Annotated in this window: 48 protein-coding genes, 5 pseudogenes and 1 riboswitch (2 of these 54 cut by a window edge); of the genes and pseudogenes, 26 read left to right on the forward strand and 27 right to left on the reverse strand. The window is 74.2% G+C overall.

Translation table 11 applies throughout. The features are described from left to right. From L6E17_RS01265 to mug, 6 genes are all read left to right on the forward strand, one after another. Positions 1-132, forward strand: partial view of a GNAT family N-acetyltransferase gene (locus L6E17_RS01265; RefSeq protein WP_236238940.1) — the end only. It extends 306 nt beyond the left edge of the window; 132 of the gene's 438 nt are visible here — the last part of the coding sequence; the start codon falls outside the window, past its left edge; its stop codon occupies positions 130-132. Between the two features lie 75 nt (positions 133-207). After that, positions 208-1,701, forward strand: coding sequence for a hemolysin family protein (locus L6E17_RS01270; RefSeq protein WP_236238941.1), 1,494 nt, complete (start codon positions 208-210; stop codon positions 1,699-1,701). Continuing rightward, positions 1,698-2,720, forward strand: a complete 1,023-nt coding sequence (locus L6E17_RS01275; protein ID WP_236238942.1) for a hemolysin family protein — start codon at positions 1,698-1,700, stop codon at positions 2,718-2,720. Before L6E17_RS01270 ends, L6E17_RS01275 begins: the two co-directional genes overlap by 4 nt. A 48-nt stretch (positions 2,721-2,768) precedes the next feature. After that, positions 2,769-3,548 carry an SGNH/GDSL hydrolase family protein gene (locus L6E17_RS01280; protein ID WP_236238943.1) on the forward strand — a complete coding sequence of 260 codons (780 nt, stop codon included), beginning with the start codon at positions 2,769-2,771 and terminating at the stop codon, positions 3,546-3,548. A 108-nt stretch (positions 3,549-3,656) separates the two neighbouring features. After that, positions 3,657-5,090: an adenylosuccinate lyase gene (gene purB / locus L6E17_RS01285; RefSeq protein ID WP_236238944.1), complete on the forward strand. Its 1,434-nt coding sequence runs from the start codon at positions 3,657-3,659 to the stop codon at positions 5,088-5,090. A gap of 112 nt (positions 5,091-5,202) precedes the next feature. Beyond that, the gene (gene mug, locus L6E17_RS01290; RefSeq protein WP_308315829.1) at positions 5,203-5,703 is read left to right on the forward strand and encodes a G/U mismatch-specific DNA glycosylase; all 501 of its coding nucleotides are present in this window, start codon (positions 5,203-5,205) and stop codon (positions 5,701-5,703) included. Here the strand turns inward: mug and L6E17_RS01295 are convergent. After that, a complete protein-coding gene (locus L6E17_RS01295) occupies positions 5,681-6,115 on the reverse strand; it encodes a hypothetical protein (protein ID WP_236238945.1) in 435 nt (144 codons plus the stop codon). The genes mug and L6E17_RS01295 overlap by 23 nt on opposite strands. Before the next feature lie 450 nt (positions 6,116-6,565). Here L6E17_RS01295 and L6E17_RS01300 point away from each other — a divergent pair, with 450 nt between their 5' ends. Then, complete coding sequence (locus L6E17_RS01300; RefSeq protein ID WP_236238946.1) at positions 6,566-7,723, forward strand: ROK family transcriptional regulator; 1,158 nt, start codon at positions 6,566-6,568, stop codon at positions 7,721-7,723. 12 nt (positions 7,724-7,735) lie between these two features. On the opposite strand, the gene L6E17_RS01305 is transcribed toward L6E17_RS01300, so the two are convergent. Further along, the gene (locus L6E17_RS01305) at positions 7,736-8,482 is read right to left on the reverse strand and encodes a GntR family transcriptional regulator (RefSeq protein WP_236238947.1); all 747 of its coding nucleotides are present in this window, start codon (positions 8,480-8,482) and stop codon (positions 7,736-7,738) included. Between the two features lie 234 nt (positions 8,483-8,716). On the opposite strand from L6E17_RS01305, the gene L6E17_RS01310 reads away from it, so the two are divergent. From L6E17_RS01310 to L6E17_RS01320, 3 genes are all read left to right on the forward strand, one after another. Then, positions 8,717-9,547, forward strand: coding sequence for an alpha/beta fold hydrolase (locus L6E17_RS01310; RefSeq protein WP_236238948.1), 831 nt, complete (start codon positions 8,717-8,719; stop codon positions 9,545-9,547). 266 nt (positions 9,548-9,813) lie between these two features. Then, positions 9,814-11,268 carry a GNAT family N-acetyltransferase gene (locus L6E17_RS01315; RefSeq protein ID WP_236238949.1) on the forward strand — a complete coding sequence of 485 codons (1,455 nt, stop codon included), beginning with the start codon at positions 9,814-9,816 and terminating at the stop codon, positions 11,266-11,268. Between the two features lie 451 nt (positions 11,269-11,719). Further along, positions 11,720-13,411: a DUF885 domain-containing protein gene (locus L6E17_RS01320; RefSeq protein ID WP_236238950.1), complete on the forward strand. Its 1,692-nt coding sequence runs from the start codon at positions 11,720-11,722 to the stop codon at positions 13,409-13,411. 400 nt (positions 13,412-13,811) lie between these two features. On the opposite strand, the gene L6E17_RS01325 is transcribed toward L6E17_RS01320, so the two are convergent. Beyond that, positions 13,812-14,312 (reverse strand): rhodanese-like domain-containing protein, encoded by a 501-nt coding sequence (locus tag L6E17_RS01325; RefSeq protein WP_236238951.1) that lies wholly within the window; start codon positions 14,310-14,312, stop codon positions 13,812-13,814. A gap of 94 nt (positions 14,313-14,406) precedes the next feature. Here L6E17_RS01325 and L6E17_RS01330 point away from each other — a divergent pair, with 94 nt between their 5' ends. Continuing rightward, complete coding sequence (locus tag L6E17_RS01330; RefSeq protein ID WP_236238952.1) at positions 14,407-14,853, forward strand: Lrp/AsnC family transcriptional regulator; 447 nt, start codon at positions 14,407-14,409, stop codon at positions 14,851-14,853. 376 nt (positions 14,854-15,229) lie between these two features. Here L6E17_RS01330 and L6E17_RS01335 read toward each other — a convergent pair whose 3' ends face one another. The 5 genes from L6E17_RS01335 to L6E17_RS01355 form a co-directional block, all read right to left on the reverse strand. Next, the gene (locus L6E17_RS01335) at positions 15,230-15,658 is read right to left on the reverse strand and encodes a hypothetical protein (RefSeq protein ID WP_236238953.1); all 429 of its coding nucleotides are present in this window, start codon (positions 15,656-15,658) and stop codon (positions 15,230-15,232) included. 564 nt (positions 15,659-16,222) lie between these two features. After that, positions 16,223-19,300 (reverse strand): AAA family ATPase, encoded by a 3,078-nt coding sequence (locus L6E17_RS01340; protein WP_236238954.1) that lies wholly within the window; start codon positions 19,298-19,300, stop codon positions 16,223-16,225. Next, positions 19,297-20,490: an exonuclease SbcCD subunit D gene (locus L6E17_RS01345; RefSeq protein WP_236238955.1), complete on the reverse strand. Its 1,194-nt coding sequence runs from the start codon at positions 20,488-20,490 to the stop codon at positions 19,297-19,299. The genes L6E17_RS01340 and L6E17_RS01345 overlap by 4 nt, the downstream gene beginning before the upstream one ends. An 86-nt stretch (positions 20,491-20,576) precedes the next feature. Next, positions 20,577-21,203: a YigZ family protein gene (locus tag L6E17_RS01350; protein WP_236238956.1), complete on the reverse strand. Its 627-nt coding sequence runs from the start codon at positions 21,201-21,203 to the stop codon at positions 20,577-20,579. A 24-nt stretch (positions 21,204-21,227) separates the two neighbouring features. Beyond that, complete coding sequence (locus L6E17_RS01355; protein ID WP_236238957.1) at positions 21,228-21,641, reverse strand: DUF3291 domain-containing protein; 414 nt, start codon at positions 21,639-21,641, stop codon at positions 21,228-21,230. A gap of 244 nt (positions 21,642-21,885) precedes the next feature. On the opposite strand from L6E17_RS01355, the gene L6E17_RS01360 reads away from it, so the two are divergent. Further along, the gene (locus L6E17_RS01360; RefSeq protein WP_236238958.1) at positions 21,886-22,320 is read left to right on the forward strand and encodes a CoA-binding protein; all 435 of its coding nucleotides are present in this window, start codon (positions 21,886-21,888) and stop codon (positions 22,318-22,320) included. 309 nt (positions 22,321-22,629) lie between these two features. Here the strand turns inward: L6E17_RS01360 and L6E17_RS01365 are convergent, their stop codons facing one another. Beyond that, positions 22,630-23,409: a DapH/DapD/GlmU-related protein gene (locus tag L6E17_RS01365; RefSeq protein WP_236238959.1), complete on the reverse strand. Its 780-nt coding sequence runs from the start codon at positions 23,407-23,409 to the stop codon at positions 22,630-22,632. Between the two features lie 143 nt (positions 23,410-23,552). On the opposite strand from L6E17_RS01365, the gene L6E17_RS01370 reads away from it, so the two are divergent. Next, the gene (locus L6E17_RS01370; protein ID WP_236238960.1) at positions 23,553-24,083 is read left to right on the forward strand and encodes a gamma carbonic anhydrase family protein; all 531 of its coding nucleotides are present in this window, start codon (positions 23,553-23,555) and stop codon (positions 24,081-24,083) included. Between the two features lie 213 nt (positions 24,084-24,296). Here L6E17_RS01370 and L6E17_RS01375 read toward each other — a convergent pair whose 3' ends face one another. After that, the gene (locus L6E17_RS01375; protein ID WP_236238961.1) at positions 24,297-25,061 is read right to left on the reverse strand and encodes a DedA family protein; all 765 of its coding nucleotides are present in this window, start codon (positions 25,059-25,061) and stop codon (positions 24,297-24,299) included. A gap of 348 nt (positions 25,062-25,409) precedes the next feature. Beyond that, positions 25,410-25,862 carry a DUF4442 domain-containing protein gene (locus tag L6E17_RS01380; RefSeq protein WP_236238962.1) on the reverse strand — a complete coding sequence of 151 codons (453 nt, stop codon included), beginning with the start codon at positions 25,860-25,862 and terminating at the stop codon, positions 25,410-25,412. A 105-nt stretch (positions 25,863-25,967) separates the two neighbouring features. On the opposite strand from L6E17_RS01380, the gene L6E17_RS01385 reads away from it, so the two are divergent. Both L6E17_RS01385 and L6E17_RS01390 read left to right on the forward strand, forming a co-directional pair. Next, positions 25,968-27,020, forward strand: coding sequence for a hypothetical protein (locus L6E17_RS01385; RefSeq protein WP_236238963.1), 1,053 nt, complete (start codon positions 25,968-25,970; stop codon positions 27,018-27,020). A gap of 125 nt (positions 27,021-27,145) precedes the next feature. Further along, the gene (locus L6E17_RS01390) at positions 27,146-28,426 is read left to right on the forward strand and encodes an MFS transporter (RefSeq protein WP_236238964.1); all 1,281 of its coding nucleotides are present in this window, start codon (positions 27,146-27,148) and stop codon (positions 28,424-28,426) included. Here the strand turns inward: L6E17_RS01390 and L6E17_RS01395 are convergent. Then, a pseudogene (locus L6E17_RS01395) lies at positions 28,388-29,232 on the reverse strand (spermidine synthase). The gene L6E17_RS01390 and the pseudogene L6E17_RS01395 overlap by 39 nt on opposite strands. 627 nt (positions 29,233-29,859) lie before the next feature. Here L6E17_RS01395 and L6E17_RS01400 point away from each other — a divergent pair. The 5 genes and pseudogenes from L6E17_RS01400 to lnt all read left to right on the forward strand — a co-directional run bounded on the left by L6E17_RS01400 (position 29,860) and on the right by lnt (position 34,754). Continuing rightward, positions 29,860-30,662 (forward strand): annotated as a pseudogene (locus tag L6E17_RS01400) (TVP38/TMEM64 family protein). A gap of 104 nt (positions 30,663-30,766) precedes the next feature. Further along, positions 30,767-31,642 carry an undecaprenyl-diphosphate phosphatase gene (locus tag L6E17_RS01405; protein WP_236238965.1) on the forward strand — a complete coding sequence of 292 codons (876 nt, stop codon included), beginning with the start codon at positions 30,767-30,769 and terminating at the stop codon, positions 31,640-31,642. A 372-nt stretch (positions 31,643-32,014) separates the two neighbouring features. Next, positions 32,015-32,230 (forward strand): hypothetical protein, encoded by a 216-nt coding sequence (locus L6E17_RS01410; protein WP_236238966.1) that lies wholly within the window; start codon positions 32,015-32,017, stop codon positions 32,228-32,230. Positions 32,231-32,272: 42 nt separating this feature from the next. Next, positions 32,273-32,737 (forward strand): nuclear transport factor 2 family protein, encoded by a 465-nt coding sequence (locus L6E17_RS01415; protein WP_236238967.1) that lies wholly within the window; start codon positions 32,273-32,275, stop codon positions 32,735-32,737. A 94-nt stretch (positions 32,738-32,831) separates the two neighbouring features. Further along, complete coding sequence (lnt, locus tag L6E17_RS01420; protein WP_374108973.1) at positions 32,832-34,754, forward strand: apolipoprotein N-acyltransferase; 1,923 nt, start codon at positions 32,832-32,834, stop codon at positions 34,752-34,754. Here lnt and L6E17_RS01425 read toward each other — a convergent pair. Next, positions 34,675-35,586: a Gfo/Idh/MocA family protein gene (locus L6E17_RS01425; RefSeq protein WP_236238968.1), complete on the reverse strand. Its 912-nt coding sequence runs from the start codon at positions 35,584-35,586 to the stop codon at positions 34,675-34,677. The genes lnt and L6E17_RS01425 overlap by 80 nt on opposite strands. Before the next feature lie 144 nt (positions 35,587-35,730). Here L6E17_RS01425 and L6E17_RS01430 point away from each other — a divergent pair, with 144 nt between their 5' ends. After that, positions 35,731-36,243, forward strand: coding sequence for a DinB family protein (locus L6E17_RS01430; RefSeq protein WP_236238969.1), 513 nt, complete (start codon positions 35,731-35,733; stop codon positions 36,241-36,243). 652 nt (positions 36,244-36,895) lie between these two features. Here the strand turns inward: L6E17_RS01430 and L6E17_RS01435 are convergent. The 7 genes from L6E17_RS01435 to L6E17_RS01465 all read right to left on the reverse strand — a co-directional run bounded on the left by L6E17_RS01435 (position 36,896) and on the right by L6E17_RS01465 (position 43,421). Then, positions 36,896-37,333: a hypothetical protein gene (locus L6E17_RS01435; protein WP_236239597.1), complete on the reverse strand. Its 438-nt coding sequence runs from the start codon at positions 37,331-37,333 to the stop codon at positions 36,896-36,898. 645 nt (positions 37,334-37,978) lie between these two features. Further along, the gene (ung, locus tag L6E17_RS01440; RefSeq protein WP_236238970.1) at positions 37,979-38,662 is read right to left on the reverse strand and encodes a uracil-DNA glycosylase; all 684 of its coding nucleotides are present in this window, start codon (positions 38,660-38,662) and stop codon (positions 37,979-37,981) included. 80 nt (positions 38,663-38,742) lie between these two features. Next, complete coding sequence (locus L6E17_RS01445) at positions 38,743-40,323, reverse strand: ABC transporter substrate-binding protein (RefSeq protein WP_236238971.1); 1,581 nt, start codon at positions 40,321-40,323, stop codon at positions 38,743-38,745. A 120-nt stretch (positions 40,324-40,443) separates the two neighbouring features. Further along, positions 40,444-41,211, reverse strand: a complete 768-nt coding sequence (locus L6E17_RS01450; protein ID WP_236238972.1) for an SDR family oxidoreductase — start codon at positions 41,209-41,211, stop codon at positions 40,444-40,446. A 38-nt stretch (positions 41,212-41,249) separates the two neighbouring features. Beyond that, positions 41,250-42,011, reverse strand: a complete 762-nt coding sequence (gene fabG / locus L6E17_RS01455) for a 3-oxoacyl-ACP reductase FabG (protein WP_236238973.1) — start codon at positions 42,009-42,011, stop codon at positions 41,250-41,252. Between the two features lie 178 nt (positions 42,012-42,189). After that, positions 42,190-42,573 (reverse strand): DUF3037 domain-containing protein, encoded by a 384-nt coding sequence (locus tag L6E17_RS01460; RefSeq protein ID WP_236238974.1) that lies wholly within the window; start codon positions 42,571-42,573, stop codon positions 42,190-42,192. Further along, positions 42,570-43,421: a HipA family kinase gene (locus tag L6E17_RS01465; protein WP_236238975.1), complete on the reverse strand. Its 852-nt coding sequence runs from the start codon at positions 43,419-43,421 to the stop codon at positions 42,570-42,572. Before L6E17_RS01465 ends, L6E17_RS01460 begins: the two co-directional genes overlap by 4 nt. 677 nt (positions 43,422-44,098) lie before the next feature. Next, positions 44,099-44,283: riboswitch (cobalamin riboswitch) on the forward strand. A gap of 220 nt (positions 44,284-44,503) precedes the next feature. Between L6E17_RS01465 and L6E17_RS01470 the strand changes: the two genes are divergently transcribed. Genes L6E17_RS01470 through L6E17_RS01490 form a run of 5 tightly spaced genes read left to right on the forward strand, consistent with a single transcriptional unit; the run spans position 44,504 to position 49,170 of the window. Further along, positions 44,504-45,739, forward strand: coding sequence for an ABC transporter substrate-binding protein (locus L6E17_RS01470; RefSeq protein ID WP_236238976.1), 1,236 nt, complete (start codon positions 44,504-44,506; stop codon positions 45,737-45,739). Next, on the forward strand, positions 45,736-46,830 hold the full coding sequence (locus L6E17_RS01475) for an iron ABC transporter permease (protein ID WP_236238977.1): 1,095 nt from the start codon (positions 45,736-45,738) through the stop codon (positions 46,828-46,830). The genes L6E17_RS01470 and L6E17_RS01475 overlap by 4 nt, the downstream gene beginning before the upstream one ends. Continuing rightward, positions 46,827-47,900 (forward strand): ABC transporter ATP-binding protein, encoded by a 1,074-nt coding sequence (locus L6E17_RS01480; protein ID WP_236238978.1) that lies wholly within the window; start codon positions 46,827-46,829, stop codon positions 47,898-47,900. Before L6E17_RS01475 ends, L6E17_RS01480 begins: the two co-directional genes overlap by 4 nt. Continuing rightward, positions 47,894-48,613, forward strand: coding sequence for a (2Fe-2S)-binding protein (locus tag L6E17_RS01485; RefSeq protein WP_236238979.1), 720 nt, complete (start codon positions 47,894-47,896; stop codon positions 48,611-48,613). The genes L6E17_RS01480 and L6E17_RS01485 overlap by 7 nt, the downstream gene beginning before the upstream one ends. Further along, positions 48,610-49,170, forward strand: coding sequence for a hypothetical protein (locus L6E17_RS01490; RefSeq protein WP_236238980.1), 561 nt, complete (start codon positions 48,610-48,612; stop codon positions 49,168-49,170). The genes L6E17_RS01485 and L6E17_RS01490 overlap by 4 nt, the downstream gene beginning before the upstream one ends. A gap of 128 nt (positions 49,171-49,298) precedes the next feature. On the opposite strand, the gene L6E17_RS01495 is transcribed toward L6E17_RS01490, so the two are convergent. From L6E17_RS01495 to L6E17_RS01525, 7 genes and pseudogenes are all read right to left on the reverse strand, one after another. Then, positions 49,299-50,585, reverse strand: coding sequence for an MFS transporter (locus tag L6E17_RS01495; RefSeq protein ID WP_236238981.1), 1,287 nt, complete (start codon positions 50,583-50,585; stop codon positions 49,299-49,301). Between the two features lie 9 nt (positions 50,586-50,594). Beyond that, positions 50,595-52,462: pseudogene (locus tag L6E17_RS01500) on the reverse strand (ABC transporter permease subunit). A 59-nt stretch (positions 52,463-52,521) separates the two neighbouring features. Beyond that, the gene (locus L6E17_RS01505) at positions 52,522-54,024 is read right to left on the reverse strand and encodes an ABC transporter substrate-binding protein (protein WP_236238982.1); all 1,503 of its coding nucleotides are present in this window, start codon (positions 54,022-54,024) and stop codon (positions 52,522-52,524) included. A 68-nt stretch (positions 54,025-54,092) separates the two neighbouring features. Beyond that, on the reverse strand, positions 54,093-54,629 hold the full coding sequence (locus L6E17_RS01510; RefSeq protein ID WP_236238983.1) for a GNAT family N-acetyltransferase: 537 nt from the start codon (positions 54,627-54,629) through the stop codon (positions 54,093-54,095). Positions 54,630-54,728: 99 nt separating this feature from the next. Continuing rightward, a pseudogene (locus L6E17_RS01515) lies at positions 54,729-55,122 on the reverse strand (short-chain fatty acyl-CoA regulator family protein); the annotation flags it as partial. A 59-nt stretch (positions 55,123-55,181) separates the two neighbouring features. After that, a pseudogene (locus tag L6E17_RS01520) lies at positions 55,182-56,469 on the reverse strand (glycoside hydrolase family 6 protein). Between the two features lie 99 nt (positions 56,470-56,568). Beyond that, a protein-coding gene (locus tag L6E17_RS01525) for a glycoside hydrolase family 6 protein (RefSeq protein ID WP_236238984.1) crosses the window boundary here: on the reverse strand, positions 56,569-57,011 show its final stretch. Its footprint extends 523 nt past the window's final position; 443 of the gene's 966 nt are visible here — the last part of the coding sequence; the start codon falls outside the window, past its right edge; the stop codon is at positions 56,569-56,571.

Genomic DNA, 57,011 nt, shown 5'->3' on the forward strand with positions numbered 1-57,011 from the left:
GTCCGGCTCGGGGGCCGCCGCGGGGACGCGATGGTCCTGGACGGGAACGAGCGGGCGCACCACGCCTGGCGGGCGGCGGGGTACACACCGCAGCACGAGTGGAGCCGCTGGGTCAGACCGCTGGCGGACTGAGCGCTGGGCCGACCGGCCGACGGACCGGCTGGTCGGCGGCGCACCCCTGACCGATCATGGGACGGAGGTGAACCGATGACGGAAGTGCTGCTGCTGCTCGTGGCGCTGCTGCTCGCCTTGGCGTGCGGCGGGTTCGTCGCGGCCGAGTTCTCCCTCACCACGGTGGAGCGCGGCGCCCTGGAGGAGGCCGCCGAGCGCGGTGAGCGGGGGGCGCTGGGTGCGCTCAAGGCCGTACGCTCCCTGACGTTCCAGCTCTCCGGCGCCCAGCTCGGCATCACCGTCACCAACCTGGTCGTCGGCATGCTGGCGGAGCCGTCCGTCGCCAGACTGCTGAGCGGTCCGATCCGCGGCCTCGGCCTGTCGGCGTCCGCGGCGTCGTCCCTGGCCCTGGTGGTCGGCACGGCGCTGTCGACGGTCGTGCTGATGGTGGTCGGCGAGCTCGTGCCGAAGAACTGGGCCATCTCGTCCCCGCTCGCCGTCGCCAAGGTGGTGGGTCCGCCGCAGCGGCTCTTCAGCACCGCGTTCAAGCCGCTGATCGGCCACCTCAACAACACCGCCAACCGCACGGTGCACAGGATGGGGCTGGAGCCCACCGAGGAGCTGGCGTCCGCGCGCAGCCCCCAGGAGCTGGTGGCGCTGGCCCGCCACTCGGCCAGGGAAGGGGCGCTGGAGGCGGACACGGCGGAGCTGTTCGTCCGCACCCTCAACCTGGCGGGACTCACCGCCGAGAACGTGATGACCCCGAGGGTGCAGGTGACCGCGCTGGAGGCGCGGGCCACCGCCGAGGACGTCGCCAACGCCACGCGGGCGACCGGCCTGTCCCGCTTCCCCGTGTACCGCGGCAGCCTCGACACGGTCATCGGCACGGCGCACATCAAGGACGTGCTCGCGGTCCCGGCCGGACTGCGCCCCCGCACGCCGGTCGTCGACCTGCTGCAGGAGCCGGTGCTGGTACCCGAGACGCTGACCGTGGACCGGCTGCTCGACCGGCTGTACGGCAGGGCGCCCATGGCCGTCGTCATCGACGAGTACGGCGGCACGGCCGGCGTCGTGACGATCGAGGACATCGTGGAGGAGGTCGTGGGCGAGGTCCGCGACGAGCACGACCCGCACGAGACCCCGGATCTGGTACGGGCGGGCGTGGACGCCGACGGGCGGTCCCTGTGGTCGGCCGACGGCTCCGCCCGCGCCGACCGGCTGCGCGCCATCGGGATGCGCATGCCGACCGGCCCGTACGAGACCCTGGCCGGACTGGTCGCGACGGAGCTGGGCCGGATCCCGGTCGTCGGCGACGGCGTCGACGTCGCCGGCTGGCGGCTGGAGGTCGTGGACGCCGCCGGCCACCGCGCCGCCCGTATCCTGCTGCACGCCCCGCCTCCGGACACATGCACCGACGCCGACAGCAACCGCGACAGCGACAGCGACAGCGACAGCGACAGCGACAGCGACAGCGACAGCGACAGCGACAGCGACAGCGACAGCGACAGCGACAGCGACAGCGACAACGGCAGCGGCAGCGACGCGGGGGGCTCCCGCGGGGGCGGCGGCGACGGGGAGGCGGGCCGGTGACCGCCGTACAGCTGCTGATCGGCTTCCTGACGCTGGTGCTGAACGCGTTCTTCGTCGGCGCCGAGTTCGCCCTCATCTCGGTGCGGCGCAGTCAGATCGAGCCGCAGGCCGAAGCCGGGAACCGGCGGGCCCGCAGCGTCCTGTGGGGCCTGGAGCACGTGTCGGCGCTGCTGGCGGCCGCGCAGCTCGGGATCACGCTGTCCACCCTGGTGCTCGGCATCGTCGCGGAGCCGGCCATCGCGCACCTGCTGGAGCCGCCCTTCGAGGCGCTGGGCGTGCCGCACCGGCTGGTGCACCCCATCGCGTTCGTGATCGCCCTGGCTGTGGCGACGTACCTGCACATGCTGCTGGGCGAGATGATCCCGAAGAACGTCGCCCTGGCGGAGCCGGTCCGTACGGCACTGCTGCTCGGCCCGCCGCTGGTGGCGGTGGCCCGGGCGCTCCGCCCGGTGATCTTCACGGTCAACGCGTTCGCCAACGGGCTGCTGCGGCTGCTCCGGGTGGAGACCAGGGACGCGGTCACGGCGACCTTCTCCGACGACGAGCTGGCCCGGATGGTGACCGACGCCGGGGACGCCGGGCTGCTGGACGACCGGGCCGCCGAGCGCCTGCACGACGCGCTGGAGCTGGGCCGCCGCCCGGTGCGGGACGTGGTGATGCCCGTGGAGCGCGTGGTGTACGCGCAGCGGGGCGTCTCGGCGGCGGAGCTGGAGGGCCTGGCGGCGCGGTCCGGGTTCTCCCGCTTCCCCGTGGTGGACCCGGACCGCCGCATCCTCGGCTACCTGCACGTGAAGGACGCGCTGGACATCGTGGCCCGCGAGCTGCCGCTGCCGGACTCGGCGCTGCGGCCGATCGCCCGGGTGCGCGCGGCGACCCCGCTGGACGACGTGCTGACCGCCATGCGCCGCAGCCGCACGCACCTGGCGGCCGTGCTGGACGAGGACGGGCGGATGGCGGGCCTGGTCACGATGGAGGACGTGCTGCGGGAACTGGTCGGCGGCGGCCCCCCGGCGGGCTGAGGCCCCGGGCCGGGCACACGACATACCGCGCGGTATGATCGCCTCGCCATGGAGACCACTGCCACCTACACGAGTTTCGTCGCGGTCGGCGACAGCTTCACCGAGGGCATGTCCGACCTGCTGCCGGACGGCTCCTACCGGGGCTGGGCCGATCTGCTTGCGGCCCGCCTCGCCGACCGCTCCCCCGGCTTCCGGTACGCCAACCTCGCCGTGCGCGGGAAGCTGATCGGGCAGATCGTCGACGAGCAGGTGGCCCCCGCCGCCGCGATGCGCGCCGACGTGGTGACCCTGGTGGGCGGCCTCAACGACACCCTGCGCCCCTCGTGCGACATGGGCCGGGTGCGGGCCCTGCTGGAGGAGGCGGTGGAGCGCCTCGCGCCGGCGTGCGGCCGCCTCGTCCTGATGCGCAGCCCCGGCCGCCGCGGCCCGGTCCTGGAGCGTTTCCGCCCCCGGATGGAGGCGCTCTTCTCGTACGTCGACGAGCTCGCCGCCCGGCACGGCGCCCTGGTCGTCGACCTGTACGGCGCCGAGGTGCTCGGCGATCCGCGGCTGTGGGACGTGGACCGGCTCCACCTGACCGCGGAGGGCCACCGGCGGGTCGCAGAAGCGGTGTGGCAGGCCCTCGGCCTGGCGCCGGAGGAGGACTGGCGGGCGCCGCTGGCCCCCGCGCTGCGGCCGCCGTGGCTGGAGCGGCGGGTGGGCGACCTGCGGTTCGCGCGCGAGCACCTGGGGCCGTGGATCGGGCGGCGGCTGACCGGCCGTTCGTCGGGGGACGGCCGCCCCGCGAAGCGCCCGGAGCTGCTGCCGTACGAGGCGCCCGCGTCCTGACAGCGGCCCGGCGGCGCCGCAGGCCCGGCCGGTGACCGGGCTCTCGTAGCAAGCCACAAGCAAGGGCGGCGCGCTGGCCTGCACGAACCGCCAGTAGAATCCGGTCACGTGACTGCCAAGCCCCGTATCCCCAATGTCCTCGCCGGCCGCTACGCCTCCGCCGAGCTCGCCGTCCTGTGGTCCCCCGAAGAAAAGGTGAGGCTGGAGCGGCGGCTGTGGCTCGCCGTGCTGCGCGCCCAGAAGGACCTCGGGATCGAGGTGCCGGACGCGGCGCTCGCCGACTACGAGCGCGTCCTCGACCAGGTCGACCTGGCGTCGATCGCCGAGCGGGAGAAGGTCACCCGGCACGACGTGAAGGCCCGGATCGAGGAGTTCAACGCCCTCGCCGGCCACGAGCAGGTCCACAAGGGCATGACCTCGCGCGACCTGACGGAGAACGTCGAGCAGCTCCAGGTGCGGCTGTCGCTGGAACTGGTGCGGGATCGCACGGTCGCGGTGCTGGCCCGGCTCGGCAGGCTGTCCGCCGAGTACGGCGAGCTGGTCATGGCGGGTCGCTCGCACAACGTGGCCGCGCAGGCCACGACCCTCGGCAAGCGCTTCGCCACCGCGGCGGACGAGCTGCTGGTGGCGTACGCCCGCCTGGAAGAGCTGCTGGGGCGCTACCCGCTGCGCGGCATCAAGGGCCCGGTGGGCACCGCTCAGGACATGCTGGATCTGCTGGGCGGCGACCCGGCGAAGCTCGCCGAACTGGAGGACCGGATCGCCGGCCACCTGGGCTTCGGGCACGCGTTCACCTCCGTCGGCCAGGTCTACCCACGCTCGCTGGACTACGAGGTCGTCACGACGCTGGTGCAGCTGGCCGCGGCACCGTCGTCGCTGGCGAAGACGATCCGCCTGATGGCCGGGCACGAGCTGGTCACCGAGGGCTTCAAGCCGGGCCAGGTCGGCTCGTCCGCGATGCCGCACAAGATGAACACCCGCTCGTGCGAGCGCGTCAACGGCCTCATGGTGGTCCTGCGCGGCTACGCGTCCATGACCGGTGAGCTGGCGGGCGACCAGTGGAACGAAGGCGACGTGTCCTGCTCCGTGGTGCGGCGCATCGCCCTGCCCGACGCGTTCTTCGCCTTCGACGGGCTCCTGGAGACCTTCCTGACCGTGCTCGACGAGTTCGGCGCGTTCCCCGCGGTCGTGGCCCGGGAGCTGGACCGCTACCTGCCGTTCCTGGCCACCACCAAGGTGCTGATGGCGTCGGTGCGGGCGGGCGTGGGCCGCGAGGAAGCACACGAGGCCATCAAGGAGAACGCGGTGGCGTCGGCGCTCGCGATGCGCGAGCAGGGCGCCGAGCGCAACGAACTGCTGGACAAGCTGGCGGCGGACGCCCGGATCCCGCTGGACCGGGCGGGCCTGGACGCGCTGATGGCCGACAAGCTGTCCTTCACCGGCGCGGCCGCCGACCAGGTGGGCGCGGTGGTCTCCCGGATCGAGGAATTGGTCAAGCAGCGCCCGCAGGCTGCCTCCTACACCCCGGGCGCCATCCTCTGACATGGCGTCACACGGGACCCCCCGCCGCTCCGGCGGGGACACGCCCCCGGCTGCTCGCGGCCTCCCCCGGGCGGAGCTCTCCTCGCCCGGGGCCGCCTCCCCGGTCCCCGACGTGGTCGCGAGCGGCCTGTCCGTGCTCTTCTGCGGCATCAACCCGAGCCTGATGTCCGCCGCCACGGGCCACCACTTCGCCCGGCCGGGCAACCGCTTCTGGCCCGTGCTGCACCTCGCCGGGTTCACCCCGCGGCAGCTGCGGCCGGCCGAGCAGGACGAGCTGCTCGCGTACGGGCTCGGGATCACGAACCTGGTGGCGCGGGCCACGGCCCGCGCCGACGAGCTGAGCGCCGCCGAGTTGCTCGACGGCGGCCGACTCCTCGCGGAGAAGGCGCAGCGGCTGCGCCCGCGCCGGCTCGCGGTCGTCGGCGTCACCGCGTACCGGACCGCCTTCGGCGAGAAGAAGGCGCGCATCGGTCCGCAGGAGCGGCGGATCGGCGGCACCCGGGTGTGGGTGCTTCCGAACCCCAGCGGGCTCAACGCGCACTGGACGGCGCAGACGATGGCCGAGGAGTACGCCCTACTGCGCGAGGCCGTCACGGAGGATCCGTCTCGGTGACGACGGCGAGGAGCTGGAAGGGCAGCTCCGCGTCCCACTGCGAGACGCCGAGCGCCGCCCAGCGGCCCTCCACCCGCCACAGGTGCAGGTCCGGTACGTGGTTGCTCAGAGCGGCCCACGGCTCCGGCACCTCCTCCCCCTCCATGGCGCGCTGGAACACCGACCACAGGCTGAACACCTGCGGCGCTCCCCAGCGGGCCGCGAGCAGTGCGCTGAGGGCGTCCCGCTCCGCCTCGTACTGCTCGGCGACCTGCTCCCATCGGCTCGCGTCCTCCCAGAAGTCCTCGCTGGTGGCGAGCTCCGCTATGTGGTAGCCCGGCCCGCTCTCGCCCACGTCGGATCTGCCTCGCTGGCCCGGGAAGGGCCGGAGGCGCAGCGCGTCGACGGTCGCGAGATGCCGTGCGGTGGTCATGCGTCCAGTAAAGCGGCCGCCACTGACAATTGGCGCTGCGTCAGGTCGCCGCCCCCGCGATGCGGGCCGGCCCGGGCGCGCGTCCGCCGTACGCGGGACCGGCGCCGGACCGGGCCGGGCACGCCGGGGCGTCACGGGAGGTACGCGGGGGCGGCAGGGCTGGGGGCAGAGGGGTACGCGGGGCGCGGCGGGGGTGGCGTCACGGGAGGTACGCGGGGGCCGGTCCGGTGGGTGGAGCGGGCGCGGATCGGCTGCCGCCGGGGTCGTACGCGGGGCCGGTGCGGAGCGCGGCGCGGGCATGGCCCGGCCGGCGCCGGGGTCGTACGCGGGGCCGGTGCGGGGCGCGGCGCGGGCGCGGCCCGGGTCGCCGCCGGGCAGGGCATTGAGTACGATCCGCCAGACACCCGACAGGCGACCCGCGGAACGGGGCACGAGCTGGGAGGACACACGGTGGGGCGGCTGACCGGCGGGGACCCGTCGCTGCTGCGGCGGATCAACTCCGCGGTGGTACTCCATGCGCTGCGGAACGGCGAGGCCCGCACGCTGACCGACCTCTCACGTCTCACGGGCCTCTCCCGCCCCACGGTCGAGGGGGTGACCGAGGGCCTCGTCGAGGCGGGCCTCGTGATGGAGGCGGCACCGGAGGAAGGCGAGGTGCGGCGCCAGGGGCGGCCCGCCCGCCGCTTCCGGTTCCGCGCCGAGGCGGGGCACCTGCTGGGTGTCGAGATCGGCCCGCACCGGGTGTCGGCGCTGCTGTCCGGGTTGGACGGGCGGATCATCGGCGCGGGCCAGCGGGCGGTCCCGGAGTCGGCTTCGGCGGACGAGCGGCTGGACCGGGTCCGTACCGTGGTCGCCGACGTGCTGCGCCGTACGGGCGTGCCCCGGGGCGGGCTGCGGGCGGTCGGCGTGGGCACGCCCGGCATCGTGGAGGCCGACGGGCGGGTGCGGCTGGGCACGGCGCTCCCCGGCTGGACGGGGCTTGCGCTGGGCGACCGGCTGCGGCGGTCGTTCCGCTGCCCGGTGCTGGTGGAGAACGACGCGAACGCGGCGGCCGTGGCGGAGCACTGGAAGGGTGCGGGCATCGACTCGGACGACCTCGTGTTCGTCCTGGCGGGGCTGAGCCCGGGGGCGGGTTCGCTGATCGGTGGGCGGCTGCACCGCGGTTTCGGCGGGGCGGCCGGGGAGATCGGGGCGCTGCACCTGCTGGGCCGGGGGGACGCTCCGGAGGCCCTGCTGTCGACGACGGACGAGCCGCTGCACCCGCTGGACGAGCAGGCGGTGGCAGAGGTGTTCGCCCGGGCGCGCACGGGGGACGAGGGGGCGCGGGCCGCGGTGGACCGGTTCACGGAGCGGCTGGTGCACGACGTGGCGGCCCTGGTGCTGGCACTCGATCCGGAGCTGGTCGTGGTCGGGGGCTGGGCGGCGGGCCTGGACGGCATCCTGCCGCCGCTGCGGGAGCAGTTGGCGCGTTTCTGCCTGCGGCCGCCGAGGGTGGAGCTGTCGCTGCTGGGCGAGGCGGCCGTGGCGACGGGTGCGCTGCGGCTCGCGCTCGACCACGTGGAGGAGCAGTTGTTCGCCGTGGAGGGGACGGTGACGGCCCGCCGCTGAGGGCTGCGGGCGTCAGGAGGCGATCTGCAGGTCGCCGACGTCCCCGAAGGTCAGCCGGCAGGTGTCGGCGCGGTAGGTGGCGACGGACACCGCGGCGGTGCGCCCGGCGGAGAAGTAGCGGGTCGTGACGACGAGGACGGGCGCGCCCGGCAGCCGGTCGAGCTCCTTGGCGTCGTCGGCGCGGGCGGAGCCCAGTTCGACGGCCCGGTCCTGGCCCTCCAGGGGAAGCCGCTGGAGTTCCCGCAGTACGCCCCGGGCGAGTGCCTCGCCGGTGGTGCTGCCGGACGTCACGAGGGCCGGTACGGACGCGGCGGGGACGTAGAGCTGCTCGGCGGCCACGGACTGGCCGTGGGTGGCCCGCAGCCTGCGGATGGCGTACACGGCCCGGGCGTCGTCGCCCTCGCAGTCCAGGAGGCCCGCGACGGCGGGGGGAGGCGCGGTGACGGAGCAGTCCACGGCCTGCCAGCTGTCGTCACCGGCCGCGGGCCAGTGGTGGCGGGCGGTGGAGACGTCCACGCCGACGCGCGGCGGAGCCACGGTGGTGCCGACGCCGCGGCGGCGCTGGAGGCGGCCTTCCAGTTCGAGCTGCTCCAGTGCCTGGCGGAGCGTGGCGCGGGCGACGCCGAAGCGCGCCGCGAGCTCACGTTCGTTGGGGAGGATCTGGCCGACTTCGAACTCGGAGTCGAGCGCCTCACTGATCACGGTCTTCAGGTGCCAGTACTTCGGCTCCGGCACCGACTCCAGCTGTGTGGTCCCCACCCTGATCCTCCGCGATCGCCGTACCCGGAACGACTTTCCGCGACGTTCTTTATTAAAGGTTCCTTCAGTAACCCTTGGACCATAGGCCCGGTGCCGGACTTGGTCAAGACCAATCGTCGGCCCTCCGCGCGACGGCGGGGCGCAATCCGGACAAGGGTCCCTTGAACTCCTGGCTACCAGCCGGTAATTCTTGGCGACGCGCAGGTGGGCGCGTCAGGCAGAGGGGCGGGCGGCATGTCCAAGGAGATCTCGTTCACGGTGGACGCCCCGGTGGGGCGGCGTGTCGTGTCCGTGCGGTACGAGCGCAGGGGCGCCGGGGACCCCCTGCTGCTCCTGCACGGCATCGGCCACCACTGGCAGGCCTGGGGGCCCGTGCTCGACCTGCTGGCCGCCGAGCGGGAGGTCGTCGCCGTCGACCTGCCCGGCTTCGGGGCGTCGTCGGCGCTGCCGGACGGCATGGCGTACGACCTGGACACGTTCGGTCCGGTGCTCGGCGGGCTCTGCACGGCACTGGGCGTCGAGAAGCCGCACGTGGCCGGAAACTCCCTGGGCGGGCTGCTGGCGCTGGAGTTGGGCCGCCTGGGGCTGGCCCGCTCGGTGACGGCCCTGTCGCCGGCCGGTTTCTGGTCCGAGGGCGAGCGTCGCTACGCCTTCGGGGTGCTGCGTGCGCTGCGCGCAGGCGCCCGGGCCCTTCCGGTGCCGGCCATCGAGCGGCTGTCCCGTTCGGCGGCGGGACGCGCCGCGCTCGCCGGCACGATCTACGCGCGGCCGGGGCGCCGGGCACCGCAGGCGGTGGCGGCGGAGACCCTGGCGCTGCGCGGGGCGTCCGGCTTCGAATCGGCGCTGTCCGCGAGTCGCGGCATGCTGTTCTCCGACGGGCTGCCTGCGGTCCCCGTGACGATCGCCTGGGGCTCGCGGGACCGCCTGCTGCTGCCCCGGCAGGGCGTGCGCGCCAAGCGCGTACTGCGCGGTGCCCGGCTGGTACGGCTTCCGGGGTGCGGGCACGTGCCGATGAACGACGACCCGGCGCTGGTCGCGCGGGTGATCCTCGACGGCAGCCGCTGACCGCGCGGGCCACCCGGCCGTGCGGCGGTCCACCCCGCCCCGCGCGGAGGCGGGGCGGGGCGGCGGGTCCGACAGCGCCGCGGCGCGGGAGGGGAGCCGGCGATGCGTCACGGAGGCGAAAGACCCGGCGAACGCGTCGCAGCCGGTGGGCGAACAGGCTCCGACCCAAACATCGCGATGAGGCCACAAACGGGCCAGATCCATGCTTAACCCATCAGTCACAAAGCGTTCGTGATCACGCAACACCACTGGACGACAGTGCTGCCATGACCCGGATCACTGACGCGAACGTCACTCCCGCGAAGCAGGCACGCCGCCACCACTGGCGGCGGGACGTCGTCGAACTCGCCGCGCTCTTCACAGCCGTGGCCGTCGCCGATGCGGTCGCGAACACCATCGCGCACGGGCCGGACGGCCCCTACCTGCTGATCGTCTCGGCGGTCGTGCTCGTGGCCACTGCCGCCTTCCACACGTGGTGGGCCCGCAGGCACAGTCACGCCCCTCCCGCCGCCGCCCCGGCGCACCCGGCGGCCCGCCCCGCCGAGGAGGGGCCCGACGCCGGCGGCGGCACCGTCCTGTGGCGCATGCGCACCACCGTACGGGACGAACCGGGCAGCCTGGCGGCCCTGTGCGGCGCTCTCGCCGCCCTGCGCATCGACATCCTGACCCTGCAGACGCACCCCCTGGCCGAAGGCACCGTCGACGAGTTCCTGCTGCGGGCCCCGGAGACGCTGGGAACCGGGCAGCTCACGCTCAGGGTCGCCGCGGCCGGCGGCACGCACACCTGGATCGAGCGGGCGGACGCCCACGACCTGGTGGACGCCCCGACGCGCGTCCTCGGCCTGGCGACCCGTACCGCCCTGGACACCGCCGAACTCCCGCTCGCGCTGCGCCGGCTGCTGGGCCGCTGCACCATCAGGTCGGTGCCCGCCGTCTCCCCCAGCGGCCGGCCCACCGGGCGTACCGCTCCGGTGGAAGGCGCCCTGGAGCAGGACGACACGGTGATGCTGCTGCGCGACCCGCACGGCGGGGTCATCACGGTGGAGCGGGCTTATCTCCCGTTCACCCCCACCGAGTTCGCCCGGGCCCGCGCCCTGGTGGAGCTCGACGCGCTGCTGGGGCCGCGGGTGCCGGCGGGCCAGGACGTGCTGACCCTGCCGGAAGGCGCCGAGATCACCGTGCGGCGCGCCGACCAGGGCGACCTCGCCGCCGCGCGCGCCATGCACGACCGGTGCTCCGAGCGGACCCTCGGCCTGCGCTACCACGGGCCGGTCGCGGACGCGGACCGCTACCTCGACCACCTCCTCAGCCCGCGCTTCGGGCGCACGCTGGCCGTGGAGACCGCTTCCGGCCGGCTCGTCGCCCTCGGTCACCTGCTGTGGGACGGGGACGAGACCGAGGTGGCGCTGCTCGTGGAGGACGACTGGCAGGGCAGGGGCATCGGCTCCGAGCTGCTGCGGAGGCTGGTCGGCCTCGCCGTCGAGGCAGGCTGCGACCAGGTGTACGCGGTGACCCAGGCGTCCAACACCGGGATGGTCGCCGCGATGCGCGGACTGAACCTTCCCCTCGACTACCAGATCGAGGAGGGAACCCTCGTGATCACCGCGCAGGTGCGGCCGCTGCGCGCCCGGCCCGGTGACGGCGCGGACACCGTGCGCGCGGACCGGGACACCGCCGCGGCCCCGGCCGGTGGGGCGGCGCGGCCGTCGACCCGGCCGTAGCCCATCGGCCGCCCGGCTGGGGACCGTCGCGATCCAGCCAAAAAACCGGTCGAACGGTACGCGTACCGCTCCGGCCGCCGGACGGGGTTCCGGACGGCTCCCGGGGCCGGGGTGCCTGTCCGCCGGGGCTCCGGCACGGGGCCCCCGCCCGCCGCCGCCCGGCATCCCGCCCGGCACCGGCGGACCCGCCCAGGGCCTGCACCTGCGAGGTTTTCCTGCCCAGAAGCGCAGCCGGACGCCCCGTCAGGCCGGCGGCCGGGCGCGGAGGGCGGGCCCCGCAGGCCGGGGCGGGCCGCGGGCGGCGCCGCACCGGCGGGAAAGGGGAAGGAACCACTCCCGTCCCGCAGGCCCCGCCAGCCCTCGGCGGCACGCGCTGGGGCCGCTCGTTTGTCAGCCGACTGTGATCGACTGAGGTGGCAGGAGGCCGCCGCGGCGTATCAGGATGGGGGCCATGCCAGACACCTCCAGCGCTCTTCCCCGCCAGGTCGCGGACGCCTACGTCGACGCGCTCGTCGAGCTCGACCCCGTCACGGGTACGTACCTGGGCGTCGAGGAGAGCCACTCGCTCCTGCCCGACTACTCCCCCGCGGGCCAGGAGGAACTGGCCGTACTGGCCCGCGAGACCCTGGTCCGGCTCGACGCGGCGGAGCGCCTGCCGGGCGCCGACTCCGACGTGGAGCGGCGCTGCGCGCGCCTCCTGCGGGAACGCCTCACCGCCGAACTCGCCGTACACGAGGCCGGGGAGGGCCTGCGGACCGTCAGCAACATCCGCTCGCCCGCCCACAGCCTGCGCATGGCCTTCACGGTCATGCCGACCGGTTCCCGCGACGACTGGTCGGCGGTCGCCGAGCGGCTGCGGGCCGTGCCCGCAGCCCTGGACGGCTACCGCGAGTCCCTCGCCCTCGGCCTGGAGCGCGATCTGCCGGGCGGTCCGCGCGCCACGGCGACGTTCGTCGAGCAGCTCACGGAGTGGTCGGGCGGCACCGACGGGAACGGGCGCGGCTGGTTCGAGGAGTTCGCCGCGGAGGGCCCCGCCGATCTGCGGACCGAGCTGGACACCGCTGCCCGCGGCGCCACCGCGGCGGTCGCGGAGCTGCGGGACTGGATGCGCGACGTGTACGCCCCGGCCGTGAAGGACGCCCCGGACACGGTGGGCCGCGAGCGGTACGCCCGCTGGTCGCGCTACCACAACGGCACCGACCTCGAACTGGACGAGGCCTACGCGTACGGCTGGGAGGAGTTCCACCGGCTCCTCGGCGAGATGCGCAAGGAGGCCGACAAGATCCTTCCCGGATCGGGGCCCTGGGAGGCGCTCGCCCACCTCGACACACACGGCAGGCACATCGAAGGCGCCGAGGAGACCCGGGCCTGGCTCCAGGACCTGATGGACGAGGCCATCGAGGCGCTCGACGGCACGCACTTCGAACTGGCCGACCGGGTCCGGAAAGTGGAGTCCCGGATCGCCCCGCCCGGCAGCGCGGCCGCACCGTACTACACGGGCCCGTCCGAGGACTTCTCGCGGCCGGGGCGGACGTGGCTGCCCGTCGAGGGCGAGGCCCGGTTCCCCGTGTACGACCTGGTGTCCACCTGGTACCACGAGGGTGTTCCCGGCCACCACCTGCAGATCGCGCAGTGGGTGCACGTCGCGGACCGGCTGTCGCGCTACCAGGCGACGGTGGGCCAGGTCAGCGCCAACTGCGAGGGCTGGGCGCTGTACGCCGAGCGGCTGATGGACGAACTGGGCTTCCTCCCGGACCCCGAGCGCCGGCTCGGCTACCTGGACGCGCAGATGATGCGCGCCTGCCGGGTCATCGTGGACATCGGCATGCACGTGGGGATGGAGATCCCGGCGCACTCGCCGTTCCACCCCGGCGAGCGGTGGACCCCGGCGCTGGCGCAGGAGTTCTACCAGCAGCACAGCAGCCGGCCGCCGGCGTACGTCGAGAGCGAGATGGTCCGCTACCTGTCGATGCCGGGGCAGGCGATCGGCTACAAGCTCGGCGAGCGTGCCTGGCTGCTGGGCCGCGAGAAGGCGCGGGCCGCGCACGGCGCCGCGTTCGACGCCAAGAAGTGGCACATGGCGGCGCTCTCGCAGGGCTCCCTCGGCCTGGACGACCTCGTCGACGAGCTGTCCAGGCTCTGACCGGCGGACCCCGCTCCCCCCTGCCGGGGGGCCGAGAGGCCCAGCCCGGCCCTGTCACAGGGGCCGGGCTCCGCGACCGGCCTCCCGGCCACCCGGCACGCCGCGGCTCTCCCGGCTCCCCGGCCGGCCGGGCCGCGCCCCGGCCGAGCGGTCGGCGGCGGCTGCGGGCGCCGAGGCCCGGGGGCCGTGTGCGGAGCCACCGGAGTGCGGCCAGACCCCGCACCCTCAGGGCCGGGCGCCGGACCGGCGCCGGCCCCGGTCCGGACGGCGGCGGCCGAGTCGGGGAGCCGGGCCACGGCAGGCCCCGCCGCCCAGCGGTCCGCGCAGGCCCGGCGCGGTCCGTGTCCCGGCCCCGGGTCCGCGGCTGGGCCGCAGGCCGCAGCAGGGGTACGGCTTCGGGTCAGCAGCCGCAGTCGTCAGCGCCGACCGGCGCGGTCAGGGGGTCGGCCTCCCGCCGCTGCGACCCCTCCCACGTCTCGTACGGGAAGCCCTCCCGGGCCCAGTACTCGAAGCCGCCGAGCATCTCCTTCACCTGGAAGCCGAGTCCGGCCAGCGCCCCGGCGGCTCGGAGCGCGCCGTTGCAGCCGGGCCCCCAGCAGTACGTGACCACGGGGACGGCCTTGTCGAGGAGGGCCTCGGCTCGCTCGGGGATCAGGGCGGTCGGCAGGTGCAGGGCGCCGGGGACGTGGCCCTGGTCCCACGCCTCGATGGAGCGGCAGTCCACCACGACGAATCCCGGGTCGCCGTCCGACGCGAGCGCGGCGGCGACATCGGACGCGTCCGTGTGGAAGGCGAGCGCGGCGGCGAAGTACGCGGCGGCAGCGGCGGCGGGTGCGGGCGGGACACGGAGGACCGGATTGTCGGCGAGGGCCGCGTCGGCGGCGCGAGTCGTTGTCGTCATGTCCAGAAATCTACGGTCCGTGATCATCCCGGTGAAGTGGCGATCCCCGGCGGTTCCCTTGCTTCGCCGGGAAATCCCCTGCTAAAAGTGTCCCATGACGGGATATTCACCGGACGCCACGGACTGGCGCATCCTGGCGGCCCTGCAGGAGCAGGGCCGGGCGAGCTTCACGGAGCTGGCGCGCTCCGTGTCCATGTCCGCCAGTGCCGTGACCGAGCGGGTGCGCAGGCTGGAGGAGGCCGGCGTGATCGCCGGGTACACCGCCGTCGTCGAACCTGCCCGGCTCGGCCTGCCGATCATGGCCTTCATCCGGCTGCGCTACCCGCACGCCAACTACAAGCCGTTCCACGACCTGCTGGACGTGACACCGGAGATCCTTGAGGCCCATCACGTCACGGGTGACGACTGCTTCGTGCTGAAGGTCGCCACACGGTCGATGAGCCACCTGGAGGAGGTGGCCGGCAAGGTGTCCTCCCTGGGTTCGGTGACGACGAGCGTCGTCTACTCCTCCCCGCTGCCGCGCCGCGCCGTCAGCCCCTGACCACGGCGACGCCCAGCCGCGCTGTCGCTCCCTGACCACCGCGACACGCAGCCCCGCCGCCACCCGCCGACCTCCGCGACGCACGGCCGCACCGTCACCGCCGACCTCCGCGACGCGCAGCCGCACCAACGACCCGGCGCGGCCCTTCACCACTTCCGGCTGCCGGGTGTGCGGCGGGGGCCTCTGCCGGCTCTGGCGGCAACCTGGCGTCAGGACCCGCAGGTGAGTGGACTACTGCTGTGGCCGCGCAGAGCCCGCGTGGCCTTCATCGGCCGGCCGACCGAGCGAGACACGCGAGCAGGCCGCCCGCCGGCCACGGCACAGCTGTGGCAGCATCCGCGGCCCGCCACGCGTCGATGCGGCCGCCGTCCGCCTCTCAGCCACTGGCAAAGCGGTCGAAACTGGTGATGTTGAGCGTGACACCCTGCACGGAGTCGAGGGTCGTGAAGTCCTCCCCGCGGGCCGTCTGGCCGGGCTGGACGTCGGTCACCAACTGGGTCCCGTTGTCGAGTCGGGTGCCGCTGGCGTCAACAGCTTCCCAATCCCAGAGGTAGTCGGACTTCTCGCTGCTGTTGTTCTTGATCGTCCAAACGATCCAGATGCGGGGGACCCCGAAGGGCGAGCGATCGTCCAACCGGAAGTCGAGGAGGTCTGCTCGCTCTCCCCGGGGTTCTCCCGTCGTCCCCGGCGAGGTCGTTTGCCGCGGCGCCCCTTCAGTGACCGTCTTGCTCGGCGCGGGCGTGACGCTCTCGTCGCCCTCATCCAGCGCGATCACCATCACCACCGCGGCCAGCGCGATCACCACGGTCAGAGCTCCGGCGCACCCCCACAGGCAGCCACGACCGCCCGACCTGCGAGGGGGCGGGCCCGGACGGGGTGGCCACGGTCCAGCAGCCGACGGGCCGTCGACCGACCTTCCCCACCGGCGGCCGGCCTCTGGCGGTTCGCCGGCTGGCATGTGCACCTCCTCGGCAGCGCCTGTCGCCACGATAGGTATCCGGGGAGAAGCGCGGCGAATTGAGTGCAGCCACTCAGGCGACGGTGCATCCGGCCTCCATGAGGCTGCGTTCCTGAGGAGTAGACACGGTTCCGCCAGTGCGTCGGCCATGTGCGGCCGCATCTCAGATCCCACGCGGACCGTGGAGCCGACACCTGCGTGGCCTGCCTGCCCCCTGCCGAGCGGACTGCTGACGATCAAGTACACCGCAGCCGGCGTGACCGGCCTTGAAGCGGCGTGTACGGGGCGGGCCGGTCTGCGGGAGCGGTGGCCCGAACGGTCGGGCCCGGTCCGACGGCGGCTATGGCGGTTGTGCCGGTCGACCGCACCCGCGGCGTCAGGGCACGCCGTGCCCGGCGTCTCACGAGCAGCTCAGGCGCCGACTCCCCTGGGCAGCACCACCGATCCCGTGCGGCCCTTCACCACCTCCAGCTGTGCCGGTATGCGGCGGCGCAGGTCGGGGACGTGGCTGACGATGCCGACGCTGCGGTCGCGTTCGCGCAGGCCGTCGAGGACGTCGAGGACCTCGTCCAGGGTGTGCTCGTCGAGGCTGCCGAAGCCCTCGTCGATGAACAGGGTGTCGAGCCGGACGCCCCCGGCCTCGTCCGTGACGACGTCGGCCAGGCCCAGCGCGAGGGCCAGGGACACGAAGAACGTCTCACCGCCGGACAGTGTGGCCGTGTCGCGTTCCGTGCCGGTCCAGGCGTCGATGACGTGCAGGCCCAGACCCGAGCGCTTGGTGCCGGCGCGGGCGTCGGAGTGGACGAGGGTGTAGCGGCCGGCCGACATGCGCTGCAGCCGCGCGGTGGCGGCCGCGGCGACCTGTTCCAGGCGCGCCGCGAGGACGTACGTCTCCAGGCGCATCCGACGCTGGTTCTCGGCCGACGTCCCGGCGGTGAGCGTGGCGAGTCTCGCCAGCCGGTCGTAGTGGTCGCGCAGCGGCCCGAGGCGCCGCACCTCGCGCTCCGCCTGGGCGGAGAGCCGGTCCAGTGCGGTGCACCGGTCGCGTTGGGCGGCGAGGGCGGAGGCCGCGGCGCGGACCGCGCGCTCGGCGGTCTCGTACGCGGCGCGGGCCGCTTCGGGGTCGGGAGGCGGGGAGAGCGCGGCGGCCCGTGCACCGGGCTCCGCCAGCCGGTCCGCCACGGCGGCGGACTCCGCCTGCCAGGCGTCCAGCCGGCGCTGCAGGTCGCGCTGCTGAGCGTCGTCGAGGACGGCGGCGGAGGCCGCGTCGGGGGTGGGGAAGCCGGAGCGGTACGCGGCGTCGGCGAGCCGGTCGTCGGCTTCCTTCAGCCGGCGTGCCGCCTCTTCCACGGCCCGTACGGCGTCGGCGGCCCGCGCGACCGCCTCGATCCGCCGTTCCAGGTCGGCCGACCGCTCCGCGACGGTGGTGGCGGCGGTTCCGAGGACGCGCGCCAGGTCGGTGTCCAGTACGGCCTGCTGCTGGTCGAGGGCTTCGCGGCGGGATGTGCCGGCCGCGAGGCTGACCTGCGCCTGCTGCCGGGCGGCGAGCCGGACGCCGTGCTCCTGCTCCGCCTGGCGGAGTTCCTCCCGCACGGCGTGGCCGGCCGAGGCCTGCGCGCGGGCCTCGGCGTGCTGCCGCTCCAACTCGCTGACGAGGGCGTGCAGTTCCGTCGCGGTTGGCCCGGCGGGCGTCGGGGCGTTCCCGGTGTGCTGCGCACCGACCGGTTCGGGGCCGGCCTGATCGGCGGTCCGGTCGGCGGCTTCGGCGGCCGCCGCGCCGTGCGTCTCGCGGAGGACGGCGAGATGCCGCTCGGCGTCCGCGCGTGCCGCGTCGGCGCGGGTGTGCCGTTCGTACGCCGCGTCCTCGGCCGCCCGGTCGACGTGCCCGTCCGCGGTGGCGGCGGGCGCCGGGTGGCTGGTGGATCCGCACACCGCGCAGGGTGCGCCGTCGGCCAGCTGGGCTGCGAGCTCCGCGGCGATGCCGCGCAGTCGGCGCTCACGCAGGTCCAGCCATGCCTCGTGCGCGCGGTTGGCCTCCTCACGTGCGGCGGCGAGGCGCTCTTCCGCGGCCTTGACGTCCTCGGCGAGGGCGTCGCGGCGGTGTGCGGCGGCGAGCCGGCGGCGGACCGGTTCCAGGCGGCCGGCGAGGTGCTCGGCGCGGGTCGCGGCGTCCTGCGCGGCCTCCACGCTCTCCTGCAGGTCTCGCCGTCTGGCCGGCCAGCCGGCCAGCCAGGCGTCGGCCTCCCGCAGGACTTCCTCGTCGGCGCGGGCCCTCCGGTCGAGTTCGGCGCGCTCCCGCACGAGCTCGGCCCGCCGCTGCTCCGCCAGTCGGCCTGACTCCAGGGCTGCGAGCTCCTGCTGGAGGGAGCGGTCGAGGGCGGTGAGGCGGTCGGCGCCGGCGTCGGCCAGCTCGCCGGGGAGGGCGGCCTTCGCGCGGGCGTGCGCCCTGTCGGCGGCGCGGTGGGCTTCCTCCGCCTCGGCGCGCAGGGCAAGCGGTGCGGCGACGCGCTCGGCCCGGCGGGCCTCTTCCAGCCGGGCCTGCCACCGGTCGTGCTCGCCGCGCCGGGCGTCGAGTTCTGCGGCGCGCCGGTGGGCTTCCTCGTAGCGCTGCCTGCGGGCGGCCCGCTCCTGTTCGCGTTCCAGGGCGCGGTGGGCGGCGGCCTGCCGGGACTCCGCGGCGAGCAGGGCCAGTTCGGCTGCGTCGCGGGCCTCCCGGGCCCCGGAGCGGGCGACGGCAGCCCAGGACAGCACGGCGTCCGCGAGGCCGGGGTCGCCAGGGGCGCCCTCGGGGGCGGGCCAGCCGTCGGCGGCTCCTCCGGCCGCCTGGGCCATGCGGTGCGCGACGGCGAGGAGCTGCCGGTCCCCCGCCTCGACCTGCTGCGCGGCGGCGCGCCGCTGCTCGGCGAGGCGCTCCTCGACGGCGGCGAAGCGGCGGGTGTCGAAGAGCCGCCCGAGGAGTCTGCCGCGGGCTTCGGCGTCGGCACGCAGGAACCGGGAGAAGTCGCCCTGCGGGAGCAGGACGACCTGGCAGAACTGCTCGCGGTTCATCCCGAGGAGTTGGCCGACCTCCTCGCCGATCTCCTGGTGCGAGCGGCTCAGCCCCTTCCACATACCGGTCCCGGGGTCGTACTCCTCCAGGAAGGACTGGGCCTTCTCGGTGGTGAAGCCGCCGCCGCGCTTCTTGGGGCGGGGCTGGGCGGGGCTGCGTGTGAGCCTCAGCCGGCGCCCTGCGACGGTCAGCTCGAGGACCACCTCGGTGGGCGTGCCCGCAGATGCGTGGTCGCTGCGCAGCGGGGCGCCGGGCGACTGGCGGGCGCCGGGTACGGAGCCGTAGAGGGCGAAGCAGACGGCGTCGAGTATGGAGGTCTTGCCGGCGCCGGTGGCTCCGTGGAGCAGGAACAGCCCGGCGGCGGAGAGCGCGTCGAAGTCGACGTCCTGGCGGCCGCCGAAGGGGCCGAAGGCGGTGACCTGCAGGCGGTGCAGTCTCATCGGGCCGCCTCCCGCGCGGGGTCCGCGGCCTCGCGGGCCGCGAAGTCGGTGCGTACGTCCGCGAAGGCGCCGTGCAGCGCGGCGCGTTCGCGGTCGTCGGCAGCCGATCCGCCGCGCACGTGGGCCACGAAGTCCTCGGCGATCTGGTGGTCGGTGCGTCCGCGGAGCCTGCGCGCGTAGGAGAGGTGCTGCCGGTCGTCCTCGCCGCCTTCGGGTGCGAAGACGAGGCTGAGGATGTGGGGGAAGCGCCGGGCGAGGCGGGCCATGGGCTCGGCGGGCCGCACGGCATCGGTGAGGGTGGCCTCCACCCAGGCGTCCTCGTGCCGGTCGAGGGCCGGATCGTCGAGGAGGTCGGCGAGGGTGCCGCGGACACGGGCCAGCGGGCGGGGCACGGGGCAGTCGATGCGCTCGGCGGCGATCTCCCCGGCGGGCCCGAGGTCGATGAGCCACATCGTCTTGCGGTGGCGCCACTCGGAGAAGGAGTAGGCGAGCGGAGAGCCCGAGTAGCGGACGCGCTCGGTCAGGGTCTGGCTGCCGTGCAGGTGGCCCAGGGCCACGTAGTCGACGCCGTCGAAGACGCCGGCGGGCACCGCGGCGACCCCGCCGACGGTGATGTCCCGTTCGCTGTCGCTGGGCTCGCCGCCGGCCACGAAGGCGTGGGCGAGCACGACCGAGCGGGTACCGGCCGGGCGGGTGGCCAGGTCGGCGCGGACGCGCTCCATGGCGGCGGTGAGCACCGCCTCGTGGGAGGACCTGCGGGCGCCGAGGCGCTGCCGCACGAGGGACGGCTCCAGATACGGCAGCCCGTAGAAGGCGACGTCGCCGTGCGGCGGGTCGGGCAGCACGACGGGCGTCCCGATGCCGTCGGGGTCGGTGCGCAGGTGGATGCCGGCGCGCTCCATGAGCCCGGAGCCGACGCCGAGGCGCCGCGCGGAGTCGTGGTTGCCGGAGATCATGACGGTGGGCACCCCGGCGTCGGCGAGGCGGTGCAGGGCGCGGTCGAAGAGCTCCACGGCGGCCAGCGGCGGGACGGCCCGGTCGTACACGTCCCCGGCGACGGCCACCGCGTCCACGTCGTGGTCGCGCACGGCGGCCACGAGGTGGTCGAGGAAGGCGGCCTGGGCGTCGAGGAGGCCGACGCGGTGGAACGACCGTCCCAGGTGCCAGTCCGACGTGTGCAGGAGTCTCATGATCGGTGAGGGTAGCGGGCGGGTCTGACAACGGTGGTCGGAACCGGTCGATCGGGCGCTCGCCGGGCGACCGTCCGGTCCGGCACTCATGCTTCGCCGTAGGCTTCGCCCCCGAGTTCGCAGGTGGCGGTCCCGGCGGTGGCGTCGGCAAGCCAGCCGCGGAAGGCGTCCACGTCCGCCTCGGGCAGGCCGATCTCGATCCGGACCGCGTCGCCGTAGCGCACGTCGCGGACGGTCCGACCGGTGGCGCGCAGCTCGTTCTGGAGCTTCCCGGCGCGCTGGTGGTCCACGGTCACGGTGGCCAGCCGGTAGCGGCGGCGGGTGACGGTGCCGAGCGCGTCGAGCGCTTCGCCGACCACCCCGCCGTACGCGCGGATCAGACCTCCCGCGCCGAGTTTGACGCCGCCGTAGTACCGCGTGACGACCGCCGCGACGTACCGCACGTCGCGGCGCAGGAGCATCTGGAGCATGGGGACGCCCGCGGTGCCGCCGGGTTCGCCGTCGTCGGACGCCTTCTGTACCGAAGCATCGGCTCCGACGACGTAGGCGTAGCAGTTGTGGGTGGCGGTCGGGTGCTCCTTGCGGATGCGGGCGACGAACTCCTGGGCCTCCCGCTCCGTCGCCGCGGGGGCGAGCGCGCAGATGAAGCGCGAGCGGGTGATCTCGGTCTCGTGCACGCCCTCGCGCGCCACCGTCAGGTACTGCTCCAGCATCCGGCCACCCTAAACCCGTGCGTTCTACGGCCCTCCCGCGGCGTCCGCCGCCGCCTGCTCGTCGAGGCGCCGGCGGGCCTCGTCCCAGGCGACCGGCAGGTCCTCGGCGGTCGCCTCCCAGAAGGTGAAGGTGGAGGCGCGCATGGCCGGGCGGAGGTCCCGCATGATGCCGCGGTGCGGCTCCGTGCGGGCGTAGGCGTGGAGGGCGTCGAGGTCCCGCCAGGCGGAGAGGGTGTGGAAGGTGCGCCGGAAGGGCTGCGCGACGAGGGAGGCGCCGTAGGCGCCGGGCGCCCGCTTCACCTGCCGCCAGGCGGCGAGCGACTTCCGGAGGAAGCCCGGCACGTCCCCGAGCGTGCGGACCTCGAAGCGGGAGGCCATGACGACGACCGGGGCGTTCGGCGGAGCGGGGTGCGGTGCGGTCCAGGGCAGTGCGGGCATGCCGGGGCTCCCTTGTATGGATAGTGGCACTATCTGTTTCTAGATAGTGCCACTATCCATACGTGGGGCCAAGCCCTTTCCGCCCCGTGCCGACGGCACCCGTCACCGGCGAGACGCGCCGACGCGTGCGTACGCGGGTGAGCGCACAAGGAATGCGCCACGGGAGGGGGTGGTTGGCCTGGACGGAAGATCAGAGACGAGGAACCGTGGCCGGGCGGCGCCCCGGCCGTACAGGAGGCGACCTATGTCGACGCGCGCAGAGAGGGGCGCCGGGACCGGCGACCGGGAGACGGTGCGCAGGATCCTCAAGGAGCTCGGGGACACCTGGGCCGTCGTGGGGTTGTCCGAGAACCGCGCCCGCGCGGCGTACGGCGTCGCACAGCTCCTCCAGACGCTCGGCAAGCGGATCGTGCCCGTGCACCCGAAGGCCGAGACCGTGCTCGGTGAGCAGGGGTACGCGTCGCTGGCCGACATCCCCTTCCCCGTGGACGTGGTGGACGTGTTCGTACGCAGCGAGCTGGCGGGCGCGGTGGCCGACGAGGCCGTGGCGAAGGGCGCCAAGGCCGTCTGGTTCCAGCTCGGCGTCGTGGACGACGACGCCTACGCGCGAACGCGGGCGGCGGGCCTGGACATGGTGATGGACCGCTTCCCCGCCATCGAGGTCAGGCATCTGGACTGAAGCGCCGCCGCCGGACCGAGGCGCCCCCGCACCGGCGGCCCGGAGCGGGCCCGGCGCCGGATGCCGCAGGCGCACCCCGTCCGGACGCCCGTGAGCCGGTCCCCGCCCGTCCCTCCCGCCTCCTGAAGCCCGTGGGCCGCAGCCCGTATCCCGGTGCCGCCCGCCGCGCCCCGGCACCCGTGCGCGCCCGTCCACTGCGGCGCGCCGCACGATCGGCCACAGCCGGCGAGCGCCCGACCGCCCTGGCGCCCGGTGCGGTCGGGCGCGGAGGCGGCCCCGGCGGGCCCGGTACGGTCGGCGGACCGCCGGTCAGGTCCGGGCCGCCCCAGGGGCCCGGTGCGGCCGGGCCTGCTGCTCCCAGGCGGCGAGCGCGGCCAGCTGGGCGGCCGTCACATGCTCGGGTATCGGCTCGGGGGCGGGTGTGCGCAGCGGCGGCTGCCAGCCGTTGAGGGCGTCCCAGCGCCGTACGACACGGGCCGGGGCCCCGGCCACCACCGCGTGGTCGGGCACCTCCCCCCGCACCACGGCTCCGGCCGCCACCACGACGTTGCGGCCGAGCCGCGCGCCGGGGAGGATCACCGCGCCGGTGCCGAGCCAGCAGCCGGGGCCGATCTCGACCGGGGCCGAGCGGGGCCACTGCCGGCCTATGGGCTCGTCCGGGTCGTCGTAGCTGTGGTTCGTCGAGGTGATGTAGACGTAGGGGCCGCAGAACGTGTCGGCACCGATCACGACCGGCGCGTCCGCGACGACGTGGCTGCCGCGCCCCAGGACGACGCCGTTGCCGAGCGTCACCACCGGATCGGGGCCCAGGTCCAGCCCGGGGAGCATCCCGGCGCTGAGCGTGACCTGCTCGCCGATGATGCAGCACTCCCCCAGCTCGATCCACTGCTCGCCGAACACGGCCCCCTGGGGGAAGGCCAGCTTCGTGCCCGCGCCGATGCGCCGGAACCGCAGCGGTCCCGGACGCTCCGCCGTCACCGCTCCGGTCTCCTGCACCCACCGCCAGCCGCGGTGCACCGCGCGGGACAGGGTGCGGCGGCGCCAGGCGGCGAGCTTCGCGGAGGAGAACACGTTTCTGTTCCTGGGCACCCGGACACCGTAATGGGCCCGATCATCGCTGGTCAGGCCACGGAGTTGTGATGTTCGCCCCACCGCAGGGGCGGCACGGCGGGTGGCATACGGTTCGGTCTGGCGCGACGAGGTGGCGCGAGCTCGAGGAGCTGAGGCCGACGATGACGGAACGACCGCTGATCGCCGCGGTGGGCGGCAAGGAGCCGCAGGTGGACGAGGGCGCCTACGCCGCGCCGACGTCCGTCGTGGTGGGCGAGGTGACGCTGGCCCGCGGTGCGAGCGTCTGGTACCACGCCGTGCTGCGCGCCGACTGCGGGCCGATCACCCTGGGCGAGAACAGCAACATCCAGGACAACTGCACCGTCCACGTGGACCCGGGATTCCCGGTCACGGTGGGCGCGGGGGTGTCCGTCGGCCACAACGCGGTCCTGCACGGCTGCACCGTCGAGGACGACGTGCTGGTCGGCATGGGGGCCACGGTCCTCAACGGCGCCCACATCGGTGCGGGCTCCCTGATCGCCGCGCAGGCTCTGGTCCCGCAGGGGATGCGGGTCCCGCCCGGGTCGCTGGTGGCGGGGGTGCCGGCCAGGGTCAAGCGGGAGCTGACCGAGGAGGAGCGCGAGGGCATCCGGCTGAACGCGGCGATGTACGGGGAGCTCGCCCGCGCCCACCGGGAGGCCCACGCCTCCTGAGGCGCACCCCGGGGCCCGCCGAGCGGGCGGACGCGCACTCCCCGGCACGCCCACGGCCGCACGGGCCGGACCTGCGGCACGGTGGGCCCCCGCGGCCGTACGCGGCCGACCGCCGGTCGCACGCCGCGGGCCCGCGGCCGCATGCGGCAGTCCGACGGACCGCCCGGCGCCCGGCGGCTGCCAGGGCCGGCGCCGCGAGCCGGCGCGGTCGGGTCAGTCGGTGCCGACGGCCGCGGGGACGCGCTCACCGCCCGAGGCGCTGCCGTCCGCGGCATCGCCCGAGGGAGCCGTGGCCCCGGGGGCGGGCGCTGCCGGCGACGGACTGCCGGCCGCTGGGACGGACACCGCCGCGGCAGGCTCCGCCTCCGCCGCGGCCGCGGCCTTCTTGGCCCGGTGCTTGAGCACCAGCACCGACGTGAGCCCGACCGCCACCGCCAGTACGAGGCCGAGCCAGGAGAACTGCTTCAGCCAGGCTTCGGCGACGACTCCGACCGAGTAGACGACGGCGGTCGTGCCGCCCGCCCACAGGATGCCGCCGAGGACGTTGGCGAGGAGGAACTTCCCGTACGGCATGCGGAGCACCCCGGCCAGCGGGCCCGCGAAGATCCGCAGCAGGGCGACGAAGCGGCCGAAGAAGACGGCCCACACGCCCCACCTCTCGAAGGACCGCTCGGCCATCGCGATGTTGGCCTCGCCGAAGTGCCTGGGGAACCTGGCGCCCAACCGGGCGAGCAGCGGACGCCCGCCCTTGCGGCCGATGGCGTAGCCGATCGAGTCGCCGATGATCGCCCCGGCCGTCGCGCAGGCGCCGAGCACATACGGGTTGATGTCGCCGTGCTGGGAGGCGAGGAGGGCGGAGCTGACCAGGACGATCTCTCCGGGCAGGGGGACCCCCAGGCTCTCCAGTCCGATCACCGCGCCCACCAGGACGTAGATGGTGAGCGGGGGGACGGTCTCCAGCCACTCCTGGACGTGCAACGCCGGTTCCTCCGTGTCTGTGTGCTGCGGGATGGGGTGAAGCCGATGTGGTCCATGCGGCGCGGGAGCCGCAGCCGGCCGTGCGCGCAAGGCAGGTCGGGAGGCCGCCCGGCCGCCGACGGCGCCGGGCGCGGCGCGTACCAGGGCCGGGACCATCAACATCCTGATCAGGATCACGATCAGGATCAGGATCACCGGGGAAGACGGGCGGAGGACCGCCGGGGTTGCCCGCACCGCCGAACGCACCTGCCCCCGTCACCGGCGGGAAGCGGTGGCGGGGGCAGGCGGGGCGCGTCGTGGCGCAGCCGGTCGGCGGAGGGTCCGGCCGAGGGGCGGACCCGGCGGGTGTCAGGAGGTCGGGCGCAGCGTCCAGGTGATGACCATCTCGCCCGTCACCGCGCCGTCCTCCCGGGTGATCGCGATGTTCACGGGGAACTCGGGGCGCTGCCCGGCGTCCAGTTCGGCGATGACCTCGTCCCGGGTGCGGCCCAGGGTGGCGGTGGCGGTGACGACGCCCATCGCCAGCTTCTTGTAGGCGATCTCGGCCTTGACGGCGAGCGGCACGGCCCGGCCCATCTGGTCGCCGAAGGCACCGATGACGATGGCGCCGCTGGCGGACTCGCCGAGAGTGAACATCGCGCCGGCGTGCGGGCCGCCGACGTGGTTGTGGAAGTCCTTCTGGTCGGGCAGGCGCAGCACCGCGCGGTCTGCGGTCGCCTCGACGACGTCCAGGTTCAGGGTCTTGGCCATGGGCACCGTGGCCAGCAGCATCTCGCCGATGTTCGGCAGCGTCTCGGACATGCGCCGAAGTTACCAGGCGGTAGCATCCGTGCGTAACCCTGTGCCGTACAGGTGACCGGGGGCGGCCGTGGCACGCGTCACCCCGCCCCTCTATGGTTACTGGCCATGTGGCCAGGACAGCAGCCGCCCGGGGGCGAGCAGAACCCGCAGGACCAGAACGCGCCGAATCCGTACCAGCAGCAGGGGTACCAGCAGCCGAACCCTTACCAGCAGCAGCCGGGGTACCAGCAGCCTGGCCACCCTCAGCAGCCGGGTTACGGCCAGCCGAACCCTTACCAGCAGCCCACCGTCCCGCAGTACGCCGTGCCCGGCCAGCCGCCCGCCGCGGCCGCGCCGCCGGCGTCCGGCAGCCGCAGGACGACGGTGGTCGTCGCGACCGTGTCCGCCCTGGCCGTCCTGACCACCGCCGGAGTCACCGGCTATGTGGTGCTGGGCGACGACGGGAAGGAGTCGGTCGCCAAGCCCGACGCCAAGCCCGCGGCGAGCGTCTCCGCTCCGGCGGCCGACCCGTCGCCCTCCGCCGTCGACAACCCCCGTGCGGGCAACGGCGCGGCACAGCCGACCATCCCCGGCTGGAAGGTCGTCTACAACCCCAAGTACGGCACGCTGTTCGACGTTCCGGCCGACTGGGAGGTCAGCGGCTCGGGCGTCATGCACATCGTGACGGACGAGAAGGAGGGCGGCGCCGCCGCCTTCAACGTCATGTCGGCACCGGCGTACTACAAGAGCGAATGGTGCTCGTACGACGCCGAGAAGGACGGCACACCCGACACATGGGGGCTGGCCTCGACCGGTACCAAGGGCGCCCAGGGCGCCAAGGACACCGGCAACGCCGCGCTGAACGAGGCCGGCACCTGGGCCTGGTCGCAGGCGCAGGACGAGCCCAAGGAGAAGGTCAAGCTCGGCAAGCCGGCCCCGTACACCACCAAGTCCGGACTCACGGGCCACGTGGCGACGGCGAAGACCGAGAACACCAAGCACGAGCACAAGTGCGACACGGAGACCAAGGCCATCGCGTTCTCCTTCAAGAACGCCAAGGGCGACTTCTCCACCTGGTGCCTCTACGGCCCGACGGGCGTCAAGGACGAGCTCCCGGAGGCCACGATCCAGAAGATCCTGAGCACCGTGCGCCTCGCTGACGAGCAGCCGAAGCAGTAGGCCGCCCGCTCGGACGGCCCGGGCGGGCGGCGGCCGAAGGCCGGAGCGGAGGGGACCGGCCGGGGTTCGCCGTCTGACGGGCAATCCGTTTGGCGGCGGGCCCCCGCACAGGCGATAGTCCGCATGTGAGACAGCCCGCCGCCCAGCGCAACTACCTGCTGCTGACCGCCTCCGCGGTCGTCACCAACCTCGGCACGCACGGAGCCCTCATCGCGGCGGCCTTCGCGGTGCTGGAGACCGGTGGCGACGCCGGGGACGTCGGCCTCGTGGCCGCCGCCCGGTTCCTGCCCCTGGTCCTCTTCCTCCTCATCGGGGGAGCCGTCGCCGACCGGCTGCCGCGGCACCGGGTCATGGTCGCTGCCAACGCCCTGAACTGCGTGTCGCAAGCGGCCTTCGCGGCCCTCGTGCTGTCCGGCGCCGCCGAGCTGTGGCACATGATGGTGCTGACCGCGCTGTGCGGCACCGGACAGGCCTTCTTCAACCCCGCGGCCGAGGGCATGCTGATGTCCAGCGTCACCGGGGAGCACGCGGCCCGGGCGTTCGCCCTGTTCCGGATGGCGATGAACGGCGCCACCATCGGCGGCGCCGCACTCGGCGGGGCGCTGATCGCCGCCTTCGGGCCCGGCTGGGTCCTCGCCATCGACGCGGCCGCCTTCGCCGTGGCGGGCGCGCTGCGCGCGTTCCTCGACGTGAGCCACATCCCGGAGCGGACGCCCGGCAGCGGTCTGCTGGCGGATCTGCGGGAGGGCTGGCGAGAGGTCGCGAGCCGCCCCTGGCTGTGGTCCATCGTGGCCCAGTTCTCCGTCGTCGTGGCCGTCGTCGGCGCCGCCGAGGCCGTGTACGGGCCGCTGGTCGCCCGGGACGCGCTGGGCGGGGCACGGCCCTGGGGCATCGCCCTGGCCGCCTTCGGCGCGGGCACCATCGGAGGCGCACTGCTGATGCTGCGCTGGAAGCCCCGGCGGATGCTGCTCGTCGGCACGCTGTGCGTGTTCCCGCTGGCGCTGCCGTCGGCGGCGCTGGCCGTGCCCCTCCAACTGCCGGGCCTGATGGCGGCGATGTTCGTGTGCGGGGTGACGCTGGAGGTGTTCGGCGTGGCCTGGATGACCACGCTGCACCAGGAGATACCCGAGGAGAAGATGTCCCGGGTCACCGCGTACGACTGGTTCGGCTCCACCGCCATGCTGCCGCTGTCCACCGCTCTCGCCGGTCCCGCGGAGGAGCTCTTCGGGCGCCCGCAGGCGCTGTGGGGCTGCGCGGCGCTGATCGTCCTGGTGACCGCGCTGGTCCTCCTCGTCCCCGATGTGCGGAACCTGACGCGGCGGACGAAGGAGGTCGCCGCGGGCGGAGCGGCTCCGGCCGCTGCCGTCTCAGCCGATGCCGAAGGCGCCGCCGGGCGGGACCGGTGACGCCACGGCGTCCGCGTCCCGGACCACGGGCGCGTCGCCCGTGAGGCGCGCCAGCGCTTCGCCCTCCTCCACGCGCGCGGGGAACGGGTCGCCGGCGGCGCGCCGTGCGAGCCGGGCCGTGTCCAGGGGGTGTGCGACGCCACCAGTACGACGTTGCCGAAGCGGCGGCCGCGCAGCACGGCGGGTTCGGCGATCAGTGCGAGCTCGGGGAAGACGGCTCCGAAGGTGGCCAGCTGCGAGCGGAGGAACGGGAAGGGCGCACCGTCCGCGAGGTTCGCCGCGTAGCAGCCGCCCGGCCGCAGCACCCGCTCCACGACGTGCGCGTACTCGACGGACGTCAGGTGCGCCGGCACCCGCGAGCCGCCGAAGACGTCCCCGACGACGAGGTCCGCCGAGCGCGCCGGCGCCGCCTCCAGCCAGGCCCGCGCGTCGGCGCCGTGCACGGTGATGCCCGAGGCGGCGGGCACGGGCAGGTGCTCCGCGACCAGGGCGAGCAGCCCCCGGTCCGCCTCCACCACCTCCTGCCGCGACCCCGGGCGGGTGGCTGCCGCGTAGCGCGGCAGGGTGAACGCACCGCCGCCGAGGTGCACGAGGTCCAGCGGCGCGGCCTCGGGGCCCGCGCAGTCGACGACGTGGGCGAGCCGACGCGCGTACTCGAACTCCAGGTGGGTCGGATCGTCCAGGTCGACGTACGACTGCGGGGCGCCGTCCACGGTCAGCAGCCAGGCCCGGTCCCGGTCGACGTCCGGCATGAGCTTGGCGGTGCCGCCGTCGACGGCGCGGAGGACGGGGAGGGGCTCGTTCACCGGGCCATTGTCCCGCCCCAGCCGCACCTCGCGGCACCTCGGCGCCGGTTGCCGACGCCGAGCGCGGGGGCCGCCGCCCCGGACCCGGAAGCGGGGATCCGGTCCGGCACGGCGGGGCCCCGGATCCCCACCGCCCGTACGGCACGGACCCCTCCCCCGGCTTCCCGCACAGGCGCCGCGGACACCGCCCGCACCACCCCGCCCGGACGCCGGGTTCCGTGGCCCCACCACCCGGACCGCCGGGCGAAGTCCTGAGCGGGGCGGCGGCTCCAGCGGATATGCGATGCGGGGCGGCGGCTCCAGCGGGGCGGCGGGCCGCGGCCGCAACACGGCGGCAGCCGCAGCGGCCGGCGAGTGCGGCGTGCGGCGTGCGGCATGCGGCGACTGCGACGGGCGGCGACTGCTACGGGGTGACCGGCGGCGACTGCTACGGGGTGGCGGGCGGCGACGGCGGCGGGGTGGCAGGCGACGCCCGCGATGGGCGCGGAAACGCCACGGCGCGGGAACGCCGAGGCGCGGAGCACCAGGACGCGGGAGCACCAGGACGCGGGAGCACCAGGACGCGGGAGCACCGGGAAGCGTCGTCCGTCACGGCGATCAACGGACCGCTTCGGTTACGCTCCCCGAATGCTCCCGCCCGCCACCCCGCGCCCGCCGGCCGGTCCCGCCCTGCGCTGCGCCCGGGTGCTCCTGTCCCCCCGGGCCCGGCTCGCCCTGCTCGTCCTGCTGCTGGCCTGCGGCGCCGCGGCGGTCCTGACGTACGAGCCGCAGCGCCTGCTGGCGGACGGCGGCTGGCCGCCGCAGACCGGGGTGCCGCGGCCGCGGTGCTGTTCGGCGTGGCGTACGGCCTGTGCACGGCGGCCTTCGTGCCGCGGCCGGTGCTGAACCTGGCGGCGGGCGCGCTCTTCGGTGCCCAGGCGGGGCTGGCGGCGGCCGTCGGCGGCACCGTCCTCGGCGCGGGCATCTCCTTCACGCTCGGCCGGGTCCTCGGCCAGGACGGGCTGCGGCCCCTGCTGCGCGGCCGGTTCCTGGAGCTGGCGGACGGGCAGCTCAGCCGGCACGGCTTCCGGTCGACGCTGGCGATCCGGCTGTTCCCCGGCGTGCCGTTCGCGGCGGCCAACTACTGCGCGGCGGTCTCCCGGATGGGGTACGCGCCGTTCCTGGTCGGCACGGGGATCGGCTGCGTGCCCAACACGGCGGCGTACGTGATCGCGGGCAGCCAGGCGGGCTCGCCGACCTCGCCGGCCTTCCTGATCTCCGCCGCGTTCATCGTGGTGAGCGTGGCCGCGGGTGCGGTGGTCGCCTGGCGCAAGCGGCACCGGCTCGCGCTCAGGGGCCCGGTGGGCGGCCCGGGTGGCGCGGCCGTGCCGGTCCGGCTGCCCGTACCGGCCCAGGTCAGGGCGATGGCGGTGGAGAGCGAGCCGGTGTGACACGGCTGCCCGACATCGGATGATCACCGTCCGTTCACCGTCGGGCGATACGCTGCACCGCATCCTTTGACCGCACACGTACATTTCGGGACGGCCCTGGCCCCATGAATTGGTTCGAATCGCTCATCCTCGGACTCGTCCAGGGGCTGACGGAGTTCCTCCCGATCTCCTCCAGCGCCCATCTGCGTCTCACGGCGGCCTTCGCGGGCTGGCAGGACCCGGGCGCCGCGTTCACGGCCGTCACGCAGATCGGCACGGAGACCGCCGTCCTCATCTACTTCCGCAAGGACATCAGCCGGATCCTGTCCGCCTGGTTCCGGTCCCTGACGGACAAGTCGATGCGCGCGGACCAGGACGCCCGGCTGGGCTGGCTGGTCATCGTCGGCTCGGTCCCGATCGGTGTGCTGGGCGTGACGCTCAAGGACCAGATCGAAGGGCCCTTCCGCGACCTGCGGCTCACCGCGACGATGCTGATCGTGCTCGGTGTCGTCCTGGGCGTGGCCGACCGGCTGGCGGCCCGCGCGCAGGAAGGCGGCCGGCACCGCGCCGCCGCGCCCCGCAAGACGCTGGCGGACCTGGGCGTCAAGGACGGCCTGGTGTTCGGCCTGTGCCAGGCGATGGCACTCGTCCCGGGCGTCTCCCGGTCCGGCGCGACGATCAGCGGCGGCCTGTTCATGAACTACACCCGCGAGTCCGCCGCCCGGTACTCCTTCCTCCTCGCCATCCCCGCCGTCATGGCGTCCGGGGTGTACGAGCTGAAGTCCGTGAGCGAGAGCCACGTGTCCTGGGGGCCGACGGTCTTCGCGACGGTCATCGCCTTCTGCGTGGGCTACGCCGTCATCGCCTGGTTCATGAAGTTCATCACCACCAAGAGCTTCATGCCCTTCGTGGTGTACCGGATAGGGCTCGGTCTGGTGCTGCTGGCGCTGATCTGGCTGGGTGTCCTCAGCCCGACCGCCGGGCAGGCCGCGGGCCACTGACGGCCTGCGGGCCACTGACGCAGGTGCCGGCCACTGGCGGAGGCGCTGCCCTCCGGCGAAGGCGCCGGCCGCCGACGGAGGTGCGGCCCCCTGACGGAGGTGCGGCCCGCTGACGGAGACGGTGCGGGCCGCCGGCGGGGGTACCGGCGGCCCGTGGTCCGGGGTTCTGCGACCCGGACACCTCCAGGAGAGCGTGCCGCACCGGAAGCGGGCGGCGCGAGAGCACGTGGCGCGCGGACGGAGGTGATTCCTCCGCACCCGCCCGGCCCCCGCGCGCCCCAGGGGCCCGGTCCGCACCCGCGCGGTCCGTCCGCACCCCGTGTGAACGCCGTACGGGCTGCGGTCCGCCTGCGCGGGGCGCACCCTGGAGGCATGGCCTGGCACGCGCCCGTCGTCGTCCACCGGCCGACCGCCGGGGGCGGGCGGCGGGTCACCGTGCGCGGGCAGATCGTGGGCCTGGCCCGCAACGACGCGGATCTGGTGGAGTTCCTGCGCCGTACGGGTCTCGACGACGCCGACATCGACCTGGACGACCCGCACCTGGTCGAGTGGCGGGGCGGGCGCGCGCATCAGTGGGAAGCGGCCTGACGGGTCCTGGCGTGTCGCACGGGGCGGACGGACACTGGGGTGATGACACAGCGAGTGGACCTGGCCACCGTGATGGACCGGCTGGCCATCGACGAGTTGATGACCGGCTACGCCCTCGCCGTGGACGACGCCGACTGGACGGCCTACGGGCGGCTGTTCACGCCTGACGCGCACGTCGACTACCGGGGTGCGGGCGGCATCGCGGGCCCCGTGGGCGAGGTCGCCTCCTGGCTCGCACGGTCGCTGCGGGACTTCCCCGTGCGCCAGCACCTCATCCTCAACCGCCTGGTGCGGCTGGAGGACCGCGACGGCTTCCCGGCGGACCGCGCCGAGGCGCGGGCGGAGTACCTGAACGCGGTGCCGCTCGGCGGATTCCTCGGCGGCGGCCGGTACCGCTTCGGGGTACGGCGCACCGAGCACGGCTGGCGCCTGCACGAGGTCGAGGTCCGTGAGCGGTGGCGCCGGGCGCCCGGCGCGCCGGTGCCGGACGCACCGGCGCCGGACTGACCGCCTCCGCCACACTGGACGGCGAGGAGGCGACGCGCATGCGGATGCGGGCGGCGGGATCCCGTCGTCGCGGTGGGGCCGGGGCGTCCTGGCCGTGCTCGCCGGGGCCGTGCCCGCGGCGGCGTTCCCCGAGCCGTCCCTGTGGTGGCTGGCCTATGTCGGCCTCGTGCCCTGGATGCTGCTGGTGCGTTCCGCGCGGGACGGGCGGCGGGCGGCGCTCGACGGCTGGCTGGGCGGGCTGGGCTTCACGCTGGCCGTGCACCACTGGCTGCTGCCGCACCTGCACGTCTTCACGGTGGTGGTGGCGGCGCTGCTGGGGCTGCTGTGGGCGCCGTGGGGGTGGCTGGTGCACCGGTTCCTGCACGGCGTGCCGGGCGGTGGCCGCGCGGTGGCGGGGCTGGCCGTGGTGCCGTCGGCGTGGCTGCTGGTCGAGCTGGTCAGGTCGTGGGAAGCACTGGGTGGCCCGTGGGGGCTCCTGGGGGCGAGTCAGTGGCAGGTCCCGGCGGCGCTGAGGGTGGCTTCGGTGGGCGGGGTGTGGCTGGTGACGCTGCTGGTGGTGGCGGTCAACACGGCGGTCACCCTCCTGGTGGCGGCGGCGTCCGCGCCTGCCGCCGCCGATGCGGCGGCACCCCGGCCCGTCAGGGCCGGGAGCGGGGCCCACCCGGCCGCGCCGCACGAGGCCCGGGCCCCGTCGCCGTACGGGAACGGGAAGCGCCCGCTCGCGCCGGAGCCCGCCACCCGGGCGGCAGAGCCCTCAGTACCCGTGCCAGAACCCACCGCCCCCGCCGCGGAACCCGCAGTACCCCCGGCGGAACCCACCGACCCCGTGGCGGAACCCACAGCACCCCCGGCGGAACCCACCGCCCCCGTGGCGGAGCCCGCCGCACGGACGCCCGAGCCTCCCGGCCATCGCCCTGCGACGCCGCCGCGCCGCCCGGCCGTCCCCGGCGCGGGGCCCGCGGCCGCACGCCGCCACGGCGGTTCCCGGGTGCGGCCGGCCGCCGCTGCCGGGGCCGCGCTGGCGGCCTGTGCGGTAGCCGTGGCAGGGGTGTGGGTCCGCTACGAGGAGCCGGCGGCGAGCGCGCGGCTGCGGGTCGCGGTGGTCCAGCCGGGGGTGTTCGACGGGCCGGACGGCGCCGAGCGGCGGTTCGCGCGCGGTGAGGAGCTGACGCGGGCCCTGGCCGGGCGGGACGTGGACCTGGTGGTGTGGGGCGAGAGCAGCGTGGGCGCCGACCTGGCGGCCCGGCCCGACCTGTCCGACCGGCTGGCCGCGCTGTCCCGGGAGCTCGGGGCGGAGATCCTGGTCAACGTCGACGCGCGTCGCTCGGACCTGCCGGGCATCTACAAGAGCAGCGTCCTGGTGGACGCCGGGGGCCCGACCGGCGACCGGTACGACAAGATGCGGCTCGTGCCCTTCGGCGAGTACGTGCCGGCGCGGTCGCTGCTGGGCTGGGCCACGTCGGTGGGCCGCGCCGCGGAGGAGGACCGCAGGCGCGGCGAGCGTCCGGTCGTGATGCCCCTCGGCGCGGAGGCCCCCGGGGACGCGCGGCTCGGGCCGCTGGTCTGCTTCGAGACGGCGTTCCCCGACATGAGCCGCCGGCTCGTCCGGGACGGCGCGGACGTGCTGGTCGCCCAGTCGGCGACATCGACCTTCCAGGGCACCTGGGCGCCCGAGCAGCACGCCTCCCTCGGGGCGCTGCGGGCGGCGGAGACCGCCCGTCCGATGGTGCACGCGACGCTCACCGGGGTCACTGCGGTGTACGGGCCGGACGGGGCGCGGATCGGTGTGCCGCTCGGTACGGAGCGGAGCGCCGCCGCCGTGTACGAGGTGCCGCTCACGGAGGCCGGCACCCCGTACGTCCGGTTCGGGGACTGGCCGGTGAAGGCGGCGGCCGCGGTCCTGGCGGGGGCGGCGGGTGCGGCGGCGGTGCGCGAGCTCAGGCGCCGCTCCGCTCCAGGGAGTCCCGTACGACCCGCTCGCACAGCTCGTGGGTCAGCAGGGCGTCGCGGGCACTGAGCGTCCTGCCCGCCCGTACGGCGTCCAGGAACGCCAGGACGGCCTGCTCGATGCCGCGCTGCCGCGCCACCGGCACCCAGTCGCCGCGCCGCCGCACCGTGGGCTGGCCCTTGTGGTCCACGACCTCCGCGAGGTTGAGCACCTGGCGCTTGGTGTCCCGGCCGGACACCTCGAGGACCTCCTCCGCGGAGCCGCTCATCCGGTTCATGACGCCGAGGGCGGTGAAGCCGTCGCCGGACAGCTGCAGCACGACGTGGTGCATGAGGCCGTCCCGCATCCGGGCGCGGACGGTCGTGTGCTCGACGGGGCCCGGGAGCAGGAAGCGCAGGGTGTCGACGACGTGGATGAAGTCGTCGAGGACAAGGGTGCGGGGGTCCTCGGGGAGGCCCACGCGGTTCTTCTGCAGCAGGATCAGGTCCCGCGGGTGGTCGGCGCACTGCGCGTAGGCGGGGGCGAAGCGCCGGTTGAAGCCGACGGCCAGGCTGGTGCCGCGGCGTTCGGCGAGCTCCACGAGGCGCCGGGAGTCGGCGAGTTCGTAGGCGAGGGGCTTGTCGACGTACGTCGGGACTCCCGCGTCGAGCAGCCGGGTGACGATGTCGGGGTGCGCGTCGGTCGGCGCGTGCACGAACGCGGCGTCGAGCGGCCCCGCGGCCAGCAGCCCGTCCAGTTCCCTGTGGCGGCGGTCGGCAGGCACGTGGTGGGCGTCGGCGACCCGGGCCAGCGTCGCGGGCGTGCGGGTCTGCAGGTGCAGTTCCACGTCGGGGCGGGTGGTGAGGACCGGCAGATAGGCCTTCTGCGCGATGTCGCCGAGGCCGATGCAGGCCACCTTCACGGGTGTTCTCCTCTCGCCGTGCTCCGTGCAGCATACGGCGGTGCCCGGTTCCGGTGATCGGCTGGTGCCGGGCCGCGGTGCCCGGCCGGTGCCGTCCCCTATATCCGCTGGTGCATCCGCGCTTCGCGGCACGAAGATGCCGGTATGACGACTGACACACGCATCGATCCCCCCGCGCTCGGCGGCGAACGCCCGACGCTGGAAGCCTTCTTGGACTACCACCGCGAGACCCTCGCCATGAAGTGCCGCGGCCTGGACGGGAACCAGCTGCGGCAGGTGTCCGTCCCGCCGTCCGGCCTGTCGCTGCTGGGGCTGGTGCGGCACATGGCGGAGGTGGAGCGCTGGTGGTTCGCCTCGGTCCTGGCCGGGGAGGAGGCGGCCGCGGTCTACTCCACGGAGGAGGACCGCGACGCGGACTTCCATCCCACGGAGGAGGACACGTGGGAGGAGGCGTACGCGACGTGGCAGGCCGAGATCGCACGGGCCCGGGTGCTCGCGGCCGCGGCCGACTCCCTTGACGAACCGTCCCGGGGGCGCAGCCGCGGCCAGGCGTTCACCCTGCGCTGGATCTACATCCACATGATCGAGGAGTACGCGCGCCACAACGGCCACGCGGACCTGCTGCGGGAGCGGATCGACGGGGCAACCGGCGAGTGAGGCGGTCACCCGTGCGTGCCGTAACCGCGGGTAGCGGTATGTGCGGCGGGCGTCTGCCCCGCACAGTGGCGGGGTGCGAGGAACGAGGCGGACCCGCGTCCGGGTGCTGGTGGGCGTGGCCTTGGCGGTGACGGTGGCGGCCGTCTCGGGGTGTGTGTCGGTGCCGGCGCAGCGGTCGGGCCCCGCCCACCTCCCGGCGGCGGCCGAGGATCCCGTACGGGGCGCGTGGGAGGCAGGGCCTGCGGTGTCGGAGGCGCCGCCCCGCGAGGTACTGGAGAGCACGGGTCCGGCCGCTTCGGGAGAGCCCGCCGGGGTGCCGCAGCGCCCCCGTGCGGCTGCCGCGGGGGCGGCGGCGGACACCGCCCGCGGGCAGGCCGGGGCCCGGTCGCCGGAGCGGCGCGCCCGGTCGGCGGCGCCGCTCTCCGCCGGCAGGTCCGCGCCCAAGGCCCCGCAGCGCCGCGGCGGCGCCCGCCTCGTCCCCGCCGTGCCGCGCACACCGGGGTCCCGCCGGTGCCGCGGCTGCCTGTGCGCCCGCCCGCTTCCGTCGCCGTGCCGGACGTGTGCGCGCTGTCGGAGGAGTACGGGGCGTGGGGCCGCGGCAGCCAGGGGGCCCGGGCCTGCCGCCAGGCGTCCCGCCGCTGACGCGGCGCCGTCAGGTGCCGTTCAGGTGCCGCTCCAGCCGGGCGATGGCGGCGCGGACGCCGTCGCCGTACCCGTCGTCGCCGAGGGCCGCCGCGGAGTCCCGCGCACGGTCGACGTGGTCGCGCGCGTCGTCGGGCCGGCCGAGCTTCACGTAGTCGGCGGCGAGGTTGACGTGGAGCGAGGGGTACAGCGCTCGCAGGGCGGCGGCGCGGTCGCGCCGGCCGGGCCGCTCGTCGTCCGGCGCCCGGGCCGCCGTCAGGGCCCGCAGGTCCCAGGCGAGCTCGGAGCCGGGGTCGTCCTGCGCGTCGGCCATGTAGTGCGCGAGGGTGCACAGGAGCAGCGGGTCACCGTCCTGCCCGATCCGCGCCCACAACGCGTGGAAGCGGTTGCGGGCCTCCTCGCGGTCTCCCGCGTGGAGCAGCATCGTGGCCTGCCCGATGCTGGTCATGACGGCGTCGTCGGACGCGCTCTGCCGCTGCTCCGCCACGTGCTCTCCCTGCTCGCCGGTCCTCCGCTCCGACGACGCTAACCGGCCCCGCGCGGATCCGCCGTCATGCGCCCCGTACCGTCGTCCGCCCGGCGGTGTCGTACAGCCGGTGCGGGCCGCGGGCCACCCGGCCAGCCGGGGTGCACTGCGCCCGTCCGCCGGGCGGTGGCAGCCGGAGGCTTCGCGGGCCGACGCGGGACCGCCGAGGGCCGGTGCGGTGGGCTCCCGGTGACGACGGAGCTGCCGCACGCGGTCGTCGTGGGGACTCCCGCGGCCGGTGGCGCCGGTGGCCGGCCCGGCCGGGCCGTTCCCGGCACGTCGGACGGAAATGCCGGGCAGGGATGTCGGGCGGGCCCGGCGCCCCGGGCACGCGGCCCTGCACACTGGCGCGCGGCCGGCCCGACGGCGTGCGGCGCCGACTGCTCCCCGCCCGGCGGAGGACTGCGGCCGCCGGTGCGGGTGCGGCCGCCGGTGTGGGGTGCAGCGGCCGGTGCGGGTGCGGCCGCCGGTGCGGGCACGGCCGCCGGTACGGGCACGGCGCTGCCGCACCGGGCGGTGGGGGTCGGCGCCGCCGGGTGGTGCGGCGGCGCCGGGGTGGTCCGGCGGTCAGCCCAGGTCGGGGATGCGCCAGTCGATCGGCTCGTGCCCCTGCTCGGCGATGGCCTTGTCGATCTGGGTGAAGGGGCGGGAGCCGAAGAACTTCTTCGCGGACAGCGGCGACGGGTGGGCGCCCTTGACCACGATGTGCCGGGTCTCGTCGATGAGCCGCAGCTTCTTCTGGGCGTAGTTGCCCCACAGGACGAACACCGCCGGGTCGGGCCTGGAGGCGACGGCGCTGATCACGGCGTCCGTGAACGTCTCCCAGCCCTTGCCCTTGTGGGAGTTCGCCTCGCCCGCCCGGACGGTGAGCACGGCGTTCAGGAGCAGGACGCCCTGCTCGGCCCACGGCATGAGGTAGCCGTTGTCCGGGATCGGGTGCCCGAGCTCCTCATGCATCTCCTTGTAGATGTTGCGCAGCGACGGCGGGGTCTTGACGCCCGGCCGGACGGAGAAGCACAGGCCGTGGCCCTGGCCCTCCCCGTGGTACGGGTCCTGGCCGAGGACCAGGACCTTGACCTTGTCGTACGGGGTGGCCTCAAGCGCGGCGAACACCTCGTCGTGCGGCGGGTAGACCGGCCCCTTGGCCCGCTCCTCGGCGACGAACTCGGTGAGCAGCTTGAAGTACGGCTTGTGCAGCTCGTCGCCGAGGACGCCGCGCCAGGACTCGGGCAGCGAAGCGGTGTCGGTCACGTCAACAACCTCCGGTGTGGGATCGCTTGTGCACCTCAGAACCTACCTGCGGCCACTGACAACGACCCCCGCACCGTCTCCTACCAGCTGGTCCTGCGGTGCAGCTCCCAGACCTGCATGACGGTCTGCGGGTCGAGGGCCCGCTCGGCGCCGCCGATCTCCTGGCTGGTCGCGACGTACTGCTTGCCCTGCCAGAGCGGCAGCAGCCGCACGTCCTTGACGAGGATCTCCTGCGCCTTCTCGAACTGGGTGGTCACCGCACCGCGGTCGGACTTGCGGCGGGACTCCGGCAGGAGCTGCTCGGTGATCTCGGGCGACTCGTACGGGTCGGCGTGCACGTTCTCCTTGCCGACGAACGGCGCGATGAAGTTGTCCGGGTCCGGGAAGTCGGGGAACCAGCCGCGGCCGAAGACCTGGTAGGCGCCCTTCTGGTAGGCCGGCTGGAACTCCTTCCACGGCTTGCCCTCCAGGGTCACCTCGAAGAGCCCGCTGGCCTCCAGCTGCCGCTTGATCTCCGCGAACTCGGCCGCGGTGGAGGAACCGTAGCGGTCCGTGGTGTAGCCGAAGGTCAGCTTCACCGGCTTGGTGATGTCGGCCTCGGCCAGCAGTTCGCGCGCCTTGTCGACGTCGGGGTCCCCGTACTGGTCGAAGAACTTCGTCGTGTGGCCGACGATGCCCTTGGGGACCATCGAGTACAGCGGTTCGGCGGTGCCCTGGTAGACCTTGGCGACGAGTGCCTCGCGGTCGATGAGCTGGGCGATGGCCCGGCGGACGGCCACCTTGCCGGTCATCTCGTCGTCGCCGTCGAAGACGAGGTACTGGATGGCGGCGCCGGTGGTCTCGACGAGCTGGAGGCCCTCGTTCTCGGGCTTCTTCTCCCTCAGGTCGACGATCTCCTCGGCGGTGAGGCCGCGGTAGGTGGTGTCGATCTCCTTCTTCTTCAGCGCGGCGACCATGGCTTCGGACTCGCTGAAGTAGCGGATGGTGACGGCGGTGTTCTTGCGGTCGGCGAACCCCTTGTAGGTGGGGTTCTTGACCAGCTCGGCCTCGACGTCCGGGGTGTACTTCTCCAGGTTGTACGGGCCGGAGCCGACGACCTTGCCGTCCTGGCGGAGCCGGTCCGCCGGGTACGAGGCGGGTTCGACGATCGACATGGCAGGCGTGGCCAGCACGAACGGGAAGGTGGCGTCGGACTTCTTCAGCTTGAAGGTCACGATACGGTCGCCGGTGGTCTCGACGGTGTCGAGGGAGCCGAGCAGTCCGTTGGGGCCGCCTTCCACGTTGATCGCGCGGATGCGGTCGATGGAGTGCTTCACTGCCCGGGCGTCGAGCTTGCTGCCCGTCGAGAACTGCAGGCCGTCACGGAGCTCGCACTCGTAGACCTTGCTCGCGGTGTCCTTGAACTTGCAGTCCGCGGCGTCCGGCTGCGGCACCGTGCTTCCCGTGGGGAAACTCATCAGCGTCTGGAAGACGTTCCGGTACAGCTCCCAGGAGCTGTCCCAGGCGGCAGCAGGGTCGAGAGTGGTCGGAGAACTGGTGGTTCCCACGACGATCTTCTGCTCCGCCTCGGCTTTCTCATCGCCGAAGAGACCGCATCCCGCCAGCAGGGATATGGACGCAAGGGCTGCAGCAGATGCCTGCAGGCTGGTCCGGTTGAACACGTGCACACGCTCCTCGTTCAGCCATGGTCGGCCGACCATACCGCAGCGCCCCACCAGGTCAATGCGAGGGACCGGTGGGGCACTTGAGTGCATATCTCGGCCAATCAGGCGTAATCCACCTCAGCCGACTCCGGCATTGAGGAAAATTCCCCCTTCGATCGCCAGGGTTTGCCCGGTGATCCAGTCCGATTGGTCGGATGTAAGGAATGCGGCGGCCCCTCCGATATCGGCGGGCACACCGAGCCTCCCCAGCGGATAGGCGGCGGCAGCCTCCGCTTCACGGCCTTCGTAGAGCGCCTGCGCGAATTTCGTTTTCACGACACCCGGGGCAATGGCGTTCACTCGGACAATCGGCGCGAATTCATGGGCGAGCTGCTGCGTCAGATTGATCATCGCGGCCTTGCTCATCCCGTACGCACCGACAAAGGGCGAGGCGGACAGGCCGGCGATGGACGCGATGTTCACGATGGCGCCGCCGTGCTCCTGCTGCCACGCCTTCCAGGTCCGCTGGGCGAAGCCGAGCGCCGAGATGACGTTGGTCTCGAAGACCTTGCGCGCCACGCCCAGGTCCAGATCCGCCATGGGCCCGAAGACCGGGTTCGTCCCGGCGTTGTTGACCAGGTAGTCGACACGCCCGAAGGCCTCCATGGTGCGCTCGACGGCGGCCGCCTGGTGGGCCTCGTCGTGCGCCTTGCCGGCCACGTACACGACCCGGTCGGCGCCGAGCCGCTCCACGGCCTCCTTGAGGGCGTCCTCGCCCCGCCCGGTGATGCACACCCGGTCGCCGCGCGCCACGAGCGCCTCGGCGATCCCGTACCCGATGCCCCGGCTCGCGCCCGTGACGAGGGCGACCCGTCCGGTCGGCTCGGGGCGTTCTCCTGCGGTCATGTGCTGCTCTCCTCTTCCCGGTCGTCCTCTGCGCCCGCTCAGTCGAGCGGTCCGCCCGCCACGTACAGGACCTGCCCGGAGACGAAGCCCGCGTCGTCGCCGGTGAAGAAGGCGATGGCGTGGGCGACGTCCTCCGGGCGGCCGACCCGCTGGACGGGGATCTGGGTGGCGGCCGCGGCCATGAAGTCCTCGAAGCCCATGCCGACGCGTGCGGCGGTCTGGGCGGTCATGTCGGTCGCGATGAACCCGGGCGCGACGGCGTTGGCAGTGATGCCGAACTTGCCGAGCTCCTTGGCGAGGGTCTTCGTGAAGCCCTGGAGCCCGGCCTTCACCGCGGAGTAGTTGGCCTGGCCGCGGTTGCCGAGCGCGGAGGACGAGGAGAGGCACACGATGCGGCCGAAGCCCGCGTCGACCATGTGCTTCTGGCACGCCTTGGACATCAGGAACGCGCCCTTGAGGTGCACGTTCATCACGGTGTCCCAGTCGGACTCGGTCATCTTGAAGAGGAGGTTGTCCCGCAGGACGCCCGCGTTGTTGACGAGGATGGTCGGCGCGCCGAGCTCGCCGGCCACCCGGGCGACGGCGGCCTCCACCTGGGCGCTGTCGGAGACGTCGCAGCCGACGGCGAGGGCGGTCCCGCCGGCCGCCGTGACGGCGTCGACGGTGTCCTTGCAGGCGGCCTCGTCCAGGTCGAGCACGGCGACGGCGCGCCCCTCGGCCGCGAGCCGTACGGCGGTGGCGGCGCCGATGCCGCGCGCGGCCCCGGTCACCACGGCGACGCGCTGCTGGGTGGTGGACATGCTGGTTCTCCTCGCCCTTGAGTCCCTCGGCCGCGCGCCGACCCCTTCCCAGGGCGATGAGCGACCGCTTAGTACCTTCAGCAGGACGAGACGCTAGAAGCCCTGGCACCCGGTGTCAACGGCCCGTGCCCCGGGTGCCGGGGATCACGTGTGCGGCGTACGGAGGCCGGGGGACCCCTCAGCGGACCAGGACGTCCAGCAGCCGTTCGACCTCGGCCTCGGGGTCGGCCGTCAGCCCGGTGTGGACCGGCCCGGGCTGGACCACCGTGGAGCGCGGCGCGACCAGCCAGCGGAACCGCCGCCCGGCGTCGTCGCTCGCCGCCTGCCCGGCGTCGTCACCGCCCCGGCACACCCCTTCCACGGCGTGCAGGGCGGCCCGTACGCCCGCCAGGTCGGCGCCCGGGTCGAGCGCGGCGAGCTTCCGCTCGTCGAGGTGGGTGCGCGCGGCGACGAAGGACCGGGCGCGGCAGTAGACCACGACGCCGGCGTTGAAGCACTCCCCGCGCTCCACGCGCGGCACCACGCGCAGCACCGCGTATTCGAAGACGTCCCGCTCGCTCACTTGCCGCTGTCCTTCGTGCCGTGGGTGGGGTGGGGCCAGGGGGCCAGGTGGTCGGTGAGCCAGCCGGGCGCCCGGGAGGGCCTGCGGCCGGTCCGCTCGCCGATGGTGACGCGCTCGTGGATGGTCGCTGCGCGCGGCAGCAGCACCTCCGCGTACGCGCGCCGGACGGCGTCAGCGGAGGCGAAGCCGGGCTCGCCCGCCAGCCACTCGTCCGGGACGTCGGCGGCGACCTCCGCGAGGAGTTCCCCGGTGACCCGCGGGGCGAGTTCGGCCGCCGCGGCGGCGATGTCCGGGCCGAAGCCGGCGAGCACGTGGTCGGACGCGTCGTACGGCTTGGCGGCGGACGCCTGCGCGCCGGGCCAGTTGTGGTGCCAGATCATCGTGGCACCGTGGTCGATGAGCCAGGGCTCGCCGTGCCAGACCAGCATGTTCGGGTTGCGCCAGGACCGGTCGACGTTGTTGATGAGGGCGTCGAACCAGACGACACGACCGGCCTCGACGGGGTCCATCACGTACGCGAGCGGGTCGAAGCCGATCGACCCGGGCAGGTAGTCCATACCGAGGTTCAGCCCGCCGCTCGCCTTCAGGAGTTCCTGCACCTCCTGGTCGGGCTCGCCCAGGCCGATGACGGGGTCGAGCCGGATGGTGACCAGCTCCGGGACGCGCAGCCCGAGCCGGCGGCCCAGTTGTCCGCAGATCACCTCGGCCACCAGCGTCTTGCGGCCCTGCCCGGCCCCGGTGAACTTCATGACGTACGTGCCGAGATCGTCGGCCTCGACGATCCCGGGAAGCGAGCCGCCCTCACGCAGGGGCGTGACATAGCGGGTCGCTACGACCTCTTCCAACACTTTCCCAGGCCACCCATCTCTTCAGCCTTACCGTCCACGGACAACTCCCCTGGGGCGTAGAGGCAGGAATCATCGGTCCACGGCGCTGGGGTGAATCAGGGAAGTTTCTGGCCGGCGAGCCGGCCGCCCCGCTCCCCGAGCAGACCGTCGATGAGGGCGCGCCCCTTGCTGCCGGCTTCCGGCATGAAGTGAGCATAGTAACCGAGGGTGATCGACGGCGGGGCGTGTCCGAGCCCATGGAATCAGGGCCACGACGGACTCTCCGGCTTCCCGCGCCTGCACTTGGCGCCGGACGGGCAGCAGGCCGCGTTCGCAGTCGGTGCCCTCCGGACTGAGGGCGAAGACCTCGCCCTGGCGGAGTCCGCACCCCAGGCGGGCTACGACGGCGATCCTGTTCCGCTCGCTGACGGCATCGCGGACTCGCCGTACCGTAGGCATCGGCCACGCCTCGCGCAGCCTGGCGCCCAGCGGGCCCCGATGTCCTCGGCCGGCGTGACGGGCCCGTCACGCGGGTCGACGAACGCGCCTCGCTCCTCGTCCGTGGCTGCCCGGCGACGCCACGCCTTGGCGTCCTCCAGGTCCCGGGGAGCCGCACGCGGCCGAACCGGCCCGGGCACCGGCTCGCACCTCCACGTCCTGTGGCTGATCGCACAGAAGCGGGTCTGGCGGGGCGGCGGCCTGTTCTGCGATGCTTCCGTCCGTCAAGCGACGGCGGAACGAGGAAGCCGGTGAGATTCCGGCACGGTACCGCCACTGTGTAGGGAGAGCGACTCCGCCCATGGCCACCGCCCCGTCCGGGGTGGGAAGGCCGGAGAAGCTGTGATCCCGAGTCAGGAGACTCACGCCGTCGCACCTCGATGTACGGGGCGGATTTCCCCAGGAGAGGCGGTGGCACTCGTGTGCCTGCGTTTGTGCGGCGGCAGCCCCGTGCTGCCCGTGTTTCGACCGAACCCGCCTGCCCGGCCTGACTCACAGGCCCGCTCCCCCAGGTTCTGACGACCCCAGCGGGTTCCTTCCCGTACGCCGCATCCGCGCACCCGAATGCCGGTACGCGCTGCTCACGCATGCCACCAGGAGTTACCTTGTCCGTACGATCCGTCCTGCCCGGCCGCCGTCAGGCCGCCGCGGCGGCCTTCCTCGCCGTCGCCCTCACACTCACCGCGTGCGGCGGCGACGCCGGCACCACAGCCGATCCCAAGGCCCGGGCCGAGAGCGAGGGGTGCATCGAGGACTTCGACCCGGCCAAGGACTACTTCCCGGTCAAGTCGACGGTGAAGCACGCCGAGAACTTCACGCTCCGGTACGAGAAGAGCTACCAGGTCCTCACCGTCAAGGAGCCCTTCCCCCAGGGGAAGCCCGAGTCGTACGTGCTGGTCAAGTGCGGTGCTCCCAAGCCGAAGCTGACCGGTGAACTGGCGTCCGCACAGCAGGTCACCGTGCCTGTCAAGAGCCTGTACTCCGCCTCGACGACCCACCTGCCGCTGCTGACCGAGACCGGCACCCTGGACGTGCTGACCGGCGTCGCGAGCGCCACGGCCATCTCCTCCGCCCAGGTGCTCGAGCGGGTGAAGGCGGGCAAGGTCACCGAGTACGCCAAGGACCGGACCCTCAACGCCGAGACGGTCATCGGCGCCAAGCCCGACGTGCTGATGACCCAGGGCACCGACGACCCGCAGTACCCGAAGCTGCGTCAGGCGGGCATCGCCGTGGTCGCCAACGCCGAGTGGCTGGAGGCCAGTCCGCTCGGCCGCGCCGAGTGGGTCAAGGCGATGGCCGCGCTCACCGGAGCGGAGAAGCGGGCCGGCGAGGTGTTCGACACCATCGAGGGCGACTACCGGAAGGTCGCCGAGAAGGGCGCGCAGGCAGCCGCGGCGGGCAAGCCCGTCGAGGTCCTGCCCGGCACCATGTACCAGGGCACGTGGTCCATGCCCGCCGGCGGCAGCTACGCCGCCCGGCTGATCAAGGACGCGGGCGGCACCTACCCGTGGGCCGACAAGGCGGGCACCGGCAACGTACAGCTGAACTTCGAGGCCGTGTACGCCAAGGGCGGCCAGGCCCGGATCTGGATCGCCGACCAGCAGTGGAAGTCCACCGCCGACGCGGTGAAGGCAGACAGCCGGTACGGGCAGTTGAGGGCCGTGTCCGACGGCGCCGTCTGGACGAACACCAAGGCCCTCGGCCCCGGCGGCGGCAACGACTACTTCGAGCGGGGGGTGCTGCGCCCGGATCTGGTCCTCGCCGACCTGTTCGCGCTGATGCACCCGGACCAGGCCAAGGGGCACACCTTCACCTTCTACCAGCCGGTGCCCAAGGCGTGACGATCCATCAGACCGCTGTGCCGGCACCGGCCGCGGGCACCCCGCGGCCGGTGCGGCGGCGCCTCGTCGTCGTTCTCGCCCTTACGGCCGGTACCGCTCTGCTGTTCGTCCTCGCCATCGCCACAGGCTCCCATCCCGTCCCGGTCGCGGAGGTGGTACGGATCCTGTTCGGCCACGCCGCCGAGGACCCGCGGTGGACCGTCATCGTCGAGCAGGTGCGGCTGCCGCGCGCGCTGACCGCCGCCGCCGTCGGCGCCGCGCTCGCGGTGGCCGGCGTGCAGATGCAGACCCTGTTCCGCAACGCGCTGGCCGACCCGTTCTCCCTCGGGGTGAGCTCGGGCGCCAGCATGGGCGTCGCCGCCGTGGTGGTCGGCACCGGCGGGGTCGCCGGCAGCTTCACCGGGGACCTGGCCGGCCTCGGGCGCGTGGGCGTCGTCATCGCGGCCTCGCTCGGCGCCGCCGCCGTGCTGGCCCTCGTGCTGCTGCTCTCGCGATGGGTGCGGTCGGCCGTCACTCTCCTCGTCGTCGGCGTCATGATCGGCTCGGCGGCCACCGCCGTGGTCGGCGTGATGCTCGTCTACGCCCGGCCCGAGCGCGCCCAGCAGTTCGTCATGTGGGGCCTGGGCAGTTTCGGCGCCACGACCTGGCCCGACCTCCACGTCATGCTGCCCGTCGTCGGCGCCGGCCTGCTCACCGCGCTGCTGACCGCCAAACGCCTCAACGCCCTGCTGCTCGGCGAGGACTACGCCCGCACCATGGGCCTGAACGTGCGGCGCAGCCGCGACCTCGCGCTGTTCGCCACGTCGCTGCTGGCGGGGGCGGCCACCGCGTTCTGCGGGCCGATCGCCTTCCTCGGCCTGGCCGTCCCGCATCTGACGCGGGTGGCGCTGGGGACTTCGGACCACCGGGCGCTCATCCCGGCGTCGATGCTCGCCGGGGCGTTCCTGGCGCTCGCGTGTGCGCTGCTGAGCCAGCCGCCCGGCACGGACGCCGTGCTGCCGCTCAACGCCATCACCTCGCTGTTCGGCGCGCCCGTCGTCATCGCGTTCCTGATCCGCAGCCGCCGCGGCGTACAAGGAGTGGCCTCGTGACCGACACCCTGACCGAGGCCCGCACGGACACGGCCGACGGGCCGGGCCGCTTCGGCGGCCTGGTCGCGCAGGGGCTCGCCGTCGGCTACCGCACCCGGTCTCCGCGACGCGGGCGCGGAGCGGAGCGGGCCGTGCTCGCCGGGCTCGACCTCGAAGCGCGCGCCGGCGAGCTGACCGTCCTGCTCGGCCCCAACGGCGCGGGCAAGTCCACGCTGCTGCGGACCCTGTGCGGGCTCCTTCCGCCGCTCGACGGCCGGATCCGGATCGGCGGCGCCGAGCTCGCGCGGACGTCGCCGACCGCGCTCGCCCGGCGCCTGGCGGTCGTCCTGACCGACCGGGTGGACCCCGGGCTGCTGTCCGTGCGGGAACTGACCGGGCTCGGCCGGCACCCGCACACCGGGTTCACCGGCCGCCTCACCATGGTCGACCACGCGGCCGTCGAGTGGTCGCTGAAGGCGGTGGGCGCGGAGCATCTGGCGGACCGCCCGGCCGCGGAGCTCTCCGACGGCGAACGCCAGCGCGTCCTGACCGCGCGCGCTCTCGCCCAGGAACCCGAGGTCGTCCTCCTCGACGAGCCGACCGCCTTCCTCGACGTCCCTTCGCGAGTGGCGCTCACCGTGCTGCTGCGCGACCTGGCCCGGGACAAGGGCCTGACCGTGGTGGTCAGTACGCACGATCTGGAGCTGGCCCTGCGGGTGGCCGACGCCGTCTGGCTGGTCGACCGCTCATCCCGCGTCCACACCGGCGCACCCGAGGACCTGATCCGCAGCGGCGCCGTCGCCGCCGCCTTCGACGCCGACCACCTCGCCTTCGACCCGGCGTCCGGCACCTTCGGCCTGCGCCGCACCGCGCGCGCCTCCGTCACGGTGGACGCGCCGGCCGACGTGCTCCCGCTCCTCGAACGCGCCCTCGCCCGGGAAGGGCTGGCTGTCGCCGACCAGAGTGCTCCGCCTGCCGAGGGGAAGGTGAGCTGGGACGGCGCGGGCCGGCTCACCCTCACCGGACCGGACGGACGGGGCATACCCGTCCAGGGCTTCCACGAACTCACGCGGACGGTGCGGACATGGTGACGCCGGCTCTCGCCCCCGACGCCCTGGTCCGGGTCTCCGCGATCGGCCCCTACTTCGCCCTGGCCACCGGCCACCGCCCCGACACCGAGGGCTTCCGGCCGCTGACCGACCTGTACGCGGACCGGGACGCGCTGCAGCAGTGCGTACGGGCCGTCGCCGGGCGGCTCGGCACCGACCAGCCCAGGGTGGCCGCGTCCACCCTGCACCTGGGCACCGCCTCCCGGCTCTGGTCGATCGCCCTGGCCTGTGCCACGCTCACCGGTCGCATCCCGGACCTGGCGCCCGACCGGCTGTGGTGGCGCCTGCCCGCCTCCGGCCCGCTCGACCTGTGGCTCCCCGACCTGAGAGAGGTCGACCAGGAACCGCTCCCGGCCCTGCTCCACACCGTCGCCGTCCGGAACCTGGCCCCCTGGGCCGACGCCGTACGGCACGTGTCGGGTGTCTCCCCGCACACCCTGCGGGGCAACGCCGCCTCGGCGCTGATCGGAGCCCACCGCGTCCTGCTGGCCAGGGCGCCGGCCCCCTTCCTCCCTGTCGTACCGCTCGTCCGCGCGCTGCTGGACCGGCCGCCGCTGGCGGGCACCGGCACGTGCCGCGCCACTCCTCCCGGACCGCTCGCCTTCCGACGCCGCAGCTGCTGCCTGTACTACCGCGTGCCGGGCGCGGGCACCTGCGGCGACTGCGTCCTCGACCCCAAGGAGAAGTCCGCATGACCACCACCGAGCCGACCGTCGTCGAGACCCCCGGCGGCGGCACCCAGCACATCTGGCCCCTCCCGGTCGACGAGGCCACCCTTCTCGACCTCGTCACCACCGTCTTCACCGACCACTGGCAGCACATCCATTTCGGGCCCATCATCGAAGGCGCCGCCTGGGAGGTCGGCGCCCCGGGCGCCCCTACCGCCATCACCATGAACGACGGCTACGCCACCATCGACTTCGGCGCCTGGCACTTCCACCTGTGCATCGGCGAGCACACCGCCTCCGGCCCCGAACTCGGCCGCATCCGGCGCTGCTCCCGGGCCGAGCTCTACCGCAGTATCGGCTCCGACGGCTCCCCCGTCAGCTGGGGGATCCGTCTGTTCAACGGCCGCGACGAGCAGATGATGACCGTCCTGCTGCCCAACCCCTTCCTCACCGACCGCCAGGGCCTCCTCGACACGCCCGACTTCACCCGCCTCGCCGCCTGGGACGCCCTCCGCGACCGCTTCCTGGGCCTCGCCCCCGACCCTCTCGACCGCACGGGCAAGGGGTTCCGGCACAGCGGCTGACGGGCCCGCCCGACCTGGAAGGGCCACCCCGCCACGCCCTGCCCGCGCACGCGCTCTGCCTGGGCAGGCGGCACCAGGCGCGGCAGGAGCATTCCTGCGACGGGACGTCGCGGCAGCCGCAGCGCCGTTCACGGACGCCGTGCGGCGCGCACCGCGCCGGTGGGTGGCGGCAGCAGCGCCACCGCGAGTGCGGGAACGGCAGCGAGGGCCAGCCAGGGGACCGCGGGCGGGAGCCCCACGTCGAGGAGGGCGCCGGTGGCCGAGCTGCCGGCGAGGACGATGAGGCCGGACACGGACGAAAGCGCCCCGGTGTAGAGGCCGAGCCGTCCCTCCTCGGCGAGGTCGGGCACCCAGGCCCGGGCGGCGGGCACGACCAGCATCTGGCCGAGGGTGAGCAGGACGACGTACCCCGCGGCGGGCAGCAGTCCGGCGAGTCCCGTCCACTCCGCCGGACGCGCGGCGGCCACGACCGTGAACCCCGCGGCGATCAGGAGCAGTCCGGCGGCCATGGAGCGGCGCAGGTCGAGTCGGTCGCCCGCCCAGCGGGTCACCGGGAGCTGGGCGCACACGACCAGCAGGGAAGAGAGGGCGAACAGCCACGACAGGGACGCCTGGGAGCCGGTGGCCCGCTCCACCTCGTCAGGAAGAGCGAGGTAGAGCTGGTTGTAGGCGAGCAGGTAGGCGCCGTACGCGCAGCACAGGGCGAGGAAGCGGCGGTTGCGCAGCAGCACGAGGGCCCCGCCGCCTTCCCGTGTGCGGACCCTGCCGGGGATGTGCTGCGGCATCAGCCGCGCGTGGCCGGCGAGGACGAGGACGAACACCGCGGCACCGGCCAGGCACGCGGTGCGGAAGTCCGCCATCAGCAGCAGACCGCCGAGGAGCGGGCCGACGAAGGCGCCCGCCTGGCCGGCGGCGCTGAACAGCGCCAGCACCCGGGTACGCGCGCCGTGGCCCGCCTCCTCCCAGAGGACGGCCTGCCGGGCCGCCTCCGACTCCACCGCCGGGGAGAACAGGGCGGCGGCGAAGCCGATCAGCAGCACCGCGCCGATCACGGACCAGGTCTCCTCCGCGAGTCCGAGCCAGGCGAACCCGGCGATCCGCAGACCGCAGCCGGTCAGGACGAGCGGGCGGACGCCGTAGCGATCGACAAGCCATCCGCCGACCACGAACAGGCCCTGCTGGCTGAAGGTCCGCAGGCCGAGCACGAAGCCGACCATCCAGCCGGCCATGCCGATCGCGGTGCCCAGGTGCTCGGCGAGGAACGGCAGGACGGCGAAGAAGCCGATGTTGAAGGCCAGTTGGGTCAGGATCAGCAGGCGCAGCAAGGGTGGGAGGTGCTTCCAGGTGCGCTCGCGGGGGCGTTTCGGGGCCGGGGCGGCTCGACGTATCCGGAGGCGGGAGAGGAGGTCGGTCATCGTGTTCCCTCAGTCCGCGGGCGCTGTCAGGACGGATGTACGCGGTGGCTCCGGCACGCTCGGCGCCGGCTCCGCGGTGGGTTCCGGAAGCTTCGCCGGGTGCACCGGCGCCCGCCCCGTCGGCAGGGGGAGGCGTCTGCCTCCTCCAGCCTTCGGCCTGGGTTCCCCTCGTCTCGCCGCGTTCGCCGCCGTGACCGCGAGCGCGCCCAGGAGGGCGAGGACGGCGGCCGGGGCGAGGACGGCCCAGGGAGCGCGTTCGACGTACGGCTGGTTCTCGGCGAGCAGCAGGCCCCACTCGGGCGACGGCGGCTGGGAGCCCAGGCCGAGGAAGCCAAGGGCGGCCAACGCCAGGGCGATGCCGGGAAGGCGCAGCAGGGCGTGGCGGATGACGGGCGGCAGGACGGCCGGCAGCAGTCCGCGGGTGAGGACGTACCAGGAACTGGCACCGAGGGCGCGGGTGGCGGTCAGGTAGGTGGCGGCGCGCTCCTGTTGCAGCAGTGCAGAGGTGTGGGTGGCCAGCGGCGACCAGGCGACGGCGGCGACGGCGAGCGCGGGGGTCCACGGGCCGCTGCCGGCGACACCGGTGACAAGGAGACCGGCCAACACGGGGGGTATCGCGTTGACGGAGTCGACCACGGGCCCGGACAGTCGGGCGAGCAGCCCCAGCAGCACACCGGTGAGGAGAGCGGCGGCGCTCACCGCGAGGGCGGTGCCGAGGGTCGTGAGGGCGCCGTGCGCGATGCGGGCCAGGATGTCCCGGCCGAGCGCGTCGGTGCCGAAGGGGTGGGCTGGAGACGGGGCCTGGAGGCGGGCTCCGGGGTGCAGGGCGAGCGGGTCGCGGGGCAGGCCGACGACGAGGAGGGCGGCGAGCAGCGCCCCGTACAGCAGGGGCTGCGTACGTGACGCGGCCGCCGCGGCGCGGTGGGGGAGACCAGGGCGCCGTCGCGCAGGGCGGGGCCGAGCAGCAGCCGGGCCGAGGACCGCGCCAGAGCACCGGCGGCCGCCGCGAGCAGCACCAGGCTGAGCGTACCGGTCTGCAGGACGGGCAGGTCCTGGGCGAGTGCCGCGCGCAAGGTGAGCCGGCCCAGGCCCGGTATGTCGAAGATCTGCTCGACGGCGACCGAGCCGCCGGTCAGGCCGACGACGAACAGCCCGAGGTTGGGCAGGAGCCCTGGTACGCAGCCGCGCAGGGCGAGCCAGGCCACGGAGCGCGGCGGGATGCCCCGGCCGACGGCGGCCCTTGCCCACGGCGCGGCGAACGCACCGGGCAGCAGATCGTCCAGCATCCGCCCGAGCAGCGCTCCGGCGGGCAGCCCGAGGGCGAGCGAGGGCAGCACCATCCATTGCGGGCCGTACCAGCCGAGGGCGGGGAGCCAGCCCCACCGCACACCGATCACCGAGGCGAGTACGGCGGCGATGAGGAACTCCGGAAGCGCGGCCAGGACCGCCGTCGCGCTGCCGCCGGCGGTGCGCTCGCCGAGCCGGCGCCGTGCACCGAGCCGCAGGGTACGGGCGCACACCGCGGCGGCCGTGGCCGCGGCGACCGCGAGGGCGCCGGCCATCAGGAGGAGCGAGACACCGAGGGCCTCGGCCACGGAGGGCAGGACGTCGGTGCCGGAGATCCAGGACCGACCCGCGTCCCCGCGCGTCAGACCGACGAGCCAGCGTGCGAGCAGCGGCAGTGGCCCCTCTTCCAGGCCGAGTTCGGCGCGGACGGCGGCCAGTGCCTCGGGGGTGGGGTCCTGTTCGGCCGACCGGGCCTTGAGCACGGTCAGGGCGGGGTCGGTACGCGACAGCCACGGCAGCAGGCCGATCCCGCACACCAGAGCGGCGGCCAGGGCGGTCCGCCACAGCAGTGCGGGCCCGCCGCCCCGCACGAGGGCGCGCACAGCGGTCAGAGCGGCCGCGCCGCCCCGGGCGCGGCCGGATATGCCGTTCAGCGCCGGGTCCCCGTTCCGAGGAACTGCCGCTCGTACGGGTCGGACAGCGTGCCCTGCACGGAGGTGCCGATGCCGGTCGCGGTCTTCTGGTGGACGAGCGGTACGACCGCGTCGGTGCCGAGGACGGCCGCCTCTGCCTTCAGGGCCGCCTCCTGCCGCTTGGCGGGGTCGGCCACGGCCTGGGCGTCCGCGACGGCCCGGTCGATCCCCTTGTCGCAGAGCAGCGACAGGTTGTAGGTCCCGTCGCAGGTGAAGTCGCTGCCGAGGACGGTGACGGGGTCGCCGGTGTCGAGCATCATGTTGCGGGAGGCGACGGCGGCGTCGAATTTCCCGGCGAGCAGGTCGCTTTCGAGGCGCGCGTAGTCGCGGACCTCCAGCTTCACCCTGAAGCCGGCCTTCTCCAGCTGCTGCTGCAGGACCTGGGCGGTCTCGGCGAGCTCGGGTCGGCCGGTGTAGGTGGCGAGGGTGATGCTCCGCGCGCTGGGGTCGGTGGCTCCGGCGCGTCCGGTGGGCTGGAGCCGCTTGCTCGCGGCCCAGTTCAGGGCGGGGCCGTAGAGGCCCTGTGCCGCCTCGGCGTGGCCTTCGTAGACGTCCTTGGCGATGACGGAGGTGTCGATCGCCTCGCGGGCTGCGGCGCGCAGCCCCGCGTCGGCGAAAACGCCGGACCTGGTGTTCAGGTAGAGGCTGGTGTTGCGGGCGGTGGTCGTCTCGCGGACCACGCCCTTGTCAAGGGACGCGAGCTGTGCCACGGGGAGTGCTTCGGCGATGTCCGCCTGGCCGGTGCGCAGGGCGTTGGCGCGGGCCGTGCCGTCGGCGACGAACGTGGCGTCGACGCCCGGAGCCTGGGCGCGACCGCCCCAGTAGTCGTCGAAGCGGTCCAGCGTGGCTGCCGTGTCGCCGGTGATCCTGGTGAGGGCGAAGGGGCCGGTGGCGGTGCCGACCGGGTTCACGGCGCCCTTCTTCCCGTAGGCCTTCGGGGCGAACACCGCGAGGCTGGGGTTGGACAGGCGCAGGGGCAGGGCCGGGTCGGCCGTGCCGGTTCCGATGCGCACCTGGTCGTCGCCCACCGCCGCGGCGGTCAGCTCCACACCGGCGAGGGCGGTGGGGGCGGGCTCCGCCTCGGCGGCGTGTGTGAGGGCGGAGGCCACCGCCTGTGCGGTGAGCTCGGTGCCGTCCTGGAACTTCGCCTCGCGCAGGGTGAACAGCCAACTGCGGCCGCCCGGGTCGCTCGTCCACGACTCGGCGAGCGCGGGGACCGCGGTGCCGTTGGCGTCCAGCCGGGTCAGGCCCTCGGAGACGCCCAGCTTGGACAGGTGGAAGGCGTCCTGGCTGTACGGGGAGAAGTTCCGGGTGGGGGTGAAGGCGAGCGCCACGCGCAGTCGGCCCCCGTCGCCGGAGCCCGTGGGGTCGGCGGGCGAGCTGTCGGCGCCGGAGGCGAAACAGCCGGCGAGAAGCGGGGTCAGGAGCAGGCCGGCTATCAGGCGGCGGGGGGTTGTCATGGCTGGCGCTCGTGTCTTCCGGTGGTGTCGATCAAGGGGCGGCCAGAGTACATGAAAATCGTTTCCATTTAAACCAAGGGGATCTCGAAGTGCAGGATCCCCTGCCCGCCGCCCGCCTCCTCGGCTCGCTCGTCGCACACCAGCCGCCCCAGCGACCGCCACAGGGCCTCCGCCCCCGGAGACGCCGGATCGGTGTGCAGATAGACCGACCGGTAGCCCGCGTCGGCCTTCGCGAACGCCACCAGTTCGGCGACCAGGCGCCGGGCGAGCCCGCGCCGCCGGTGCTCGGGGCGCACGTACACCCGCCGCAGCTGGGCGGTCTCGCCCGAGGGGTAGCGCTCGGCCAGGCGGCGCGGGTTGGGCGGGTGCTCGGGACCGCGACCGTCCAGCGCGGCCGTGGCGGCCACCGTCCCGCTCCGCTCGTCGACGGCCACCAGGAGGGTGTGCCGGCGCGGGGTCAGGTAGAAGCGTTCCGGGTCGATGATGTCGGCGTGCCATCGGGGCACGTAACCCGTCCCGAAGTCCCGGTAGACGGCGTCCAGCATCACGGCCCGGGCTCCGTCGATGTCGTCCGGCGCCGCGGTTCTGATGCAATATTCAATCACTTGCACATCCTATGCAGGTAGGCGGACCTTCCGGCAGGACGCTTCGGAGGCTTCCGCACGGATCGTCGGCCGGAGCGCGGCGCGGCCGTCCGGTCTGCGCTACGGCGAACGGCGCCCGGTCACTCCGAGGGGGCCCGCGACCGGATACGGGACGGAGGGTCCTGGTGCGCTGGTCGCTGCGGAGGGGACGACCGAGGGGCGGGGCGGCGCGCCGGGGCAGTCTCGGCGTTCGCAGACGCGGCAGCCCATGCCGATCGGGGTGGCGGCGGACGCGTTGGCGGGGTCGAGGCCGTCGGAGGACACCAGCCGGTGGGCGTGGCGCAGCTGCGCAGCCGAGGCCGATGGCGAAGGCCTTCCCGGGTGCGCCCCGGCCGCCGCCGTGGCGGGTGACGGTGCGGACTGTTCACAGGTACCGCTGCCCCGACACGTCCGGCCACCGGACCGTACGGCACCGGTTGCGGCACTCCGCGAAGCCCGGCGCCGGCCCTCCTTCCGCGTGGGCCCGGCCACGGGGAAGCGGTCTGTCGCGGCCGGGCGCGGAAGGGGTGGAGATCAGCGGTTGAAGGTCAGCCGCGGCGCCGCGTTGCGGGCGAGGGTGTGGGCCTGGTCCGGCCACCAGGTGCCGGCGGGGGGATCGACGATGCCGTACTCGGGGTCGATCGTGCCGCCGGTGTTGCGGGTGCAGCTGCCGTCGGACTCGCCGGGGATCTTGATCCAGAGGTAGGCGTCGACGAGCGGGACGCCGGTGTCGGCGGTCGGGCGGGGGCCGAGGCCGCGGCCGGGCGCGTTGCACCAGATCTCCGGGTCGCCGGTGTACTTGCCGGGCTCCGGGGCCCAGGCGCCCAGACCGTTGCGGCTGGTGTCGATGACGAAGTGGTGCAGCGCACTGTCCGGCGGGGTGCCCACGTTCTGATCGAACCAGGCGTCGGTCCAGCGCCAGGTGGCGGGGTCGGCGGAGTCGACGGCGTTGCCGGGGGGTGCCGTCGTTGGGCGCGGCGGGCGAGTGGTACTGGGTGGCGCACCAATCCGTGCGGCCGCGGGCGTGCTCGGGCCCTTCGGTGGCGAACCACATGCACATGGCTATCCAGGTGCCGTAGCGCGCGTTGTGATCGGTGGGGTGGGTGTTGGACACGTTGAGGGCGAAGCCGTCGCTGTCCTGCACACCGGCGTCGAGCAGTCGCTGGGCCATCGCGCCGACGGGCCGCCACAGGACATTGCCCGCGTCGAGGTAGACCGCGGTGCGGGCCTTGGCCTTGATGGTCTTCACCGCGTAGGCGAGGTCGGCGATGCGGGCAGCCGTGAGTTCGCCGGTCGGGTCCACGTCCCGTCCGCAGTCACTGGGGAGAAGGGCCAGGCCGTCGGGCTCGACCACGACGACGGCCCTGCTGTCGCCGATGCCGGCGGCGAAGGCGTCGATCCACTGCCGGTAGGCGGCGGAGGACGCGGCACCGCCGCTGGAGTACTGGGTGCAGTCCCGGCCCGGCACGTTGTAGGCGACCAGCACGGGGGTCCGGTTCACCACCCGCGCCTGGCGGACGAGGCTTCTCACCTTGGCCTGAACCTCGCGGGGCGTGCCTTCGGTGAACCACTCGGCCTGCGGCCAGCTCGCGAGCTTGGCCATGTTGACCGCGTTCGCGATGTCGCCGTTCCTCAGATCGGTGAGCGCCTGCCTGGCGGCCTTGCTGTGCGGGTCCACGTAGAACTTCGTCGCCGGGGTGAGGGTGTCCCCGGCCGGTGCGGCCTGTGCCTGCGCCTGGCCCTGTGTCGCGGTGAGGGCGGCACAGGCCGCGAGCACCGCGAGGGCGGTGGTCGCACGGCGCCATAGGCTGCGTGACTTCATGAAGGCTCCTGGTCGAGGGGTGATGGGGACGAGAAGGGACGAGAAGGGCCCTGCGGCCCGGTCGCGGGGCGGCGGACACCGAGCCACAGGAGTCGGAGGTCAGTAGCCGTAGATCATCTTGTAGGCGACCTCGGGGAGGAACTGCCCGGCCGTGGAGCCGGTTCCGACGCCGCAGTTGCCGTCGGACTCGCCGGGGGCCTTGATCCACAGCAGCATCTCGGCGCCGCCTCCCATCCGGGTGGGCGTGCCGATGCGGCGGCCGGCCGCGTTGCACCACTCGCCGTTGGAGCCCTTGCCGTTGCGGCTGGTGTCGACGACGAACGGCTTGGTGTAGCCGTAGCGGGCGGCCAGTTCGCTGTTGACGGCGTTGCCGTAGGCGGTGTTCTGGGCGGTGGTGTAGTGGTTCGAGATGTTGAGGGAGAAGCCGTGGGCTTGGCGCAGGCCCGCCTCGTGGAGGCGCTGGGCCATCGTCGCCGCGCCTACCCAGCCGGGGTTGCCGGCGTCCAGATAGACCCAGGTGTTCGGTGCCTGACGGTTGAACT

This window comes from Streptomyces sp. CC228A (assembly GCF_021390935.1).
In the GTDB taxonomy this organism is placed as follows: domain Bacteria; phylum Actinomycetota; class Actinomycetes; order Streptomycetales; family Streptomycetaceae; genus Streptomyces.

Bases quoted from the DNA above. Each gene is read 5' to 3' on its own strand.
- L6E17_RS01270 (WP_236238941.1), top strand. From the start codon at position 208: ATGACGGAAGTGCTGCTGCTGCTCGTGGCGCTGCTGCTCGCCTTGGCG.
- L6E17_RS01280 (WP_236238943.1), top strand. From the start codon at position 2,769: ATGGAGACCACTGCCACCTACACGAGTTTCGTCGCGGTCGGCGACAGC.
- L6E17_RS01295 (WP_236238945.1), bottom strand. From the start codon at position 6,115: ATGACCACCGCACGGCATCTCGCGACCGTCGACGCGCTGCGCCTCCGG.
- L6E17_RS01310 (WP_236238948.1), top strand. From the start codon at position 8,717: ATGTCCAAGGAGATCTCGTTCACGGTGGACGCCCCGGTGGGGCGGCGT.
- L6E17_RS01315 (WP_236238949.1), top strand. From the start codon at position 9,814: ATGACCCGGATCACTGACGCGAACGTCACTCCCGCGAAGCAGGCACGC.
- L6E17_RS01320 (WP_236238950.1), top strand. From the start codon at position 11,720: ATGCCAGACACCTCCAGCGCTCTTCCCCGCCAGGTCGCGGACGCCTAC.
- L6E17_RS01325 (WP_236238951.1), bottom strand. From the start codon at position 14,312: ATGACGACAACGACTCGCGCCGCCGACGCGGCCCTCGCCGACAATCCG.
- L6E17_RS01330 (WP_236238952.1), top strand. From the start codon at position 14,407: ATGACGGGATATTCACCGGACGCCACGGACTGGCGCATCCTGGCGGCC.
- L6E17_RS01340 (WP_236238954.1), bottom strand. From the start codon at position 19,300: ATGAGACTGCACCGCCTGCAGGTCACCGCCTTCGGCCCCTTCGGCGGC.
- L6E17_RS01345 (WP_236238955.1), bottom strand. From the start codon at position 20,490: ATGAGACTCCTGCACACGTCGGACTGGCACCTGGGACGGTCGTTCCAC.
- L6E17_RS01350 (WP_236238956.1), bottom strand. From the start codon at position 21,203: ATGCTGGAGCAGTACCTGACGGTGGCGCGCGAGGGCGTGCACGAGACC.
- L6E17_RS01355 (WP_236238957.1), bottom strand. From the start codon at position 21,641: ATGCCCGCACTGCCCTGGACCGCACCGCACCCCGCTCCGCCGAACGCC.
- L6E17_RS01360 (WP_236238958.1), top strand. From the start codon at position 21,886: ATGTCGACGCGCGCAGAGAGGGGCGCCGGGACCGGCGACCGGGAGACG.
- L6E17_RS01370 (WP_236238960.1), top strand. From the start codon at position 23,553: ATGACGGAACGACCGCTGATCGCCGCGGTGGGCGGCAAGGAGCCGCAG.
- L6E17_RS01380 (WP_236238962.1), bottom strand. From the start codon at position 25,862: ATGTCCGAGACGCTGCCGAACATCGGCGAGATGCTGCTGGCCACGGTG.
- L6E17_RS01385 (WP_236238963.1), top strand. From the start codon at position 25,968: ATGTGGCCAGGACAGCAGCCGCCCGGGGGCGAGCAGAACCCGCAGGAC.
- L6E17_RS01405 (WP_236238965.1), top strand. From the start codon at position 30,767: ATGAATTGGTTCGAATCGCTCATCCTCGGACTCGTCCAGGGGCTGACG.
- L6E17_RS01410 (WP_236238966.1), top strand. From the start codon at position 32,015: ATGGCCTGGCACGCGCCCGTCGTCGTCCACCGGCCGACCGCCGGGGGC.
- L6E17_RS01415 (WP_236238967.1), top strand. From the start codon at position 32,273: ATGACACAGCGAGTGGACCTGGCCACCGTGATGGACCGGCTGGCCATC.
- L6E17_RS01430 (WP_236238969.1), top strand. From the start codon at position 35,731: ATGACGACTGACACACGCATCGATCCCCCCGCGCTCGGCGGCGAACGC.
- L6E17_RS01435 (WP_236239597.1), bottom strand. From the start codon at position 37,333: ATGACCAGCATCGGGCAGGCCACGATGCTGCTCCACGCGGGAGACCGC.
- L6E17_RS01450 (WP_236238972.1), bottom strand. From the start codon at position 41,211: ATGACCGCAGGAGAACGCCCCGAGCCGACCGGACGGGTCGCCCTCGTC.
- fabG (WP_236238973.1), bottom strand. From the start codon at position 42,011: ATGTCCACCACCCAGCAGCGCGTCGCCGTGGTGACCGGGGCCGCGCGC.
- L6E17_RS01485 (WP_236238979.1), top strand. From the start codon at position 47,894: ATGGTGACGCCGGCTCTCGCCCCCGACGCCCTGGTCCGGGTCTCCGCG.
- L6E17_RS01490 (WP_236238980.1), top strand. From the start codon at position 48,610: ATGACCACCACCGAGCCGACCGTCGTCGAGACCCCCGGCGGCGGCACC.
- L6E17_RS01495 (WP_236238981.1), bottom strand. From the start codon at position 50,585: ATGACCGACCTCCTCTCCCGCCTCCGGATACGTCGAGCCGCCCCGGCC.
- L6E17_RS01505 (WP_236238982.1), bottom strand. From the start codon at position 54,024: ATGACAACCCCCCGCCGCCTGATAGCCGGCCTGCTCCTGACCCCGCTT.